The sequence below is a fragment of the Asaccharospora irregularis DSM 2635 genome (assembly GCF_900129815.1).
GTDB classification, from domain to species: domain Bacteria; phylum Bacillota; class Clostridia; order Peptostreptococcales; family Peptostreptococcaceae; genus Asaccharospora; species Asaccharospora irregularis.
Genome location: NZ_FQWX01000005.1, coordinates 1 through 57671 on the forward strand (window position 1 = coordinate 1; position 57671 = coordinate 57671).

General features: G+C 29.6%; 61 protein-coding genes, 2 pseudogenes and 1 riboswitch (1 of these 64 running past the window's edge). Of the genes and pseudogenes, 12 read left to right on the forward strand and 51 right to left on the reverse strand.

Going from position 1 to position 57671, the window contains the following annotated elements; translation table 11 throughout:
• A pseudogene (locus BUB34_RS13385) lies at window positions 1–228 on the forward strand (hypothetical protein); the annotation flags it as partial.
• Window positions 229–369: 141 nt separating this feature from the next.
• On the opposite strand, the gene BUB34_RS03500 reads toward BUB34_RS13385, so the two are convergent.
• The gene (locus BUB34_RS03500) at window positions 370–642 is read right to left on the reverse strand and encodes a hypothetical protein (protein WP_073124289.1); all 273 of its coding nucleotides are present in this window, start codon (window positions 640–642) and stop codon (window positions 370–372) included.
• Between the two features lie 252 nt (window positions 643–894).
• Here BUB34_RS03500 and BUB34_RS03505 point away from each other — a divergent pair, with 252 nt between their 5' ends.
• Window positions 895–1404, forward strand: coding sequence for a ferritin (locus BUB34_RS03505; RefSeq protein WP_073124291.1), 510 nt, complete (start codon window positions 895–897; stop codon window positions 1402–1404).
• A gap of 64 nt (window positions 1405–1468) precedes the next feature.
• On the opposite strand, the gene BUB34_RS03510 is transcribed toward BUB34_RS03505, so the two are convergent.
• The 20 genes from BUB34_RS03510 to BUB34_RS03610 all read right to left on the reverse strand — a co-directional run bounded on the left by BUB34_RS03510 (window position 1469) and on the right by BUB34_RS03610 (window position 19427).
• Window positions 1469–2524 carry a GGDEF domain-containing protein gene (locus BUB34_RS03510; protein ID WP_073124293.1) on the reverse strand — a complete coding sequence of 352 codons (1056 nt, stop codon included), beginning with the start codon at window positions 2522–2524 and terminating at the stop codon, window positions 1469–1471.
• A gap of 356 nt (window positions 2525–2880) precedes the next feature.
• Complete coding sequence (locus tag BUB34_RS03515; protein WP_073124295.1) at window positions 2881–3333, reverse strand: leucine-rich repeat domain-containing protein; 453 nt, start codon at window positions 3331–3333, stop codon at window positions 2881–2883.
• A 26-nt stretch (window positions 3334–3359) separates the two neighbouring features.
• Complete coding sequence (locus BUB34_RS03520) at window positions 3360–3569, reverse strand: hypothetical protein (RefSeq protein ID WP_073124298.1); 210 nt, start codon at window positions 3567–3569, stop codon at window positions 3360–3362.
• A gap of 368 nt (window positions 3570–3937) precedes the next feature.
• On the reverse strand, window positions 3938–4078 hold the full coding sequence (locus BUB34_RS03525) for a cyclic lactone autoinducer peptide (RefSeq protein ID WP_073124300.1): 141 nt from the start codon (window positions 4076–4078) through the stop codon (window positions 3938–3940).
• 5 nt (window positions 4079–4083) lie between these two features.
• Entirely contained in the window at window positions 4084–4668 is a 585-nt protein-coding gene (locus tag BUB34_RS03530) for an accessory gene regulator ArgB-like protein (RefSeq protein WP_073124302.1), read from the reverse strand.
• A 78-nt stretch (window positions 4669–4746) separates the two neighbouring features.
• A complete protein-coding gene (locus BUB34_RS03535) occupies window positions 4747–6084 on the reverse strand; it encodes an ATP-binding protein (protein ID WP_073124304.1) in 1338 nt (445 codons plus the stop codon).
• Window positions 6078–6791, reverse strand: a complete 714-nt coding sequence (locus tag BUB34_RS03540) for a LytR/AlgR family response regulator transcription factor (protein ID WP_073124306.1) — start codon at window positions 6789–6791, stop codon at window positions 6078–6080. The genes BUB34_RS03535 and BUB34_RS03540 overlap by 7 nt, the downstream gene beginning before the upstream one ends.
• 138 nt (window positions 6792–6929) lie before the next feature.
• Window positions 6930–8102, reverse strand: coding sequence for a cation:proton antiporter (locus BUB34_RS03545; RefSeq protein ID WP_073124308.1), 1173 nt, complete (start codon window positions 8100–8102; stop codon window positions 6930–6932).
• Between the two features lie 94 nt (window positions 8103–8196).
• A riboswitch (Fluoride riboswitch) is annotated at window positions 8197–8270 on the reverse strand.
• 43 nt (window positions 8271–8313) lie between these two features.
• Entirely contained in the window at window positions 8314–9168 is an 855-nt protein-coding gene (panC, locus tag BUB34_RS03550; RefSeq protein WP_200787842.1) for a pantoate--beta-alanine ligase, read from the reverse strand.
• An 11-nt stretch (window positions 9169–9179) separates the two neighbouring features.
• Window positions 9180–10007, reverse strand: coding sequence for a 3-methyl-2-oxobutanoate hydroxymethyltransferase (gene panB, locus BUB34_RS03555; protein ID WP_073124310.1), 828 nt, complete (start codon window positions 10005–10007; stop codon window positions 9180–9182).
• A complete protein-coding gene (locus BUB34_RS03560; protein ID WP_242948818.1) occupies window positions 9982–10860 on the reverse strand; it encodes a Rossmann-like and DUF2520 domain-containing protein in 879 nt (292 codons plus the stop codon). Before BUB34_RS03560 ends, panB begins: the two co-directional genes overlap by 26 nt.
• Window positions 10861–11061: 201 nt before the next feature.
• Complete coding sequence (locus BUB34_RS03565; RefSeq protein ID WP_073124312.1) at window positions 11062–11865, reverse strand: hypothetical protein; 804 nt, start codon at window positions 11863–11865, stop codon at window positions 11062–11064.
• Window positions 11866–12008: 143 nt separating this feature from the next.
• On the reverse strand, window positions 12009–13355 hold the full coding sequence (locus tag BUB34_RS03570; RefSeq protein ID WP_073124314.1) for a HAMP domain-containing sensor histidine kinase: 1347 nt from the start codon (window positions 13353–13355) through the stop codon (window positions 12009–12011).
• Window positions 13352–14026, reverse strand: coding sequence for a response regulator transcription factor (locus tag BUB34_RS03575; protein ID WP_073124316.1), 675 nt, complete (start codon window positions 14024–14026; stop codon window positions 13352–13354). The genes BUB34_RS03570 and BUB34_RS03575 overlap by 4 nt, the downstream gene beginning before the upstream one ends.
• Window positions 14027–14166: 140 nt before the next feature.
• The gene (locus BUB34_RS03580; protein WP_073124318.1) at window positions 14167–15336 is read right to left on the reverse strand and encodes an ABC transporter permease; all 1170 of its coding nucleotides are present in this window, start codon (window positions 15334–15336) and stop codon (window positions 14167–14169) included.
• 11 nt (window positions 15337–15347) lie between these two features.
• Window positions 15348–16022 (reverse strand): ABC transporter ATP-binding protein, encoded by a 675-nt coding sequence (locus BUB34_RS03585; RefSeq protein WP_073124321.1) that lies wholly within the window; start codon window positions 16020–16022, stop codon window positions 15348–15350.
• Between the two features lie 21 nt (window positions 16023–16043).
• On the reverse strand, window positions 16044–17201 hold the full coding sequence (locus tag BUB34_RS03590; protein WP_073124323.1) for an SH3 domain-containing protein: 1158 nt from the start codon (window positions 17199–17201) through the stop codon (window positions 16044–16046).
• A gap of 139 nt (window positions 17202–17340) precedes the next feature.
• Window positions 17341–17781: a DUF134 domain-containing protein gene (locus BUB34_RS03595; RefSeq protein ID WP_073124325.1), complete on the reverse strand. Its 441-nt coding sequence runs from the start codon at window positions 17779–17781 to the stop codon at window positions 17341–17343.
• 240 nt (window positions 17782–18021) lie between these two features.
• The gene (locus BUB34_RS03605) at window positions 18022–18771 is read right to left on the reverse strand and encodes an ABC transporter permease (protein ID WP_073124327.1); all 750 of its coding nucleotides are present in this window, start codon (window positions 18769–18771) and stop codon (window positions 18022–18024) included.
• Window positions 18771–19427 carry an ABC transporter ATP-binding protein gene (locus tag BUB34_RS03610; protein ID WP_073124329.1) on the reverse strand — a complete coding sequence of 219 codons (657 nt, stop codon included), beginning with the start codon at window positions 19425–19427 and terminating at the stop codon, window positions 18771–18773. Before BUB34_RS03610 ends, BUB34_RS03605 begins: the two co-directional genes overlap by 1 nt.
• A 184-nt stretch (window positions 19428–19611) precedes the next feature.
• Between BUB34_RS03610 and BUB34_RS03615 the strand changes: the two genes are divergently transcribed.
• Genes BUB34_RS03615 through BUB34_RS03625 form a run of 3 tightly spaced genes read left to right on the forward strand, consistent with a single transcriptional unit; the run spans window position 19612 to window position 20969 of the window.
• Window positions 19612–19821, forward strand: coding sequence for a 4Fe-4S dicluster domain-containing protein (locus BUB34_RS03615; RefSeq protein WP_073124331.1), 210 nt, complete (start codon window positions 19612–19614; stop codon window positions 19819–19821).
• A 1-nt stretch (window position 19822) separates the two neighbouring features.
• Entirely contained in the window at window positions 19823–20407 is a 585-nt protein-coding gene (locus BUB34_RS03620) for a 4Fe-4S binding protein (RefSeq protein ID WP_073124334.1), read from the forward strand.
• A 55-nt stretch (window positions 20408–20462) separates the two neighbouring features.
• A complete protein-coding gene (locus BUB34_RS03625; protein ID WP_073124336.1) occupies window positions 20463–20969 on the forward strand; it encodes a putative ABC transporter permease in 507 nt (168 codons plus the stop codon).
• A 108-nt stretch (window positions 20970–21077) separates the two neighbouring features.
• On the opposite strand, the gene BUB34_RS03630 is transcribed toward BUB34_RS03625, so the two are convergent.
• The 5 genes from BUB34_RS03630 to BUB34_RS03650 all read right to left on the reverse strand — a co-directional run bounded on the left by BUB34_RS03630 (window position 21078) and on the right by BUB34_RS03650 (window position 25496).
• Window positions 21078–22310: a hypothetical protein gene (locus BUB34_RS03630; RefSeq protein WP_073124338.1), complete on the reverse strand. Its 1233-nt coding sequence runs from the start codon at window positions 22308–22310 to the stop codon at window positions 21078–21080.
• A gap of 15 nt (window positions 22311–22325) precedes the next feature.
• Window positions 22326–23141 carry a hypothetical protein gene (locus tag BUB34_RS03635; RefSeq protein ID WP_073124340.1) on the reverse strand — a complete coding sequence of 272 codons (816 nt, stop codon included), beginning with the start codon at window positions 23139–23141 and terminating at the stop codon, window positions 22326–22328.
• Window positions 23134–23826, reverse strand: a complete 693-nt coding sequence (locus tag BUB34_RS03640) for an ABC transporter ATP-binding protein (protein WP_073124342.1) — start codon at window positions 23824–23826, stop codon at window positions 23134–23136. The genes BUB34_RS03635 and BUB34_RS03640 overlap by 8 nt, the downstream gene beginning before the upstream one ends.
• Before the next feature lie 11 nt (window positions 23827–23837).
• Complete coding sequence (locus BUB34_RS03645) at window positions 23838–24194, reverse strand: GntR family transcriptional regulator (RefSeq protein WP_073124344.1); 357 nt, start codon at window positions 24192–24194, stop codon at window positions 23838–23840.
• Between the two features lie 486 nt (window positions 24195–24680).
• On the reverse strand, window positions 24681–25496 hold the full coding sequence (locus BUB34_RS03650) for a histidinol-phosphatase HisJ family protein (RefSeq protein ID WP_073124346.1): 816 nt from the start codon (window positions 25494–25496) through the stop codon (window positions 24681–24683).
• Window positions 25497–25738: 242 nt separating this feature from the next.
• Between BUB34_RS03650 and BUB34_RS03655 the strand changes: the two genes are divergently transcribed.
• Window positions 25739–26134, forward strand: a complete 396-nt coding sequence (locus BUB34_RS03655) for an RrF2 family transcriptional regulator (protein ID WP_073124348.1) — start codon at window positions 25739–25741, stop codon at window positions 26132–26134.
• Between the two features lie 88 nt (window positions 26135–26222).
• On the opposite strand, the gene BUB34_RS03660 is transcribed toward BUB34_RS03655, so the two are convergent.
• The 3 genes from BUB34_RS03660 to BUB34_RS03670 form a co-directional block, all read right to left on the reverse strand.
• Window positions 26223–26936: a C40 family peptidase gene (locus tag BUB34_RS03660; RefSeq protein ID WP_242948819.1), complete on the reverse strand. Its 714-nt coding sequence runs from the start codon at window positions 26934–26936 to the stop codon at window positions 26223–26225.
• Between the two features lie 205 nt (window positions 26937–27141).
• Window positions 27142–29103, reverse strand: a complete 1962-nt coding sequence (locus BUB34_RS03665) for a sigma-54 interaction domain-containing protein (RefSeq protein ID WP_073124350.1) — start codon at window positions 29101–29103, stop codon at window positions 27142–27144.
• 54 nt (window positions 29104–29157) lie between these two features.
• Entirely contained in the window at window positions 29158–29877 is a 720-nt protein-coding gene (locus BUB34_RS03670) for a cyclic nucleotide-binding domain-containing protein (RefSeq protein ID WP_073124352.1), read from the reverse strand.
• Window positions 29878–30010: 133 nt separating this feature from the next.
• Between BUB34_RS03670 and BUB34_RS03675 the strand changes: the two genes are divergently transcribed.
• Window positions 30011–30433 (forward strand): DMT family transporter, encoded by a 423-nt coding sequence (locus tag BUB34_RS03675; protein ID WP_073124355.1) that lies wholly within the window; start codon window positions 30011–30013, stop codon window positions 30431–30433.
• 10 nt (window positions 30434–30443) lie between these two features.
• Window positions 30444–30884: a DMT family transporter gene (locus tag BUB34_RS03680; protein WP_073124357.1), complete on the forward strand. Its 441-nt coding sequence runs from the start codon at window positions 30444–30446 to the stop codon at window positions 30882–30884.
• A gap of 26 nt (window positions 30885–30910) precedes the next feature.
• On the opposite strand, the gene BUB34_RS03685 is transcribed toward BUB34_RS03680, so the two are convergent.
• The 6 genes from BUB34_RS03685 to BUB34_RS13725 form a co-directional block, all read right to left on the reverse strand.
• Window positions 30911–31606, reverse strand: coding sequence for a response regulator (locus BUB34_RS03685; protein WP_073124359.1), 696 nt, complete (start codon window positions 31604–31606; stop codon window positions 30911–30913).
• 11 nt (window positions 31607–31617) lie between these two features.
• Entirely contained in the window at window positions 31618–34314 is a 2697-nt protein-coding gene (locus BUB34_RS03690; RefSeq protein ID WP_073124361.1) for a sensor histidine kinase, read from the reverse strand.
• Window positions 34315–34339: 25 nt separating this feature from the next.
• Window positions 34340–34909, reverse strand: coding sequence for a potassium-transporting ATPase subunit KdpC (kdpC, locus tag BUB34_RS03695; RefSeq protein ID WP_073124363.1), 570 nt, complete (start codon window positions 34907–34909; stop codon window positions 34340–34342).
• 32 nt (window positions 34910–34941) lie between these two features.
• Entirely contained in the window at window positions 34942–37002 is a 2061-nt protein-coding gene (kdpB, locus tag BUB34_RS03700) for a potassium-transporting ATPase subunit KdpB (RefSeq protein ID WP_073124365.1), read from the reverse strand.
• A gap of 21 nt (window positions 37003–37023) precedes the next feature.
• A complete protein-coding gene (gene kdpA / locus BUB34_RS03705; RefSeq protein ID WP_073124368.1) occupies window positions 37024–38763 on the reverse strand; it encodes a potassium-transporting ATPase subunit KdpA in 1740 nt (579 codons plus the stop codon).
• Window positions 38764–39032: 269 nt separating this feature from the next.
• On the reverse strand, window positions 39033–39158 hold the full coding sequence (locus BUB34_RS13725) for a response regulator (protein ID WP_278276662.1): 126 nt from the start codon (window positions 39156–39158) through the stop codon (window positions 39033–39035).
• Window positions 39159–39307: 149 nt separating this feature from the next.
• On the opposite strand from BUB34_RS13725, the gene BUB34_RS03710 reads away from it, so the two are divergent.
• Window positions 39308–39490: a hypothetical protein gene (locus BUB34_RS03710; RefSeq protein WP_073124370.1), complete on the forward strand. Its 183-nt coding sequence runs from the start codon at window positions 39308–39310 to the stop codon at window positions 39488–39490.
• A 73-nt stretch (window positions 39491–39563) separates the two neighbouring features.
• Here the strand turns inward: BUB34_RS03710 and BUB34_RS03715 are convergent, their stop codons facing one another.
• The 9 genes and pseudogenes from BUB34_RS03715 to BUB34_RS03750 all read right to left on the reverse strand — a co-directional run bounded on the left by BUB34_RS03715 (window position 39564) and on the right by BUB34_RS03750 (window position 48735).
• Window positions 39564–41006: a DEAD/DEAH box helicase gene (locus BUB34_RS03715; RefSeq protein WP_073124372.1), complete on the reverse strand. Its 1443-nt coding sequence runs from the start codon at window positions 41004–41006 to the stop codon at window positions 39564–39566.
• A gap of 201 nt (window positions 41007–41207) precedes the next feature.
• Window positions 41208–42095, reverse strand: coding sequence for a sulfite exporter TauE/SafE family protein (locus BUB34_RS03720; RefSeq protein WP_073124374.1), 888 nt, complete (start codon window positions 42093–42095; stop codon window positions 41208–41210).
• Between the two features lie 396 nt (window positions 42096–42491).
• Window positions 42492–43418 (reverse strand): chemotaxis protein, encoded by a 927-nt coding sequence (locus BUB34_RS03725; protein WP_073124375.1) that lies wholly within the window; start codon window positions 43416–43418, stop codon window positions 42492–42494.
• Between the two features lie 216 nt (window positions 43419–43634).
• The gene (locus tag BUB34_RS03730; protein ID WP_073124377.1) at window positions 43635–44840 is read right to left on the reverse strand and encodes a cytochrome c biogenesis protein/redoxin; all 1206 of its coding nucleotides are present in this window, start codon (window positions 44838–44840) and stop codon (window positions 43635–43637) included.
• A gap of 33 nt (window positions 44841–44873) precedes the next feature.
• On the reverse strand, window positions 44874–46235 hold the full coding sequence (locus BUB34_RS03735; protein ID WP_073124379.1) for a cation:dicarboxylate symporter family transporter: 1362 nt from the start codon (window positions 46233–46235) through the stop codon (window positions 44874–44876).
• A gap of 142 nt (window positions 46236–46377) precedes the next feature.
• On the reverse strand, window positions 46378–47640 hold the full coding sequence (locus BUB34_RS03740; protein ID WP_073124381.1) for a hypothetical protein: 1263 nt from the start codon (window positions 47638–47640) through the stop codon (window positions 46378–46380).
• A 286-nt stretch (window positions 47641–47926) separates the two neighbouring features.
• The gene (locus BUB34_RS13500) at window positions 47927–48100 is read right to left on the reverse strand and encodes a glutathione peroxidase (RefSeq protein ID WP_242948820.1); all 174 of its coding nucleotides are present in this window, start codon (window positions 48098–48100) and stop codon (window positions 47927–47929) included.
• Between the two features lie 84 nt (window positions 48101–48184).
• Window positions 48185–48256: pseudogene (locus tag BUB34_RS13945) on the reverse strand (hypothetical protein); the annotation flags it as partial.
• Window positions 48253–48735 carry a glutathione peroxidase gene (locus BUB34_RS03750; protein ID WP_073124383.1) on the reverse strand — a complete coding sequence of 161 codons (483 nt, stop codon included), beginning with the start codon at window positions 48733–48735 and terminating at the stop codon, window positions 48253–48255. The pseudogene BUB34_RS13945 and the gene BUB34_RS03750, both read right to left, overlap by 4 nt.
• Window positions 48736–48996: 261 nt before the next feature.
• On the opposite strand from BUB34_RS03750, the gene BUB34_RS03755 reads away from it, so the two are divergent.
• The 3 genes from BUB34_RS03755 to BUB34_RS03765 all read left to right on the forward strand — a co-directional run bounded on the left by BUB34_RS03755 (window position 48997) and on the right by BUB34_RS03765 (window position 52917).
• Window positions 48997–50484: a protein adenylyltransferase SelO gene (locus BUB34_RS03755; protein WP_073124385.1), complete on the forward strand. Its 1488-nt coding sequence runs from the start codon at window positions 48997–48999 to the stop codon at window positions 50482–50484.
• A gap of 128 nt (window positions 50485–50612) precedes the next feature.
• Window positions 50613–51956, forward strand: coding sequence for an MATE family efflux transporter (locus BUB34_RS03760; RefSeq protein WP_073124387.1), 1344 nt, complete (start codon window positions 50613–50615; stop codon window positions 51954–51956).
• A gap of 226 nt (window positions 51957–52182) precedes the next feature.
• Entirely contained in the window at window positions 52183–52917 is a 735-nt protein-coding gene (locus BUB34_RS03765) for a YwaF family protein (RefSeq protein ID WP_073124389.1), read from the forward strand.
• 92 nt (window positions 52918–53009) lie between these two features.
• Here the strand turns inward: BUB34_RS03765 and BUB34_RS03770 are convergent, their stop codons facing one another.
• From BUB34_RS03770 to BUB34_RS03800, 7 genes are all read right to left on the reverse strand, one after another.
• Entirely contained in the window at window positions 53010–53885 is an 876-nt protein-coding gene (locus BUB34_RS03770; protein ID WP_073124391.1) for an FUSC family protein, read from the reverse strand.
• A gap of 162 nt (window positions 53886–54047) precedes the next feature.
• The gene (gene trxA / locus BUB34_RS03775) at window positions 54048–54362 is read right to left on the reverse strand and encodes a thioredoxin (RefSeq protein ID WP_073124394.1); all 315 of its coding nucleotides are present in this window, start codon (window positions 54360–54362) and stop codon (window positions 54048–54050) included.
• 179 nt (window positions 54363–54541) lie between these two features.
• Window positions 54542–54973, reverse strand: coding sequence for a flavodoxin (locus BUB34_RS03780; RefSeq protein ID WP_073124396.1), 432 nt, complete (start codon window positions 54971–54973; stop codon window positions 54542–54544).
• Between the two features lie 11 nt (window positions 54974–54984).
• Window positions 54985–55602, reverse strand: coding sequence for a DUF3793 family protein (locus tag BUB34_RS03785; protein WP_073124398.1), 618 nt, complete (start codon window positions 55600–55602; stop codon window positions 54985–54987).
• Window positions 55603–55886: 284 nt separating this feature from the next.
• Window positions 55887–56393 carry a CarD family transcriptional regulator gene (locus tag BUB34_RS03790; RefSeq protein WP_073124400.1) on the reverse strand — a complete coding sequence of 169 codons (507 nt, stop codon included), beginning with the start codon at window positions 56391–56393 and terminating at the stop codon, window positions 55887–55889.
• A gap of 234 nt (window positions 56394–56627) precedes the next feature.
• A complete protein-coding gene (locus BUB34_RS03795; RefSeq protein WP_073124402.1) occupies window positions 56628–56828 on the reverse strand; it encodes a cold-shock protein in 201 nt (66 codons plus the stop codon).
• A 248-nt stretch (window positions 56829–57076) separates the two neighbouring features.
• Window positions 57077–57671, reverse strand: partial view of a DUF975 family protein gene (locus BUB34_RS03800; RefSeq protein ID WP_084120151.1) — the 3' portion only. 275 nt of this gene lie beyond the right edge of the window; only the last 595 of its 870 coding nucleotides appear in the window; its start codon lies beyond the right edge, outside the window — the gene reads right to left on this strand; it ends in the stop codon at window positions 57077–57079.

Below are 57671 nucleotides of genomic sequence, written 5' to 3' on the forward strand. Positions count from 1 at the left end.
TCAATTAGAACTAAGCGTAATTCTGAGGCAATAAACCCTGTTTTGCTTAATTATTATAAAAATAATATGAATGGTAAAAGCAAAAAAGTTGGACTAGTTGCCATTATGCATAAGCTAATGAACTATATTTTTTCTGTGCTACGCAACCAAAAACCATATGAAGTACGTAACCCTAAATTGCACTGTAAGATGTATCTAGAAAACAAAAGTCTACCTAATATAGCCTAACGGCTAATATGAACTATTTTTCCATATAAGCCATCAAAAATTCGTGTATATTTGATGGTTTATTTGCTATACGAAAAAACATAATTATAAAATATTTTTAAAAACTGTTGACTTTAACTAGCTGGTCTTGTATATCATCCTTTAGATATGTTCTACTATAAATTTCATTATATCAAAAACCTCATTTTCAACTAAACTAAATAACTTATATACAACGTGATTTTTTGGATCATTGTCACACTCATTTTCATCAATCCAAGTCCTAATTATAACTTTTTCATTATAATCGTACTCAACATTTAAATTTGGTGTATCAAAATCTTTTATATAAACATTGAATATATATGTGCCATTTGGTAAATCTCCCTCTATATACGTTATTTCAAGTCTTTTATTTTCAAATTTCGGCTTCATAATCCCTTGTCCTCCTTTTAACTTTTTGCAATATTTTACAATTCAAATTAAACTATTCTTTGATTAAGATTATAGTCATTAAAAAGTACAATTTACTCTTCATTTACTATTAATTTTATCCATAATCAAATATAATATCTCAAGTAATATTAAATAATCATTAAAAAACACAGCTTAGTTTGATAATTTTTCTAAAAAGAGGTAAAATAGTATTAGATAGACTTAAAATATTTAATTAAGGGGGATATCAAAATGCTAAGTAAAAAGTTACTTAAAGCTATTAATGATCAGGTAAATTTTGAGTTTTACTCATCTTATACTTACCTAGCAATGGCTGCCTTTGCTGAATCACTTGATTTAAGTGGTTTCGCGAACTTTTTTAGAGTTCAAGCAGAAGAAGAATTATTCCATGCAATGAAGTTTTACGACTATATATTCCAAAAAGATGGAATGGTTAAATTAGAACAAATATCAGAACCTAGCACTGACTACAAAGATATAGTGGATGTTTTCCAAAAAGGTTACGAACATGAACAATTAGTTACAAGCAGAATATATAAAATTGCTGATATAGCAAGTGATGAAAGAGAACATGCTACAATGAGCCTACTTAATTGGTTTATTGATGAGCAAGTTGAAGAAGAAAACACTTTCAACTCTCTTTTAAAGAAGGTTAAACGTTGTGAAAATAACCCAGCTGCTTTATATATGCTAGATGATGAACTTGCAGCGAGAGTATTTACTCCTCCTGCAAATGCATAAATCCTTTTAATAGAGCTACGAGATGTATTACGCAATTAAAACATCTCGTAGCTTTTTAAGTTTTCTAGACAAATTCGATCTCACTACCTATCCTATCACAATCGTTTTCTTGTTTTGATTTATACAGCTCTAAATTAGCTTTTGTATATAACTTATCAAAATCATTTCCATCTCTGTCATACATAGATAACCCTACTCTTCCACGTATTCTATATTTATCTCCATCGACTTCAAAAGATTGTTTAAATATATTTAATACATCATCAACCTTCTTAATAGCCAAGTCCTCAGAGTATATATCTTTCATTAGGATTATAAACTTATCATTACTTTCCATCCCTACTATATCTGTATTTCTAAAAACTCTCCTCAATTTATATAATATACAAAGAGAAGCCCTGTCCTTTATGTTCTCTAATAAATTATCATTTTCCCATTCTAGTTCAACTATAACCAAAGCATGCTTTCCGTGTTTTCCCTCATCGCTCAGGTACTTTTCTATTATCTTTTGCGAGTATATCTTATCGTATAAGTGTTCCGCCTCCACTTTAACATCGACCTCAGTACATCTTAAACTGCCAGGCTTTGAAAGACCAATATCCTTTGCATATATTAATATTATAAGAGAGTTGCTCTCTTCGGTTAAAAAATACTCTACAGTATATAACATCCAGCTATACACACCTTCAATAAGCATCCTACATTCCAATACTATTTTTTCTTCACCATCATTAATGCTTCTTTTTACATTTTCCAAACGAAATAAATCTCTAAATTTCAGGTAATCATCTTTGTGTATGTATTTTTTAGAAATTCCATTTATAATTCTGTCATATACATCTTCACCATCTAGTCCTAAATCTTCTAGCATATTATTTTTAGAATACAGCAGGCAGTCATTGCTTATATCGACCTCGAACATAATTTCACTTATTGATTGTATCAAACTTCTTATTTTATTTTGTATATTAATTAAATTGAGTGAAGATTTCTGTTTTTCAACTATAAATTCATCTAATATTTGACTCAATATTATTATTTCTTCTTCACTCCCATGTTTAAGATAAAGTCCACTCAAAACATCTTTTAAATCGTTTATTAGCTTTTTATAAGACGGCACTTCTATTCCCTCCCCACAATATGATTATTCATAAATTTCCCAACTAAATTTAGTACCACAAAAATAATTTTTAACTTTTGTAAATCTATTAACTACTTTTATAATCTGTAGTATTACACACATCTATAATTATAATAATATACTGTTTTGTATTTTATTTATATGATTGTCTATAACTTTAGACTCTATATTTTTTTATATATAAATACTACCTCCCTCTCTAGGTAAAAAAATTAAAAAACCGACTAAATTTACTATTTAGTCGGTTTTTATTATTTTAACATATTTTATATACCTCATTCAATATGCATATGGTTTTTACCATATAATTCCATATATAAATCTTTTTCTATCTATTACTTGATTAATTTTTTTATTTGAGAAAATGAATCCTCATTTCCTTTCCCACCTATTTTACATATAGATTCTATTTTTTTACTTCTGATTAATTTCTTTTGACCATCAGTTATCTGATTACCTACAAGCATAACTGGAGATTGATTTTTAAATCCTCTTAGCTTTACTAAATTTTTAAGTGGTTCTATATCTTTGACTTTATTATCATATATATGTAAATATTCTAGATATCTTAGATTTTTTAGATTTGATATTGGTTGTAAATCATTGAGTTGACTTTCTATCACCTCAAGAATTACAAGTTTTTTTAGATTCTCTAATCCAGCATAACTTTTAAAGTTTATAAAACTAACTCTAATTTCTTCTAGATTCTCAGCATATTTTAATCCTTCAATTGTGTCTATATTCTCCTTAGTATATCCTATAATATGTATTTTTTTTAGTAGCTTCATATCTTGAATGCTTGGATTGTATGTGTTTATATCTTTTTTTCCCAGACAGATCCTTCTATCCTATTTTCCTCACTATTTAGCGCTGTTACCACTTCTTTTCTTAATAGTTCACTCGTAAATATTTTTTCACTACTCTCTGGTTCTTCTGTAACTACTGATTGCTCGGTCAAATCTTTTGTTGTTTCTACGTTAGCCTGAAACAATATAGAATTACAGAATAGTATAGTTGCTGTCAAAAATATAAGTTTTTTCCTTCATTTTGCTTCCTCCAGTTGATTATTTTGTGAATATTTCAAACACATTATATCAACAAAATGTTTCATACTCAAATAAAAAAACTATATTATTCATTTAAAAATCTATATATTAATTCATTTACTCCAAATACTTATATTTTTAATTTAGCTATGAATAAAAAAATTCTATGCATTATAAAAAAAGCCCTATGTAGTATATAGGACTTTATAAAAATTAGCTTTCATTTGAACTATCAACAAAGTTTTATTTGATATTATCAAAATCAACTAAAAAATATTTAAACTTAAAACTTTTTAAGTATTTTATGTAATTGTAATAACTTTAAAACAAGATGTTACCTATAAAACTATTTTTTTAGTTGTTTTACTGCATTTGGAACCTCTGGTTGATAAACATACCAAGTACATGCAGTGTTTGCAGATAAAATAGCAGTAAATACTGCTAAAGAACTAGAATACTTTAAAACCTTTAATAAAATTCTTTTCATAATAATTAAACCCTCCTAATATTTTTTATAATCCCTAAAACTAACATTATAAAAATCCAAAACAGTGAGCTTCCTGCATAAAATGCATAATTATGCAAACTGTTTTTTGTTAGAGCTACTAAGATGAAAATAACAATTATGCTAGATATTAATCTTGCCATTTTTTTATACTTCTTTTTTTCACCCTCATTTAAAGGGTTATTCCTATGTTCTACTGGCGATAAGCTATAAATACCTGCATAGCTTATAAATGTATATATCCCTAAAAATATTGGAGATATACTCGCTACTAAATACTTATCTGTAAAAACTGTAACTAAAAACATTCCCAAAAACGTAAGTGAGCATCTTTTATAATTTTCTGCATGGTAACCACCTGCAAATTGTCTTACAGGACAGTAACAAGTTAAAAATATTATCGTATGTATTATTTTATTACATAATATACCAGTTGCAATTATCATTATTGAGTTAAATATAAATGAAATCAAAACTTCAAATCCGTACGCATATACATCGTACTCACTACTATCAATTTCTTTATTCAAAGCTAAGAAAGATGTTATTTTTTGGGCACACGATTTAAACATTACTACCTCCTAAAGTTTTTACAATTTAAATGTAGCATACTTAACTTATTTATGCAATTGCTCAAACATAACTGGACGTTATTCATACATAACTGGACAAATATTAACATTTATTCCTGGAATAATTATTACTAATGCAAATTTATTATCTGTAAAATTTATATTTACCTGCCCATCATATCTTTCTACTGTTTGTTCTATATTCTTTATGCCAATACCGTGAATGTCCTTGTCTTTTTTATTTGTTAGTATTACATTATTGACTTTTAATATTTTATTAACCTTGCTATTTTCAATTTTTATCACACAGAACTTATTTACATACGTCACCTTTATAAGTATCCACTTCTTAACTCCTACATCTTTAATTTTATCACAAGCCTGAATAGAATTATCTAATGCATTTGAAAATATAGTACATATATCAGTCATATCTATAAAATCTATTTTTGAAAAATCTATATACGTCTCCAAATGAATACCTTTTTCTTTGCAAATTTCATACTTTTCATTTAAAATAATATCTAGAATTCTATTTCCTGTATTAAAAAAATCCCCTATCGTATTTAACTTAATATTTATATTCTCAATATACCTCTTTATATCATCAGAATCACTTAAGTTAGAAATACAAATCACATGATTTTTCATGTCATGATACAATTTTTTAACCTTCTCCTGGTTATTTTCTATCTTCATATAGTAATTATATTCCATATTAACTTTTTCTCTAATAAGCTTATTCTCTAACTGCAACTTATTATTTTTCATAACTTTCCCAACTATTGCTAATATAGACATACTAGATAATAATAGTAAAAAGAAAATCATCATAAGCATCATATTACTAGACATACTATTAGAGTTCTTTATACCATAGCTAAAAATTACTAGTATACTAAAAATATTTGTACAAATAGGAAGCCCCACATATAAAAAGTCTTTCTTTCCTATTTCTCCATATAACTTTATATACTTAAAAAATACCATTCCTATTAATAAAAGAATCTTTGAAGTCAAAACAGCCTCTAACCTGTATATATTATACTCCAACAATATACTTATTTCTGATATATCATTTATAAATAGAACAACACTCATACTTAAAGCTTCTATAACTATTAACATCATCCAAAACGCCAAAGGAACAATTATAGCCTTAAATAAATTTATTTTGTAATTAATCTTGTAAAATCCTATAGTCAAAATTATAGAAATTATAACCCTATAATTTGGAAGTATATTTAAAACCTTTATGGATATTGCCACCAACATTACAAAGTAAAAGCCTGTATGTCTTATCTTTCTCGATGTTTTTTGCTCACTTATTTCACCTAATAAAATATATAGTACTATCCACTCTAACAGTAGAACAAGTAGATCTAGGGTGCTCCAAAAAATATTATTTTCTAACATATTACCTCTCCTAAATAACTTGCCAACTCTCTTTTAAGGTCCTTTACCCTATATTTACTTACAGGAATTTGAATATCATCTATATATGCTACGTTTTTTATAAGTGATTGTATCTTAGTTATATTTATTAAAAAACTATTATGACATCTAAAGAATCTTTTGTTTTTAAGTTGTTTTTCAATATCATTGATTCCTATTTTTAAATTGTAAGACTTATTTTCTTCATATATAGTTATCTCTCTTTTATCTGTCTCTATATACAGAATTGAATTTAAGTCTAATTTAATCATATAACCCTTATTATCAACAAATAGGACGTTTTCTATCTTACTTATTATCCCAGAAACACACGAGTCTAAATGCTCAGATAGTGTTTCGTAGGAAATCGGTTTCAGCAAGTACCTATATGCTCTAACTTCATACCCTTTTTGCACGTATTCTGATACAGCCGTTATAAACAGTATTTCCACCTTATTATCAAATTTTCTTATCTGTCTGGATGCTTCCATTCCAGTTAACTTATCCATTTGAATATCTAAAAATAAAATATCTAAAGTTTCAGGATATTTCTCAAGAAGCTCCTCCCCTGATGAAAATTCATAAATATTAAAGGATATATCCTTTAATTTTAGAAACTTTTTAACAGAGTTAACCAAAAATTCTCTTTGTAATAAATCATCCTCACAAATTCCTATATGTAGTAACATTCCTAACCTCCATTAAAAAACTCTTTCTACAAACTCAAGTAGACTTTTATACCTATTTTACCACAAATAAAGCCATATTACCTAAATGGTATACATGACTTTATTTATTTTAGATTATAATCCAAATTAAATTATAATCTATTGCAAAAGTTTTTTGTAGGTTATGTCTATAAAAAAGGCACCAAGAGGGGCAGTTACTAAGATTGATAAAACAGCAACAGTCAATACAATTTTTCCACATGGCAATCCCATAGAAAGCGGTATTGCTCCTATAGCAGCTTGTACAGTTGCCTTTGGTGTATATGCAATCATACAGAATATGCGCTCTTTTATAGATAGATCACTTTTAATTAAGCAACAATAAACACCTATCATTCTAAATATTAAAACTATAAATATAAGAATAACCGCTGCTGAACCTGCAGAAATAGCATAATTTATATCTACAGTAGCTCCTACTAAAACAAATAAAACTACCTCTGCTCCTATCCATAGCTCGGAAAATTTTATTGAAATACTCTTAGCTAATTTACTATCTCTTTTTTGTAAAGCTACCCCTATACTCATTATTGCAATCAGGCCTGATATAGGAACAATTCCTTTTAATTTATCTTCTAGAGCGACTAATAGAAAAGATACACTCAACAGTATTATTACTTTCATGGTATCATTTATGTTTATACGTTTGAAAAATAATACCAAACATCCTCCCAAAACAATCCCGGCCAAAATACCGATTATTATTGATACTGGTATTTGAGCAAAACTCATCGCCGACATTTTTTGTCCCTGTGCTAACCCTATAAATGATGTGAAAAGTACAATTACAAAAACATCATCTACAGATGCTCCTGCCATTATAAGTTGAGGAATACTCTTATCTGTTCCGCATTTTTTTTCTATTAAATTCAACATTCTCGGAACTATTACCGCAGGAGAAACAGCTGCAACAACAGCTCCCATTATAGCAGCATCTAGTGTTGAAATCCCAAGCAATTTTGGAGCTATCATAACCATTGCCAATATTTCAAAACAAGCTGGTAAAAAACACATTAAAATAGCAGCTCTACCAACCTTTTTCAAATCTCCAAAGTCTAATGCAAGACCCGCTCTTGTTAAAATTATTATGAGTGCAAGCTTACGTAAATCAGTAGAAATGGCTAAAATAGATCCATCAAGTATATTAAATACATATGGACCAATTATAATACCGGTAAGTATCATTCCCAGTAATCTTGGTAATCTAAATTTATTAAAAATTGATCCTACCAATATACCAATCAAAAAAATATAGGCTAAACTTGTTAACATCTCAAAATCCTCCTGTAATTTATATTTATTTTGAGTTAATATTCTCCTTTTATGTCCCTATAAAACACAAAAAAAGCTGATAACTCTGCCTTTAATAAATGCAGAAGTCATCAGCTTAATAAGCGTTTTTGGTAAATACCACGGGAGAACTTCATTCCCTATTTATATATAATAATCAGATAAATAATAAATGTCAAGCTTGCTTTTTATACTAATATATAAAATTATCTATTAATCTTGTTTTACCTATATATACAGCCGTAGCTACTAAAACAGATTTTTCTATATATTTTACCTTTTCCATTGATAAATTATCAACAACCTCTACATAATCTATTCTTGCCAGAGGCTCAGAGTTTATAGTTTCCTTTATTTGATTTATTATAACTTCAGAGCTTTTTTCACCATTTTCAATTAACGTTTTCGCTTTAGACAATGATTTATTCAATATGGTAGCCGCTTCTCTTTCTTCTGTGGACAGATAAATATTCCTAGAACTTCTAGCTAGTCCATCCTCTTCTCTAACAATAGGGCATCCTATTACCTCTACGTCTATATTTAAATCCCTGACCATCCTTTTTATAATTGCCAGTTGTTGTGCATCCTTTTGACCAAAATATATTCTATCTGGATAAACTATATTAAGTAATTTTGTCACTACAGTACATACCCCTCTAAAATGAATTGGTCTACTCTTTGCACATAACCCTTCTGTCAAACCATTCACATCTACAAAAGTTAAAAAATCATTTTTATACATTTCTTTATCTTCTGGATGAAATATTAAGTTAGCACCAGCATCTTTACATATCTTACTATCTCTTTCTAGATCTCTAGGGTATGTATCTAAATCCTCTGTCGGACCAAACTGCATAGGATTTACAAATATACTGACTACTATCCTATCATTTTCTTCATATGCTTTTTTTATTAGGCTTTGATGACCTTCATGTAGGTATCCCATAGTAGGTACAAATCCAACACTTAGACCTTGATTTTTCCATTCTTTAACTGTATTTCTTACATCTTCTATTCTATTAACTACTCTAATATTTTCTTCTTTCATAATTCCATCCCCTAGTATAGTTTTTCTATTATATCATCATCTATTTTAAAGCCATGTTCTTCACTTGGAAAACTTCCATCTTTAACTTCATCAATATAATTTTTAAATGCTTCCTTCATCTTGTCGCCTAAACACTCATACTTCTTAACAAACTTTGGTGTAAAGTCATCAAACATTCCTAGCATATCTTGATAAACTAATATCTGTCCATCACATCTAGCCCCAGCTCCAATTCCTATAGTTGGAATTGACACTTTATCAGTTATTATATCTGCCAACTTTGAAGGAACCCCCTCCAAAACTATTGAAAAGGCTCCTGCTTTTTCTACTGCTATTGCGTCATTTATAAGTTTTCTTGCTGCTTCCTCATTTTTCCCTTGTACCTTAAATCCTCCAATAGCATTAACTGACTGCGGTGTAAGACCTATATGTCCCATAACCGGTATTGAAGCCTTTACAATCGCTTCTATCTTGTCACAGACCTCTAAGCCACCCTCAAGTTTTACAGCATTTGCCTTTCCTTCTTTTATTAGTCTGCCTGCATTTACTACTGCATCATATACAGATGTTTGATAAGACATAAAAGGCATGTCGGCTACAACAAGGCTATTTTTTACTCCTCTAGCTACAGCCTTTGTATGATGAATTATATCCTCCATCGTAACAGATAATGTATCATCATACCCTAAACATACCATTCCCAAAGAATCTCCTACTAGTATCCCATTTATTCCAGCGTCATCCATTAGTTTAGCTGTTGAGTAGTCATAGGCAGTAAGCATAGTCAACTTTTCATTCATATTTTTAGCATTTTTAAATGTTACAACCGTGTTCTTCATCATAACCTCCCAAATATTTTTCGATTTCACTATAATCTCTATTAATATTCTTAGATGTTGCTATATCTAATACTTTTTTTGATAATAATTTATATAATATCTCATCTTCTTTTCCTAAAGCATTACAATGGTTTTTGATGGTCGATAAATCTCCTCTTTCTACAGGCCCCGTTAGGCTTTGAATAATACCAGCTGATTTTATATTTTTTAAATTAAACTCTATAAGTGGCAACAAAGCTTTGATGGCTATCTCCTCTGGGAAATTACATTCTTCAAGGTATTTAGCACCAGTACCTATAAGACCCAGTACTAAGTTGCTTACAACTACACAAGCAGCGTGGTATAATACTTTATTGTCCTTTGAAATAATAACTACATCATTTCCAAAAGATACAAACAAATCTTTTAACTTTTCTCTGTATTTTTCATGACCTTCAATTGTAATAAAAGCTTCTGGGAAATTTTTATAAGAATTATATTTGCTAGACACAGCAAACATGGGATGGATAGAATAACCGTATGCACCGTATTTTTCTATATTTGAAAAGATTTCTGAAGAAATTGAGCCACTACAGTGGCAAAATAATTTACCATCTATATGAAATTTGTTTATACAATTCCATATATTTTGTATCTCACTATCTGGTGTAGTGATAAATATTATATCACTATCCTTTACCAAATTTTGTAAATTATAGTAGCATTGGCTTTGTGTAAAAAGTGCAGCTTCTTGTGATGAATGCCGATTTTTACTATAATATCCAACTACTATAATATTATTTTCTTTTAGATATTTTCCTAGGGAAAATCCAACCTTCCCCGCTCCAATAAATCCAATTTTTATAGTTACCACCTCCTATATGAGTGTGATACTTGTTGTATTATAATCTTCAATTTCAAATATATGGTGTAGTTTTTCTTAAAATACCACCCATAGATACTATAAACATATCAGAAATTTTTGTCAATAATCTAATTAAGTATTGAAAACTATTTAAAGAAAAATAGCGAACCCCCCTTTGGGTCCGCTATTTTTAGTCAATTCATACTATTATTATCTCATATATTTTCCATTCCACTCATTATTGTAATAATAGTCTCCTAAATCACATTTACATCCACATTCACATTTATGTTTGTCCTTATTATGATCTGGTTTACAATTGCAATGATGATGTCCTGGTTTATCGTCACAGTGGTGATGTCCACCTTCTTGTGTACACTCTATAAAATCAGTAGCTAATTCACTTAACTCTTCTATTAAATCGTCAAGGTCACATAATTCCTCTGATAACTGATGTATTAAGCATTTACAGAAATTATATGCTACCTTGCCTTGGGAGCTACATTCCATTCCACAACTATTACAGAATATTAATAGTATTATTATTTTAGCTATTATTTCTATAATTTCAAGTATAAGCTCTACAAGTATACAGAATAATTTTCCTACTAACTCTTCGCATCTATCTATACAATTAAGAGTTTCTATAACATCTATCAACTCTTCTAATATATCTAATGCCTTTTCAAGTTCTCCTTTAAGTTTACAGTTAGTTATATCATCGTCTTGTGTTATATCCTCTAAAGTTTCATAAAGTTCATCTAGTATTCCATCAGTAAAAAATAATGGAAATCCTACTAAAAATCCTTTTATAATGTTCCATATTTCACAAGGATCTACTCCTGATTGTAGTGATAATTTAGGTACTACCTGAATTGCTACTTCTGAATCTAGCTGAGCTTCACCAACAATCTTGGCATTGACATTATCTATTTGCTTATTAACATCTTCTAATAAGCCTAATAAAGAACTTTGTTGTTCTCTTAATTTACCTACATATATTTCCTTATTCATATAAACAACCCCTTATTTTGTTTTGGATGTTTGTCATCCTAATACCAATATATTAATTTTCTATTATAATGTGACAATAAATACTATTTTCTGCAAATAAAAAATATCGAATAACGAGTATCAAAACTCATTATCCGATATTTCTAATTTCTAAAGCTTATTGTAAATTCAGTTCCCAAACCTCGTTGACTTTTAGCCCTTATATTACCCTCATGAAGTATAATTATCTTTCTTGCAATAGAAAGACCTAATCCGCTTCCTTCCACTCTCCTCGATTCATCTGATTGGTGAAATCTATCAAATATTTTCGATAAATCTTCTTCGCTAATACCAATCCCTTCATCTTTTATACTTATATCTATAACGCAATCATATTTTTTTATTTGTATATATATTTTGCTGTCATTCTCGCTGAATTTTATGCTATTGTCTATAATATTTATCCATACCTGCTCTAAAAGACCTATATCTGCATATATTTCAGTCTTGGGAAGAATCAAATCAAATTTTATATTTTTATCGTCCCACTTAGGCTCTAGCATAAGCACTACCCTTCTTATTTGCTCATCTAAATAATACTTACTTTTATTTAACCTATCTTGGTCATTATCTAGCGATGCTAGTTTTAATAGGTTTTCACTTAATCTAGATAGCCTTTTACTTTCCTCTTCTATAATCTTTGCGTATGTTTTTTTATCACTATCCGTGCAATCACTTTGTAATATATTTGCAAATCCCATTATAGAGGTAATTGGAGACTGTATTTCATGAGATACATTTGAAACAAATTCTTTTCTCATTTTTTCAGTTTTACCGATTCTTTTTGCCATAAGGTTAAAGGTCTCACTTAGTTCACTCAATTCATCCTTGCCTTTATCTTCTACCTTTATATCATAGTTTCCTCTAGATATTTGCCTAGATGCCATAGTAAGAAATTTCACCCTTTTTACAATCATTTTTCCTACAATAGTGAATGTGATTACCCCAGTTAATATCATTACAAGTATGTTTATTTCTAATAAAACTGTACCATCTACATAATCATCACTTACATTTAAGTACATAAAAACTGCATGATTTTTATTTTTAACTTTAAAAGGGTACCCTACTATAGGTGTTTTTGGTGTAAGCACTCTGTTAAGTTTTGTATTATTGATATAAATTTCCTGTTTTTCTACCTTTTCTTTGGCCTCATCTGACATATAAAATGACTTGTTATCACCATATGACTTAATTTGTTTATCCCCGTTGTATATCTCTACGTAGTAATTCGAAAATAAATTTGTACTCATTACTTTCTCAAAGTCATCAGAAGATGATTTTGTATAAAGCATTGATATATCCGATGCAGCGTCAACTAAAAGATTATTAGCTTGTTTATAAATCTTATCGAAATACAAATTATATATTAACACAAAACTCAAAATAGTCCCTAGAATTATAGTTAATACAAACATTACTACTAATTTAAAGTAAATGCTTTTTTTCATTTGCCTACCTCTAGTTTGTACCCTAGTCCTCGCACTGTATTTATACTTATGTTAGATCTTGATTTTTGAAGTTTTTCTCTTAATCTTTTTATATGAACATCGACAGTTCTATTATCTCCCATATAGTCAATTCCCCATATATTTTCTATTAACTCGTTTCTTGTAAAAATTTTTCCCGGGAAATTTGACATTTTAAACAATACTTGGAACTCTTTAGATGCTAAATTTACATTTTCACCCTTTATTTTTAGAGAATATTCGCTATGATTTAGCTCCAAATCTCCAATATTTAAAATATCACTAGAAAACATTTTGCATCTTCTTAGCATGGCTTTTACTCTTGCTAATAATTCTAATACATCAAATGGCTTTACCATATAATCGTCTATTCCTAATTCAAAGCCTTTTAATTTATCATATGATTCTCTTTTAGCTGTAACCATAAGTATTGGTATATCACAACATTCTCTTATTTCCTTTGTAAGAGTATAGCCGTCCTTTATTGGCATCATTATGTCTACTATAGCTAAATCTATTTTTTCATTTTCTATAATATCTATAGCTTGTTGACCATTACTTGCCTTTTTTATATTAAAATTTTCATTTTTTAGTACTACTGATATAAGCTCCCTTATATTTTTATCATCATCTGCCACAAGTATAGTTACCATATTATCTTCCCCTTTATTTTAACCTAACCTTTAGCTTATTTTATATAATCTAGTTAATCTAAACCTAATTATATTATAATACTTTTTATTTTTCGTTGTCATAATATTGTGAGCTTAATTGATTTAAAATTTTATATTAATTATTCTGCTCTAAGTGCCTGTATTGGTTTAAGCTTTGATGCCTTATTTGCAGGCATAATTCCAAATACAATTCCTACTAACATAGAGAATCCTAGAGCAAACGCTACTACTCCCCATGATATAGTTGGATCTAATTTAACTGCAACATAGAATATATTTGCACCGACTATTCCTATGATAGCCCCAATAATTCCGCCTATTAGACTAACAACTATAGATTCTATTAAAAACTGCACCAGTATTGTTTTTCTTTTTGCTCCAAGTGCTTTTCTTATACCTATTTCTTTGGTTCTCTCAGTTACTGATACAAGCATTATATTCATTATACCTATACCGCCTACAACTAAAGATATACTTGCAATAGATCCGAGTACAGCAGTCATTGTAGCTTGCATTGTGTTTATTGAGTCTATCATTTCTTGTTGATTAAATACCATAAAATCATCTTTGCTTCCTAACTTTTTCTTTAGTGTTTTTTCAGTTGTCTTGATTATACTATCCATCCCTACACTTGACTCTGTTATTATATCTATTCGTGCAACTCCTTTGGTCTTAAGTAGCCTTTGGCCTGTAGTAATTGGAACAAATACACTGTCATCTGGTGAATCCATAATATTCATGCCTTTTTTTTCTAATACTCCTACAACTTTATATGGCATTCCGTTTAATTTTACATATTTACCAATAGGATTTTCTAAGGTGAACATTTTTTGGGCTACTTTTTTACCTAAAACCACAACCTTAGTGCTATATTCCACATCGTCTGCTAATATGAACCTTCCGCTCTCATTTTCCATTGGTGATGCCTTTGTATAAACATCAGTTGTCGCTATAACAGATGCTTTTTCCTCTTTTTCATCATATCTTAATTTTACTTCTCCAGTACGACCTTGACATATATCCGCTACTCCATCTATATCCCTTAGTTCATCACTTTCTTCATATGAGTAAATTTTATTACTACTCGTAGGGTTAATATTTATACTTATAATATTTGACCCCAAATCTCCCATCTGTTCATTTAAACTTGCTTCCATTCCTTTAGCTATAGAAATTAATAATGTTATACTAGAAACCCCTATTATTATTCCAAGCATTGTCAGTAAGCTTCTCATCTTATTTGATAATAATTGTTTAAACGCCATTTTAAAACTTTGAGTAAATCCCATGATACACCTCCCTATTCATAAAGTTTTCCATCTCTTATGTGAATTTGTCTTTCTGATTGTTTTGCAATACCTTCATCATGTGTAATCATAACTATTGTACGACCTTCTTTATTTAAATCATTCATTATATTCAGTATTTCCTTACTCGTTTTGCTATCCAATGCCCCTGTAGGCTCATCAGCCAAAAGTATTTGAGGATCGGTCACTATTGCTCTAGCTATAGCAACCCTTTGCTGTTGACCTCCTGACAATTGATTTGGTATATGGTCCTTTCTACTTTCAAGCCCTACTTTTCTTAAAGCTCCCAATACCATCTCCGTCCTAGCTGATGAAGGGATTCCCTGGTAAATAAGTGGCAGCTCAACATTTTCAAATGCACTTAATTTACCCAAAAGATTAAATTGTTGAAATATAAAACCTATTTTTTTATTTCTTATCTCACTTAATTGATCATCATTTAGACTTCCTACATTTCTTCCATCTAACAAATACTCTCCTGAGTCTGGAGTATCAAGACAGCCTATTACATTCATAAAAGTAGATTTTCCAGATCCTGAAGGTCCTACTATTGCAACAAATTCTCCTCTTTTTATATTGACAGATACATTGTCTAATACCCTCAATTCTTCTTCTCCCATTTTATAAGTCTTACATACTTCCTTTACCTTTATAACATAATCACTCATAGTACTCCTCCTAGATTATATCTACTCTTCATCTTTGCCTTCTTCATTATCATCTCCATCAAAATTCATTGGTCCTTGTTTATCATCTTTTGATTTTTTATTTTTTGTAATTTCTATTTTATCTCCCTTGTTTAGACCCTCTTTTATCTCTATATAATCTTCATTACGTATACCTATTTCAATACTTTTATCTTTAGATGCCTTTAGGGGTTTTACATAATACTTACCGTCATCTTTTTTAACAATTCCTTTTATAGGAAGATACAGCGCATCATCTTTTTGAACTATAGATATATTTGCACTTGCGTTCATACCTGCTTTTAGATTGCTTGCTTTTATGTCTTCTTTGTTTACCCATCCTTCAATTCCTTCATCCAATCTAACTTTGTACCAATTTCCATCCTTTTCCAATACTTCTAACTGTTCTCCTTTGATTATCTTTACTTTTATATCAGAACTACCAGATGCCTTTTCCCTTACATTTACAGTATTTTTACTGGCTACTCCGTTTGAATCAGGCTTTATTCCTGTTATCTTTATATTACTTTTGTTTGCCCATCCTATTTTTTGATCTGGTGTTTTTACTTTGTACCAATCATCATCTTTTTCTATTACTTCCAATTTGTCATCCCTTTTTAGTTCAGTTATTGCTAGATATTTCTTTCCTTGACCTTCTCTTAAAGTAAGATTGTCTGTATCTACCACAGCTGTTTCAATTATTTGATTTGGAAGTGATACCTTTACTATATAACTTGATACTCCACCAGTTGCTGCTCCTGTCACTGCACCAGGCATACTACCTTCCTCCTGAAACGCAGTTCCAGCACTATCTGCAATTTCAGTTACCCTTCCTTCTAATAACTCGCCCTTTAATGCATCTACTTCTATTTCTACAGCCTGATCTTTCTTTATTTTTGCTATATCTAGTTCATCAACTTCTAGTTCAAGTATTAAATTATTGTAGTTAGGATTGTTTTTATCCTTAGGCACGATACTTCCTGTAGCAGATACCTTTAATCCTAATTTACCTTCTTTTACAGTTACCACTTCATTTTTATTATTTTTCTCTGCCTCTGCAGTGGCTTTTTTAATGTTAGCCTTTATTTTTAATACTCCTAAAGATGTCACTACTATCAAGACTGCGACTACCGTCACTATTATTTTTTTTGGTTTTTTCATACTTAATTCCCCCATAATATTTAATTTACAAGTTTATTGTATACATAGATTATGAACTGAATATGAACAAATCATAAAAAAAATCCCCCCTATGACATATAGTTAAATTAATAAAACTATCTATCATAAAGGAGATTCTTTATTTATAAGTATCACACCACTTTTTACATATACCCGCTCGTTTACTGCAACCTACGTTATTAGACCCGCATGATTTACAAGTATATTTGTCTTGTTCATAATTAATTTCATATACTTCTCCGCAATCTAAACACTTAAATTTACAAAGCTTACTTCTGTAGTTACCCCCACTTATTCTTATAGCATTTCCATTCGTCAAAGCAATAGCAACTTTTTTTCTAGCACTATCTATTATATTTTGGAATGTTTGTCTTGATACTTCCATCCTTTGTGCACATTCTTCTTGGTTAAGAGCTTCTATATCCTTTAACCTCATAGCCTCTAGTTCTTCTAACTTTAAAGTCACCTCTTCTATTTCACACTTTGGCTTACCTATAGGTATAAAATGGGTATCTTCTGGAAAAAATTCTACTTTTCTAATTTTTGTCGGTCTTGCCATTTTAGTTCCTCCTTACAATCGCTACATAGACCTATAAACATAACGTTTAAATCATATATCTCTAGGTTATTTTCTATTTCTACCTTATTATTTAATTCTAAGCAGTCAATATTTATATCTTTGCTGTTTATATCAATTATATTATTTTTACCCCCAAGAATATTATTAGTATATACTAATTAAATGCTATCACCAAATTTAATTATCGTCAAATGCCAATAATATTCAAGACCTATCACATCAATATATATTCAACTGCTTTCTCTCATTAAAAAAGCTCTTATAACTTAAATACACAGACATCATAGTAACTATTGATACAGATGAAAGAAGCATAAATGTAACCATTATCTGAAACTTTATAGCCAACAACGGAGATGCTCCTCCTAATATAAGACCTGTCATCATACCAGGCAAGGATACAATTCCCAATGTCTTTGCAGAATCAACTGTAGGTATAATCGCACCTTTGATACTTTCTCTAAGTATTTCCTTGGATGCTTCTTTTATATCAGCTCCCAAAGATAGCTTTACCTCTACCTCATCTCTTTTTACTCTAAAAGAATTGTTTAGATTTCTATATGCTAATCCAACCGCAACCATAGAATTACTAACTACCATACCAGCTACCGGAATAATTTCATTCGGTGTAAACTCTATAGCCTGTGATATCACTAAAACTGAGATAGTTAAAAAAGTAGCTACTAGAATAGATATAAACGATATTTTAACTACATTATCAATTCCTTGACCTCTCTTTTTAGTATTTAGGGCTGCATTTGTAACCATTACTAATACTAGTGCTATTATAAATATTGGCTTTTTTAATTTGAAAATTACATCTAATAAATATCCAACTATTGTTAGTTGTATTATCGCTCTTAAAATACTGATTAGTACCTCTTTTTCTATACCTAAATGTTCCTTATACGATATAAATAAAGGAATTAAAATTAAAATCGATGCTATAACTAAAGACATTGTATCCATTACTTTATCACCTCTATCCTATCTACTTTTCCCTCTGATACAACTATCCTTTTATTAAAAATTCTAGTACTTTGATTTAGATCATGGGTGATCCATAAAACAGTTGCACCCCTATCATTTACCTCTTTTATGTACTCCTCAATTTTATAAGCATTTTCCTTATCCAGTGCTGAAGTAGCTTCATCTAATAAAATAATTTCTGGTGTAAACAATAAATTTCTTATAATACCTACCCTCTGTTTTTCTCCGCCAGATAGAGAATTTACACTCTTTTCTAAGTAACTCCTATCTAAACTGAATCGTTCTAATAAATCTATTATCTTTTTTTCATCCATATCCTTATTCCTCAGTTTAAACGGAAAATATAAGTTTTCATACACATTTTCACCAAAAAGGTATGCATTCTGTGTACAGTAACTAATTTTTTTCCTAAGATCCAAAGGGTTTAAGGATGAGTAGTCCTTACCTTTAAAAAATATTCTTCCTTCAGATATAGGAATTAAGTCTGCAATTAGCTTTAGTAGTGTACTTTTACCGCTACCTGATTGACCTACTAATGATATACAGTCGCCTTCTTCTATATCAATCGATATTCCATTTATTATATCTGTATTTCCTACCTTATAATAAACATCTTTTATACTCAATATATCCATGTCCCTCTCCTTTTTATATATTTTATTATAGTTTAATTATAATGCTTACCTTATTAATTATCGATATTATATATTATTTTGCAAATTAATTATTGTATATACCCTTATTAATGTAACCTAGTCACAGTAATTAGTATTTATAATTAGTATAATTAAAACAATGCTAAATAAGGAGGTAGATATAATGGCAAAAATGAAAAGAAAAGCATTCGTGGATAAAGACTACTGCGTTGCATGTGGTACTTGTGTAAAAGTATGTCCACTTCAAATTATAAAAATAGAACAAGGTGTATTCGCCGATATAAATTATGATAAATGCGTAGGATGTGGTAAATGTGCTAATGTTTGTCCTGCATCCGTAATAGAAGTCAAGTCAGTGGAGGTGAATCAATAGTATGAAAAATAATAAGAAAAAATTTACAGACTATATGTGGATAATAAGTGCCATATATCTATTTTTAGGTATATTTAATATTTTATTTGCTTGGTTGGGGGTATTGTGCTTTTTAATTCCACTTATAATATCTATAGCTGGAGGAGGAAAATCTTACTGTAATACTTATTGCGGTAGAGGGCAACTATTAGATCTTATGGGGAATAAATTAAAGCTATCTAGAAAACAAAGTATTCCAAAATTTTTAAGAAGTAAATGGTTTAGATATGGATTTTTAACATTCTTTATGACTATGTTTGCAATTATGCTATTTAACACATATTTAGTATTTAATGGTACTAACAATTTAAGAGAAGTTATAAAGATACTTTGGACATTCAAACTTCCTTGGAACTGGGTAAACACTAGTATGGTTAGCCCTTGGGTTGCTCAATTCGCCTTTGGATTTTATAGTATGATGCTTACATCTACTATACTTGGTATAATCACCATGTTATTATATAAACCTAGATCATGGTGTGTTTATTGCCCAATGGGAACTATGACTCAAATGATATCAAAAGCTAAGTACAAAGAAAAAATATAAGAATATATTTAGAATATTTACCCATACTAAGTACAACATTTAGGAGGTAATTTTTATGTATATTTTATTTAATTTTTTTATCTTCGGCATCTTAGGATGGGCAATAGAAAATATATATTCTTATTTTATCCATGGTCACTTTCAAAAGGATGGTTTCTTGAATCTTCCGTTTAAACCAATGTATGCAATTGCAATGTCTGTTTTAATAAATTTTTACAGTAGTATTCAAAATGGTTATATTTTCATATTACTATGTGCTATAGTTCCAACATCAGTTGAATATTTGACCGGAAAAATTATGAGAAGTTATTTTAACAAGGATTATTGGGACTATTCAAAATGTAGGTTTAGTATTGATGGAATAATATGTTTGAGATTCTCTATATATTGGACTATTTTAACCTATATCGGGGTAATCTATCTAAGACCATTAGTAACTGATAGGATTTACACCTTCATATATCCATATTGGGTATTTTTAGCTCCTATAATTTTTATAACACTTTTTATAGACACTCTAGTCACTATCAGAAATTATAAATTAAGTATCGATATAAAATAAAACATAAAAATAAATAAAGAATAGAGGATAATTAGCCCTAAGATGCTATTATTCTCTATTCTTTATTTTTGTATTAATAATATATCAAATACTCTCATCTCATTACTTCTATAAATCTTCTTTTTTAACTAAATTGAGATTAACAATGTCACCACCTTTAATTTCACCACCATATAGTACTTTATTATTTTTTTCATCTAAAACATATATATAATTCTTTTCCTCTGTGTTGTAATAACTTCCTTCAACAGTTTCCTTAGTTGCTCTAATTATCATGTATCTCTTATTATTTACTAGTATTTCGTCGTACAATCTATAGTCAAAATTTTTATCCTTCATTTCGATAGTATAATGATCTTTGTTGGATGCCTTGTTATCTACGAGATTCATCCCTAATACATCTATGTTTAATTCTTTGCTATCTTTATCATATAAATATGATATAAAAGATACCTCGTCTCCTTCTATATCGTATTTGTAATCAGCAAAATCCGGGTTAGCTGAGTAAAAAGGCATTTCTACAGTTTCGAAGTAATCCTCTTTTATATGATACTTTATTAATTCACTTTTCACAACTTTGCCATCTTCTGAAGTATTGTCATAATTATTTTTTATCATATAAGCTATATCTTTATTTAATAAACTAATATACGTATTTATACCAGACACATCCGAACCTTCATTTATTACCTTATTGCTAATAATTTGTGAGCTTTCATTTTCTAAATTCAACTTATATACCTTTATACAAGACTTTCTACTTGTCGGTCTATCGTTTCTATAGTCCTCCTCCGTATTAGATCCTAATATTAAGTATACATCTCCATTATGTTTTGTACTTATATCGGTATATGAATAATTAATACGTGAATCTAGATTAGTTTCTATAGGTATTTCATAAGTTTTTACCCTATTAGTCTTTAAGTTTTTATCTTTTATCGTTGCAATTAATCGTGATTTGTAACTTCCATTAGTGTAGTCCATACCCACGGAGACTGTGCCTATACTTTTATCATCCTTATAGACCTGTTTATTATTCTCTACCTGATTGCTTAATATATCCCTATTTTCCTTTGAATACTTAGTCGCTGGAATTCCAACAGGAACCTCTTTTACATGTTTCTTTGAATTTACCCCGTCTTTAGTAAATTCAACTTCAATAGTGTTATAAATTCCTTCTCTTTTGTGAGATATAAGACTTATATCTCCTAGTTCTTGCCTATTCCCATCTATATCAACAAGCTTATAGTCTTTTTTATTATAAAACCCTAAAAATAAAACTATTAATATCAATGGTGCTATAGTTAGAATCAATGTTATATTCGATAATTTATTCTTCATATATTCCTCCATAACCTACATATATACTCTTTTATTTAAAAGTTTATGTGATATTGTTATTGATAAGGCAAATAAAATAATATAATAAATACTATGTACTACTAAAACCCTATCTGTAAAAACAGATTGGCTAGTTAAATACCCGTATATTATTATAGATGAGACAACATATAATGAACCTAGTATTGCTCCTTTTCTCTTAAATGCCATTTGTATCATTATCCCTGTAAAGATTACCACTACAGCTAATACCACACCTATAATATTTATCATAATAAAATCAATAGTGTATAATCTTATCAATCCTTCTCTCAACATACTATTTCCTATAACTGAACTTATAGCTTTTGTAATGCCAACTCCTGATAACCCGCTTATTACAAAAACCTCTATTATCCAAGCAAAAATCTGAGCTATAATAATTCCATATATCATCATTGTCACTGTCAGGGCCTTATATATATATATGTTAAACTTGTCTATAGGCAATGTGAATAAAGTGTATGATGTTCTATTCTTTCCTAAAAAATCTCTATACCATATTGCTATTGAGTATACCAAACATAATACAACAACTAATCCAACTAATAGATTTGTTGACAAATGGATATTATTAATACCCTCCATAAAGACTTTATTTTTTCCTATTGTAGACTTTAATATATCCATGCTTGGTCTTAGATTTCTATCCTCTGCAACCGAATTTATTATCTCACTCAGCTTCCTCGATACTATTGCAATATTCCCTGCAAATAAAATTCCTAATAAAGCCAAATAGAGTTTATACACTCTTTTAAATTCTATATTATATAAAGTAAGTATTTTACTCACCTCTATACACCTCCCTCATCTTATCGATTATCGACTTACCTTCACTTTGGCGAATTTCCTCTGCATTAAACCCAAATATTAATTTCCCATTATCTATAATCAAAACATCATCTACAATCATTTCTATCTCGCCTATTTCATGAGTAGTTATAATTATACTTTGATTTTCATCCATGTATTTTGCCATAATTCCTATAAATTCTTCTCTCTTAAAAATATCAATTCCTGAAAATGGCTCGTCCAATAAAGTATATTTTGCATTTTGAGCAAAACCTAATACTATTTTTACTCTAGCCTTATTTCCCTTAGATAATGATGATATTAATAAATCATCAGTTAGATTGAAAATTTCAAGCATTTCATAAGCTTTTTCATCGCTCCAGTTAATATAAAATTCCTTCATAAATTCGAAGCTTTCTTTTATTGTAAGTTGTGGAAAATGACTTTCTACATCTGGTACGAATGCCAACTTATTGTATGTATCCTTGTTTATTCTGTCTCCATCTATAAGAATTTCCCCACTATCAATACCTACTAATCCAGATATAGCCTTTAATATTGTAGATTTTCCTACTCCGTTAGTGCCTAGTATGGCAGTTATTTTTCCTTCTTGTATGTTAAAACTTATGTCATTAAGTGCTTTAATTTTTTTATATTTTTTACTTACATTTTTAACTTCTATCATATTTCCACCCCCTAATATGTATCTTTTATAATTTCTATTAGCTCCTCTTTATCTACGTTTATAGCTTTCATATTTTCTATAAAAATCTTTAATGACTCATTTATCAAATCCTGTCTTATATTATTTATAATATTTTTATCAGTAGTTATAGTACTTTGATAATTTCTAACTGTATTTATAATTTCCATGTCCTCCATCTCCTTATATGCCTTTTGAACCGTGTTAGGATTTACCTTTATCTTTACCGCCATCTCTCTCCTTGATGGAACTGGATCCCCTGGCTTTAATTCATCTGTCACTATTTGTTGCTTTATATATCTTATAATTTGAAGATATACTGGTTCCTTTTCGTTTGGTGTGAAATTCACCTAATCACCTCCGTATTAATGTACTATACCAGTAATACACCTATAACTGTATTATAGATATAGTACACTCATAAGTCAACTATATTTTAAATTTGGAAAGTGTTAATATATATTTACATAAAACCTTATCTGTAGTAAACTATATATTAGTGGGAACTTATACTATATGTATAAGTATACGCTAGCCCAAAAAAACACCTATCTTTTGATAGGTGTTTTTTAGTATTTCATAAGATTCTTTAATTCCATTTAATAGTTAAATTTATTGATATTATACATAATTCTAGAATGATATACAATATCAATGAATTTATATAAATATTGATTTTCTTACCTTAAAAATCACATATATCCCTATAACTGAATTAATAGTCCTACGTTCATAGTTATACCTCCAAAAATCGGTTATACTCATATCATAACCTATTTTTGGAAAAGTATCACAAATAAACATTAACTTAAAGCAGAGGATTACTTTTATATTCTCTACGCACTGTAAATTATTTCACTATTAAACTTTATAAATTTAGGTTCTCTTTCTTCAAATAAACATACATACTCAAATCCCAAATAATCTAATATAGCATATGCTTTATCAAAATCCCTACAAACATCAATTGCCCTATGTGAATCAGATCCTACGGTTATTATCTCTCCACCTAATTCTTTGTATCTCTTTAATATATCTATATTAGGATGGGGGGAATCTAAATTATATCTATAACCTGAAGTATTTAACTCTATCCCCTTTCCTAGATTTATTATAGTTTTTAGAGTTTCATCTAAAACTTCTTTATGATCATTATATACTATCTTTTTATCTTCATAATTTCCGTATCTTATTACATAATCTAAATGCCCATATGTGTCGTAGTTACTAAACTGTTTGTTGGTTTCTATAATACTCCTATAGTAGTTGTCATATGCTTCTTTTTTTGTCAGACCATCAAAATATTTCAATCTAGATATATCCTTATCGCCTACAGTATGAGTCGAACATAATACAAAATCGAAAGGATAACTCTTTATTATATTTTCAATTTCATCTCTTATATAACTTTTGTACCCAACCTCTACTCCAGTTAAGAGATTTATGTCTTTCTTGTATTTTTCCTTATATTCATCTATCTGTTTAATATATCCGTCTAAATCCAAACTAAAGTGATCTGTATTATATTCCAAATGATCTGTAAACGTTAGATGACTTACTCCATTTTTAATAGCCTCTTTAATTACTGTTTCCATATGATCTTTTCCATCACTTGAAAAATGTGTATGGACATGATTATCTAGTATATGCATTTATAATCTCCTTTCTAACTCCAAAATATTTTTAATTTAAATATACTATTATCTCTCTTTCTAATCATAAGTGTAATACTATTTTGTTAACATGATATTAATTACCAGTTAGTGTTTTGTTAACTTTATATTTAATATATAAAAAGATATATATTTTACTATAAACTATAAGCCTTATGTTTACTATTTATCTATTTATACTATAATAGTAAATAATAACATTATTTATTTACGGAGGTATTATGACTTTATCAAAATTTACCGACTATAGTTTTAGGGTACTAATTTACCTAGGAAATCACCCTAATGATCTTTTCACTGTAGATGAATTATCTAAAATACTTGGCTTATCTACACATCATATAAAAAAAATCATCTATATCTTAGCTAAAAACGAATATATTGTTTCCTCTAAAGGTAGAAACGGAGGGATAAGACTAAAACTAAACCCTAAGGACATAAATTTAGGAGAACTACTTAAAGTTACAGAGGGTAACTTAAATATAGCTGAATGTTTTTCTATTGAAAATAATACTTGCCCTTTGAACAGCATGTGCAAATTAAAGCCTATTTTAAACAATTCTCTTAAAGCATTTATAGTTAAACTAAGTGAGTACACTTTGGATGATATACTTTGAAAATTTTCTATGCATTATAAAAACACCTATATATTTATCCCCTTTATAAGAATAAATGTATAGGTGTTTTTGATCTATCACTTTTTAACTAAGGTCTTCTGGCTCCCTTATATGTCTTTTCATAATATCCTGTTAATGTTGATTTTTTTACTCCAGATCTCGGGTTAGATGCATGTATAAACTCATTATTTCCTATATACATCCCAACATGACTTACTCTTCCCTTATTCATAGTGTCAAAAAATAACAAGTCTCCTACCTGTAAATCTTTTCTATCAACTGCTTGGCCAAATTTACTTTGATCTGCTGATACTCTAGGTATATTTTTACCTAGGGCATTTTTATATACATACTGAACTAACCCTGAACAGTCAAAAGAGTTAGGCCCCGTTGCCCCCCAAACATACTTTTTACCTAGTTGTGCATGCAACATTTCCATAGCCTTATTCATTTTGTTAGAAGTATTTACGTCGTTTGGTTTTGGAACTTCTACAGCAGGTTTACTGATATTTTCTACGCTCTCATTAACTACTGTTTTGCTTGATTCATTTGTAGCACTATTTTTTATATTTATCCTATTGTCATTAACTGTTCCTAATAATGTATTTAGAGTATCTAAATTTCCCATACTATTGCTTCTACATGATTCACATGTTCCGCTAGAAAAATTTAAGTTACCTAACATACTTCCTAAAATTGAGTCAAACATATCATTTGAAGAAGTTCTACTACTCGTACTTGCATTTGCCGAACTCATCGCCCTTAAGAGTGAAGTTAAAACTATATCACTAACGTTACTCATTTTATTACCCCTATCCTTTTGATTTATACTAGTTATTATTATACGGTTCATAGCTATAACGGTTTATACATTATATTTAAAATATTTTATGACCACTAAAACATAATCTATTCTAAGTATAATTTAACATAATATGTATAAATAAACTATCAATTTCAACAAAAAAGCCACACTATTTGTAGTGTGGCAATATTACTTAACATTATTAATCTTCTTGTAAGTTTGATTTTTTATTATAAACTTTAGCCACACTTAGTATAGTTCTTACCTCTCCTTCACTTATAGTATAACCTTGGTCGTGTAGCTCATTTACTATATAGTTCCTACCTATACTTTTGTTTAATAGATTGTACTCTTTTATTATCTCCATAACCCTTATAATCTTTTCTATAGACACCTTTTCCTTTAAAATCTTGATTTCCTTACTATAGTCTTTCTTTATATTAATAAAATTATGAGGTAAATCATATAACTCAACCCTATCACCAGAGCTCATTATATCTATATACATCGCTGTATTTTTAAGCTCTCTAATATTTCCTGGCCAGTCATAGCTTTCCATAACACGTTTTACATCCTCACTTATTTCAATTTTTCTTTTCATAAAATACTTTAACATCATGATAATATCTTCTTTTCTCTCTCTAAGTGGAGGTATACTAATAGGCAATACATTTATTCTATAGTATAGGTCTGATCTGAATTTTTCACACTCTATCATACTTAATAAGTTTCTATTTGTGGCTGCAATTATCCTAACATCAATGTCTATTATACTTTCACCACCGACTCTCATCACTTGATTTTCTTGGATAACTCTAAGTAATTTAGTCTGTAAGTACATGGGCATATCACCGATTTCGTCTAAAAATATAGTCCCATTATGAGCTTGTTCAAATAATCCTTTCTTCCCACCTTTTAATGCTCCTGTAAATGCTCCTTCTTCGTACCCAAATAGTTCGCTTTCCAGCAAATTTTCTGGCATTGCAGCACAATTTATAGCTATAAATGGTTGATTGCGCCTTAAAGACTCATTATGTATAGACTGAGCCATTAACTCTTTTCCTGTTCCGCTTTCTCCCGTTATCAGAACTGTATAATCTGACTTGGATATTTTTTTTGCCAATTCTTTTGTATTTTTTAAGCTTATAGAATTAGTCTTTATGTCTTCAAAGTTGTATCTCGCAATTTGCCCTTTATCTCTTAATTTTTTGCTGAGATTTTGTTCTAGCTTTTTTATATAGGTTATTTCCTGAATACAAAAATATATTCCAGTATTTTTTCCAAAGCTATCTATTGTGTATTTATTAACATTTATATATTTATTTTTAAATTTTATAACTTCATCACTAGCTTCATCTATTGTAAATATATCAACGATATTCTTAGATTCTAATTCATGAATATTTTTTCCTACTACATCGTATTCAATATCCAATATCCTCTTTAAACTGTCATTGCATATTATTATTTCTCCCTTAGTAGATATCAATACCATTCCAATATTAGATAGATTTATTATTGAATCTAACTCCTCATTTTTTATTGAAAGCTTTTTATAAGTACTATTTATACCCGACTCTAGGCTCACGACTTCATCAGAATATTTTATCAAACGCCTCGTTATATCTCTATCATCTATTTTTAGCTTTGCCATTATTTGTATAAATGTAGAGCTATCGATATATCTATGACCAAGATCTATAATTTCATCAATATAGTCCGGTACCAAACTCGATTCCCCTGGAGTAATAGCGACCCTTATGTCCTTATACTCTTTGTCTTTATTGTAGGGTATAAAATTCAAATGATTTATGCCTATACTGTACAGATTCGATATCGTTTCAAGTGTAGTCTGCATATTGTCATTGACTACTAAAGCATCTATTCCTTCTGGTAGTGAAAACAGTTTATAAATTTCTTTTTGTTTTATACTCCTGTTTATTTTTATTATCTTTTTAGTATCATCTACATATTTTTTTATCTTTAATGCTCTATCATCCAACATTACAAGGATTACATCATCTCTTATAAGCTGATTACTTTTAAGATTCTTAAAATAATAATTATTTATTTTTACTTTATCCATAAATATAGATTCTATATTTTCATTTAGAAAATATTCAAGTTTTGACATCCCATCCGTAACAATTCCTATTGTCTTCATATTATAAGCTCCTTATTATTTTGTGAAATTATATAATAAATTTTCTTTAAACAGTTAAAATGAATGAAATCTTGTATCTGTATACAAATCTCCTGCCAATTTTTTCAAAAGTTCTTTATTAACTACTATATATCCAGCACTATCTTTCTCTAGCACACCTTTTTTAATTAAATTATTAAGAGTTCTCAATAAATGTCTATAACTACTACCTAAAAGCTCTGCTATCTCAATCAAATTCTCGTCAAAATCTATATATTCTTTTTCTGATTTATCATCTACAAGTTTTGGTAATTCATTTATATAGCTAGCCAACCTATTTTCAAGCGGATATAGTAAATTTATCGAACTATTAATACTAATTACCGAAAGTTTTTCTGCCAAACTCTCACATATAAATTTAAGAAACTCACTGTCTGCTGTTAACTCATATCGAGCTTTTTCCATAGGTATAGAAAGACAATAGCATTCACTAAGAGCTTGAATTGTACTAGAGGCAACCTGATTTTTTATAATTTCCATATCTCCAATAACTTGAATAGGCCTATAGAAGGCTAAAAGAAATGTTTTTCCATTTGGCAAGGTTTTAAATACCTTCGCTTTTCCATCTATAAAAATCATAAAATTAGAAATCTCATCACCTTCTCTGCACAAATACTCATTTTTGTCGAATTTTAAAAATTCTATATAGTTTTTTATATCTTTCTTAAAAAAATTGTTTACTTTTAGTTTATTATAATACGTTTCTATAATGGATATATCTTCTATCTTTTTCACTCTATTTAACACTTCCATTCCATATTTTTTACTTTTTTATTTTTATTGTATATATTTAGGTGACATATGTCATTATATTTATTAAGTATTTATGGTATATTTTATTAATTATTACAAGAAAGGAGGTATTAAAGTGAATAATATTCTTTCAATTTTGACAGGGAGTTTACTAGCGATAATGCTATCCCTAAACGGTACTGTTTCCCAAATCGCGGGTAACTATGCTTCAACCGTAATAATACACACGGTCGGACTTATAGGAATTATTTTTGTACTTATTGCAACTAAATCAAAGATTAAAAATACTAGGAGTGTACCTTTTTATATGTATACAGGGGGTCTTATAGGAGTTTTAACGGTTATATTTAGTAATGCAAGCTTTTCAAAACTAGGAGTTTCTCTGACTACTTCCCTTTGTTTATTAGGTCAGCTGGTCGCATCTATAATAATAGATCATTTTGGATGGTTTAACTTAGCCGTAAGTAAATTTAATAAGAAAAAAATAATAGGACTTATTATCATTGTATTAGGTATATTATTAATGACCATAAAATAAGGAGGTTATTATGATTTATATAATTATTGCTATTTTATCTGGAGTTACAATCGTTGTTTCTAGATCAGTAAATTATGTTTTAGCAGAAAAAATTGGAATGTACCAAAGTACATTTTTTAACTATGTTTTTGGACTTATCGGTTCATTTTTATTGTTAATAATAGGAGGAGAAATTGCTAAACTTTCCAGCCCCGAAACTTATAGTGCGGCATGGTTTGTTTATACAGGAGGGTTTATTGGGGTTGTATCTGTTACTCTATCATCTTTTTTATCTCCTAGAGTATCATCATTTTACTTAACACTTTTAACTTTCATCGGACAATTATTTACAGGAGTTTTGATAGACTATATAGTTGATGGTCATATGTCTGTTTATAAAGTTCTCGGTGGAATTTTAGTAGTTATAGGCCTTGGATATAATATGATTGTGGACAAAAAAAAGACCCTTTAACTTTATAGTTAAGGGCTTTTTTGTGTTTATTCATCATTTAATTTGTATCCCACACCAATTTCCGTTATTATATACTCTGGGTTTGCAGGTTGTTTTTCTATTTTCCTTCTTAAGTTAGCCATGAATACCCTTAATGATTTTATCTCACTTCCAAATGCACTTCCCCAAATCTCCTTAGCAATAAATTTATGAGTTAGTACTTTTCCATGGTGTTCAACTAAAAGTGATAGTATATCATACTCAATAGGTGTTAGATGAACCTCTATATCATCTACAGTTACTCTCCTTCTTTCAAAATCTATACCTAAACTTTTATAAATAAATTTATCCTTCAAAACTATTGTTGTCTTATTTTTATAGGAATGCCTAATTGCTACTCTTACCCTAGCAAGTAATTCTGCTACCGAAAAAGGCTTTGTTATATAATCATCTGCACCCATATCAAATGCTTCTACCTTTTCCCTATCCTGTTCTCTGGCAGACACCACTATTATAGGAACATCTGATAATATCCTTATGTTTTTTATTACATCTATCCCGTCCATATCTTCAAGTCCCAAATCTAGTAAGACTGCATCTGGTGAATAAGACATACATAAAGATATTCCTTCTTTCCCAAATGCAGTCTCCTTAACTAAATAATCCTGTGTTGTTAAAGAAGTACTTATAAATTTCCTTATAGTACTATCATCCTCTACAACTAATATAAGATTTTTGCTCATTTCTTCACCCTCTAACTAACCTCTTTTGGTAACTTAAACTCAAATGTAGCACCACCTTCCTTATTATTTTTAGCCTCTATCGTGCCATTATGTGCATTTACTATAGATTTACATATTGATAGCCCAAGACCAACACCCTTTCTAGAATCAGCATATTTAATCTCACCTGTAAAAAATCTATCAAATATATTGTCTATTATACTTTCACATATTCCCGGTCCATCATCAATTATCTTGAAAACAACAAATTGTTTTTCCTCGTAAACTTTTATTTTTATTTCAGAGCCTTCTTTAGAATACTTTAAAGCATTGTCTATTAAATTTATAATTACCTGTTCTATAAGTTTAGCATCCATAGGAACAAATAAAATTTCATCTGGTATATCTATACTTATTTTCATATTCTTTATTCTCTTTTTTATATGGCCCAATGATTCTGATATAACCTCTTCTACAATTTCATGAGTTTTTTTGAGTTCTAATTTTCCATCATCAATTCTAGTCATACTCAATAAATTTTCAACCAACCTTATTAACCATTGGGTATCATCAAAAACTCCTTTTAGAAGGTCATCTATAATACTTTCATCTATTAATTCTTTATTTTTTATTATTGTACTAATCGCACCACTTATAGCAGCAAGAGGAGTCCTTAAATCATGTGATATGGCCCTTAATAAACTACTTTTCAACCTCTCACTCTCTATTTCTAAGCTAGCCTCTTTTTTGATTTCTGCTAAGTTTTCTCTATCTATGGATATAGCCATTTGCGCCACGACAGCCTCTATCAGCCTTATATCTTCGTTATCCACTTTTTGATCCAGACATAAAACACCAATTACACCTAAAGTTTCATCCATACCAATTATAGGCGCATAAAAACATTTTGCCCCTGGTAATGTGTCCGTAAAGCTTCCCGCTGTCTTATTGTTATTATAAACCCATCTAGCAACTGCTCTTTCTGATTCATCTGTAATTAATTCTTCCTCTATATCCCTACTTTGATTCATATATAGTAGAAGCTGATTTTCCCTTTTATCATTTATATAGCAAACCACACTCTTACCAAGTCCCGCCTCTAAAAGCTCTATTCCTGTATTTATTATCTCTTCCTTATTCGACAGTCTTAAGAAACTTCTATTCACTTTATAAAGCATCTGAGTATTTTGTTCTCTCTTAGAATATATTTCTACCTGTTGCTGAATTCTTGAAGTAAGTGTAGATGTTATAACTCCAACAACACAAAATACAGCTAGTGTTACTATATAATTAGTATCATCAATATTCAATGTGTATAAAGGTTCTGTAAAAAAATAGTTTAGTAACAATATATTGAGTACGGAACTTATTATGCCCGATCCATATCCTCTAGTAAATGCTGAAACCAATACAACACCAAGTATATAACTTAGATATATATTCTCCTGTGTAAAACCAACTCTTTTTAATATATATGAGGACATGGTAGTTATAAGAGTTATTATAAGAAGTTTTAATATATCAGTCCCACTAATCTTAAGTTTAGAGGTAATTCCCACTGACTTTTTAGGTTTGTACTTGTTTCCTTCAGCTATAGACGGAATTATATGAATATCTATATAGTCTACCTCATCTATAAGTTTGTCTACTATATCCTTTTTTAACACTCTATAAAATACACTGTGTTTTCTATGATTTCTACCTATAACAATTTTTGTAACATTCCTTAACTTCGAAAATCTTATAATATCTTCTACTATATTATCCCCATGCAATAAAACAATCTCTGCACCTAACTTTTTTGCTAAATCCAAGTTGTCTTCTAGCTGTTTACTGGCTTTTTTAGATATATCCTGCTTACTAGGATCTTTTATATAAATAGCAATTAACTTTGATAAAGATGACTGGGCAATCCTAGAAGCTGTTCTTATTAGCTTAGCAGAAGAAGATGATGGCGATACACACACAAGTATTGTATCAGAGGTTGGCATTACAGATGTATCTCCCTTAGATAGACGTGTTATTTCTACCTCTTTATTAACCTTTTGTGTGGTTTTTCTAAGCGCCAACTCTCTAAGTGCAACTAGATTATCTTTAGTAAAGAAATTTTCTTGTGCTCTTATAGCTTGATCTTTTTTGTAAATTTTACCTTGATTAAATCTTTCAAGTAAAACATCTGGATCTACATCTATTAATTCAAGTTGTGATGATAAATCTATTAGCTTATCAGGTATAGTCTCTTTTACAGATACATTCGCTATTATTTGTATTATGTCATTTAAACTTTCCAAATGCTGTACATTTAACGTTGTATAAACATCAATGCCTGCTATCAACAATTCCTCTATATCCTGCCACCTCTTATTATGCCTACAACCTACAACATTTGTGTGTGCTAATTCATCAACCAATATTACCTCTGGATTCCTCTCCAATGCCAAATCTATATCAAACTCTTTTAATTTTATATTTTTATAGTTTATCTCCTTTGTGCTCAAAACCTCTAAGCCTTCTATTAAATCTAAAGTTTCTTTCCTAGAATGAGGTTCTATATACCCAACTACTACGTCTATGCCACTTTCCTTTAAGGTATGTGCGGACTCAAGCATAGAGTAGGTTTTCCCTACTCCAGCTGCATACCCAAAAAATATCTTTAATTGACCTCTATTTAATTTTGCTTCTTCATTGTTTACTCTAGACAGTAAAATTTCTGGATCCGGTCTCTTCATTTTTCACCCCACTAATCTTAGTTAATTATTTTAACTTCTCTAAATCTAAGTTTAGTTTTAATACATTAACTTTATCTTCTCCAAATATTCCTATAATTTTTTTCTCAGTATTATTGTCTATAAGTTCTATTAGTTTATCTTTTGATATTTTGCTGTATTTAGAAACACGGTCCACTTGGTACATTGCTCCTCTCAAAGATATATGAGGATCAAGCCCACTACCTGATGCTGTTACCAAGTCTACTGGAATTTTATCATTAGTAGAGTTGGAATACTTTTTATATAGTTTTACTCTTTTATCTATTACTTTTCTAAAATCCTCGCCTGTTGGTGAATTATTACTTCCAGATGATTTTTGCCCATTGTATGGATAATCCAGGGTCATAGAAGGTCTTGACCAAAAATAATCTGGACTTACAAAGTTCTGACCAACATACTCTGAGCCAATACTTTTACCATCCAGTTCAATTATACTACCATTGGCCTGTTTTGGTACAAATATTTGTGCAAATATAGTTACCGTAAAAGGATACAAAATCCCTGTTATAAATGTCATTATTATCAATATTAAAACTGATTTTTTAATATATTTCATACTTATATCTCCTTCTATACATACTATTTTACCTATATAATTGTAGCTATAATCATATCTATTAATTTTATGAATATGAATGGAGTTATAATTCCTCCAAGACCGTATATTAAAAGATTTCTTGATAAAAGCTTACTTGCAGGTAACTCCTTATATTTAACACCTTTAAGTGCTAATGGTACCAGTGCTATTATTATAAGTGCATTGTATATAACTGCACTCATAATAGCACTCTCAGTACTATACAAATTCATTATATTTAATTTATTTAATTGTGGGTATATTCCTATAAATAGAGATGGAATTATAGCAAAATATTTAGCTATATCATTTGCTATACTAAAAGTTGTTAATGAACCTCTAGTCATAAGTAACTGCTTTCCTATTTTCACAATTTCAATTAGTTTAGTAGGGCTAGAGTCTAAGTCAACCATATTTCCTGCCTCCTTAGCCGCCTGAGTTCCAGTATTCATAGCAACCGCAACATCTGCCTGAGCAAGCGCAGGTGCATCATTGCTACCATCTCCTGTCATTGCCACTAAATGTCCGTTCTTCTGATAGTTATTTATTAAATCTAGCTTAGCCTTAGGTGTTGCCTCTGCCAAAAAGTCATCTACTCCTGCCTCAACCGCGATAGCTGCAGCTGTAAGAGGATTGTCTCCAGTTATCATAACCGTTTTAATTCCCATTTTTCTTAGTTCATTAAACTTATCTGCTACCCCTTCTTTTAGAATGTCTTTTAGGTATATAACACCTAAGACTCTTTCATTCTTGCAAAGGACTAAAGGAGTTCCTCCTTTTTTGGAAATTTTTTCAACTATTTCATCACATTCTTTTGGGTAGATTCCTCCCATTTCTTCCACGAACACTTTTATAGAGCTTGCTGCCCCTTTTCTTATTTTAGTTTCCTTAATATTTGCTCCACTCATTCTAGTTTTCGCAGAAAATGGTACAAACTCTGCATCTTTAACATTTAAGTATTTACCATTTATAGCATGACTTTTTTTAGCTAAAATTACTATACTTCTTCCCTCTGGCGTTTCATCTAAAGTTGAGCTTAACTCTGCACACTCTATAAATTCTTCTATATCTATATTTCTGAGTGCTATAAATTCACTAGCCTGTCTATTTCCATAAGTTATAGTCCCAGTTTTATCTAAAAGTAATATATCTACATCTCCAGCTGCTTCTATAGCTCTACCTGAAGTTGCAAGTACGTTTTTATTATTTAATCTACTCATTCCTGCAATTCCTATTGAAGAAAGTAATGCCCCTATTGTAGTGGGAGCTAAACAAACAAGTAGAGCTACTAAAGATGATATTGAAACAGTTCTCCCTACCCCATTTTGTATAATAGCAAATTCACTAAATGGGTATATTGTAATTGTAACAACTACGAATATAGATGTTAAAGCTATAAGTAAAGTTTGTAGTGCTATCTCATTCGGAGTCTTCTTTCTCTGTGCACCCTCTACCATTGCAATCATTTTATCTAAAAAACTCTCACCTGCAGTTGATGTAACTTCTACTATCAGATAATCCGATACAACAGTAGTTCCACCTGTCACAGCGCATCTATCCCCACCTGACTCCCTTATAACAGGTGCACTTTCTCCCGTTATCGCACTTTCATCTACTGATGCTACTCCCTCTATAACATCTCCATCAGCTGGGATCTGACTATCAGCCTCAACAAGAACAATATCACCTTTTTTCAATAAGTTTGATGGAATCATTTCAATCTCACTATTTTTATCACAAGTTTTAAGTTTTTTAGCTATAACATCTTTTTTTGCCGCCCTTAAACTACTAGCTTGTGCCTTTCCACGTCCTTCTGCTATTGCCTCTGCAAAATTTGCAAATAAAACAGTAGACCATAAAAATAAACTAATCATAAAAGTAAACACTGTATTTTCATCAACTATATCAAAAAAAGACATAATAGTTATAACACTAGTAACTATAGAACCTATATAAACTATAAACATTACTGGATTTTTAAGTTGTACCCTAATATCTAATTTTTTAATAGAATCCTTGAAACTCTCTTTGAATACTTCTCTATCAATAAACTTTTTATTTAAATCGCCCATATTAATATCTCCTTATCTAGTCTAAAACACCATATTTAAATGCTCTGCTATTGGTCCTAGTGCTAATGATGGTAAAAATCCTAGAGCACCTATCATAATAACAACTCCTACTAACAAAAATACAAATAAAGCATTATTAGTAGCCAAAGTCCCTACACTTTCTGGTACTTTTTTCTTACCAGCTAATGATTCTGCTATCTTTATAATTAAAATTATTGGTATAAAACGTGCAAAAATCATTATAATTCCAGTCAGTAAATTTACAAATGTGTTATTAGCTCCAAACCCTGCAAAAGCGCTACCATTGTTATTTCCAGTAGAACTTAGTGCATACAATATCTCTGAGAATCCGTGTGGTCCCGAATTATTTAGTAGACTAATTACATCTGGAGACATACAAACTATGGATGTACCAATCAACACTAACATAGGTGTTGTAATTATCATGATTGAAGCCATCTTCATTTCAAATGGTTCTATCTTCTTACCTAAATATTCAGGTGTTCTCCCTACCATAAGACCCGAAATAAATACTGTTAATATTACAAATGCTAACATCCCATAAAGTCCGCATCCAACCCCTCCAAATACAACTTCTCCTAATTGCATAAGTAAGGTCAAAATCATTCCTCCAATAGGTGTAAAAGAATCATGCATAGAATTTACTGAACCATTTGATGCTGATGTTGTAGTAACTCCCCATATAACTGAATTTGTTACTCCGAATCTCACTTCTTTTCCTTCCATATTTCCACCAGACTGTTGAATATTTATATCATCTATTATAGACAAGTTTCTTGAAAGTTCCGGTGTAGACTTATACTCAAAGTACATTGTGGTAGCTATAGCAAGAGTAAAAATAATTAACATTGCATATAAGAGAACTTTTCCCTGTTTCTTATCTCCAATCATATCTCCAAATGTAAAACATAACGCTGCTGGTATTAGTATTATGGATACCATCTGAGCAAAATTAGATAAATATGTTGGATTTTCTAATGGGTGTGATGAATTTGTTCCAAAAAAACCACCCCCATTGGTTCCAAGTTGCTTTATAGCTATCTGACTCGCTGCAGGTCCGCCTGGGATTATTTGTTTATCAATAAAATCTCCGTCATTTAATTTTATTTCTTCTAATAATCTAACTTCTTGGTATGGTTTAAAATTTTGAACTACCCCTTGAGTCGTTAAAAATATTGCAAGAACTAATGACATAGGTAATAAAATATATAATGTAGATTTAGTTAAATCAACCCAAAAATTACCTAGACTCTTACATTTAACTCCTTTGATTCCTCTAATTAATACAATTAGTACACTTATACCTACGGCTGCTGATAAAAAGTTTTGAACCGTAAGTCCTAACATCTGTGATATATAGCTTAGTGTAGTTTCCCCACTATAAGCCTGCCAATTTGTATTAGTTATAAAACTAGATGCTGTATTAAATGCAAGATCCCAACTTACGCTTCCTAATTTCTCCGGATTTAGAGGCAGTAAGTACTGAATTTTCTGTAGTATTGTAACAAATACTAAGCTAATAAAACTAAATGATATTATACTTAAAATATACTCTTTCGCGCTCATCTCCTCTTCATTTACCTTTAATAGTTTGTAAATAAACTTCTCTACCGGCTTCATTATACGTGTTAAAAAAACCTTTTTATTTTTAAATACACTAGATATATAAATACCTAAAGGCTTAGCTAATAATATAACTACTGTAATAAAAAATATAAATTGAATTATAATACTCTTCATTTTTTATCCTCCTCAAATTTTCTATATCCCTATCTTATTAGTTTTTATATAAATTAGAGGTTAAGATATATGTATTAGTATTAAGATTGTATAAAGATTTTCAAACTATAAATTAAGGGTTATTAAAAAATAACTGTAAGTCATCTTTTAATAACCCTTTTAGATTAGTACTTAATTATAAATCTAGATTTAAACTCTCTCTTACTTCTTTTAGATAGCTACTTCTTATAACTAAAAAATATACTATTTGTACTAAAAAGAAACTCGCACTAACAAAAAAAGCTGACGAGGCAATCTTCAACTACCGATACCTCAAATCCATACCTTTCTATATGATCCTTTAATAGCCTTCTTATTGATATATCATCCTCTATTATATAAATCTTATTTTTCATTTCATTCCTCCAAATTAATAAATAAAGTTATCTTTTCTAATTTAAATCCTACAATAATATGATAATATAATTATATACATTATATCTAAATAAAAATATTTATATTTAGGACTATAATATTAAATATAAACATTCTAAGGGGAGATTATATGTCGATTACGATTGAACTTTTTTTCCAGATATTTAATACATTTATATTAGTACTAATTGCTATAATTTTAATATGGGTTATCCCTAGACTTCTAAATAAAGTCAAATCGAAGAATACACTAATGGTAGATAAAATCAATAATTTAGAAAAAAAGATTAATGAGTTAGAGGATAAACAGTAGAAAATTTTAATATTATAAGATTAAGGCAGGATAAGAAAAAACTTACCCTGCTTTTATTTTATAGTATTTTGGATTATAGTACTTTTTTTACCTTTCTAAGTTTGCCTTTTATGTTCTTATTCTGCAACACTTTAAGAACCATTTCACCTTTGCTATTTAATATTTCCACAAATGTAGATACATCAAGTATGTTTATAACCCCAATATCGCTAGGTGTTATACCCTCTATACTGCAGAGTGTGCCTACTATATCTACGGGTCTCATCTTATTTCTTTTACCAGCATTAATATGTAATTTGACTATTTCTTTACTAAGAATAGCCCCCTTTACCTCTTTTGTATCTGGTTTTTGTAGTAATTTTCGTTCAAAATCTGCTATACATCTGCTGACAATACTCTTATCAGGTGCCTCCTTAAAAGAAATCTCCTTACCAGTGTATAAGTAAATTTCAGATATTCGTCTTTCATCAGATTCCATTGCAAAAGTAATCGCTATCCCACCTTTCCCAGCACGTCCAGTCCTACCTATTCTATGCACATAATTTTCTCTTAAGACAGGTACATCGTAGTTTATAACATGGGTTACATCGTCAATATCTATTCCTCTAGACGCTACGTCTGTAGCTATTAAATATCTAAAGTGACCTTTCTTAAAGTTAGAGATTACTCTTATTCTGTCATCTTGTTCCATTCCTCCATGTATTTTGTCACATGGATACTTTATCTTACTCAGTTCATTAAAAAGCCTCTCTACCTTGTCCTTAGTGTTACAAAATACCAAACAACTATCCGGGTTTTCTACAGTAGTTATATCCTTTAATAATTCTAATTTTTCAGATTCCTCCACATTGTAACCATACTGTTGTATGCTATCTACAGTTAAATTCTTAGACTCAATTTCTATATTGACAGGGTTACTCATATATTTTTGGGATATAGAATCTATATCCTCTGGCATTGTAGCTGAAAATAGCATTGTTGTACGTCTTGATGGAAGGCTTTGTATTATTTCTTCTATTTGTTCTACAAACCCCATACTAAGCATTTCATCCGCTTCATCTATTACAATATACTTTATATTATCTGTTATAAGACTTCCTCTATTAATGTGGTCTATTATTCTCCCTGGAGTTCCGACTACTATATGACATTTTTGCTTAAGCTCTTTTTCTTGCATAGAAAATGAAGACCTCCCAAATATTGCGGGTACTTTTATCCTTTTAAATCTTCCTATGTTGAATACATCTTCCTTTATTTGAATTGCAAGTTCCCTAGTCGGTGTAAGTATTAAAGCTTGAGGCTTATTTTCATTCCAATCAACCAATTCACATAATGGGATTGCAAATGATGCTGTTTTTCCACTCCCTGTTTGTGACTTAACTAGTAAATCCCTACAATCTAGTGCAACTGGTATTACCTCTTCCTGAACTTTTGTGGGACTTTTATAATCCAATATATCGAGTGATTTTAGTATTTCATCACTCAATTTGTATTTCTTAAAGTTTGATTTTATCATTTGAATTTCTCTTTTCTTATATAGTTATAGTAATATTTATTATATCGTACCATAAAATACTCTATATTATATTTCCATTTATGCATTATTTTATTATACTTATGACAAAAATCTGTATAACCTAAAAATAAGGGTGTAGAACCTGAAAAATACAGATTCCATACCCTTATCTAAATTTATATTATACTTAGTTAAAAAACTCTAAGCAACGTTTTCCACACCCTCAGGCTTTTTCTTTAATCCAGCTGATAACATAGTCGTAGCTGTATAAAGTACTACCATTACTACTAACCAGTTTAACCAATATACTGGCATATTTGTTACGAATAATAATGCGACTATAGATCCCACTATTCCACCTATTGTTATACCCATAGATATACTTTTCTCATAAGCACCTTCTCTAACAAACTTAGAACTTGCTATTGGACCTACGAAAGCACATGCACCCATCATTATCGGGAATGCTGCCTTAGGGTTCATTCCAAGTAATGCAACCATAGCCATACATGGAGCGTATAATCCTATACCTGCAGTCATAAGTGCACCTAATATAAAGTTCCCTACCATACCTATTATCAAAGTCATTCCTGTAAGACCCATAGCATTTCCACCTGCTGGCATAAATCCTACTTGTCTAAGAGTGATTAATCCTGCAGTACCTATAAGAGCTACTCCCATTGTTATCTGTACTACTCTTTCTGGTAACTTAGATATTATTCCGGCACCTATCCAAGAACCTACCACAGCTGCTACTATCATACCAATAAGAGTGATTATATCTATATCTATTGCATTTAAAGACATAAACGCTTGCACAATCATCGGAAGTGCATGAGCAACATTTAATGTACCCGGTAATATTTTATCTGGAATATGTATATTTTTGTTTAATTTTAATATTGCTGTTGTTGTTGCGAAAGATCCAACACCTATTGCATCAAAAAAGTCCGTTATTAATCCTATCAATAATCCAGATTTAAATAATTTGTTATTTCTTCCCTCTTTATTCTTTCTGAAATCGTTAACATAAACGCCAGTAAACCCCGCAGTTACTGTTGTTAATGCAGCTAAAATTACTTTTAACATGTCCTCTTCTCCTTAGTAGTTAGTTTTTTGACAAATAAGATTATACTACATTATACATTTTAATTACAATATAAATTTTAAATTTATATTTATTTGACATTTTTATGTAATATTCTTAATTTTTTGTCAAGAAAAACTATTTTTTCATACTGAAAATATCGTTTCAAAATCACCTATTTCAAACTAATAATATTCATTCACATATTATTTATTACAGTAATACTTAATAATTTTCATTTTTATAATTTATTATATATTTTTTAAAATTATATTTTTCACTTAGATATTATTTTGTTCTCCTAATATCACTCAAATTTAAGCTAGATATATTTTAAATATAATTTCCTTCTAATTAAAAAACCACTTCCCTATTATATAGAGAAGTGGTTAAAAATTCTATTTACTTGTCAATCTATCTATAATACTAACAAGGTTGGCTATCTCAGGCTTTGCTATTTGCTCATCTGCACCAAGTGCCTCTCCTTTTCTACGTATTTCGTCACTTATTAAAGAAGAGAATAGTACAATTGGCGTGTCTTTTAGTACGCTATCCTCCTTTACAAGTCTTGTAAGTCTATGTCCGTCCATTAGAGGCATTTCAATATCTGATACTATACAAGAAACATGTTCTTCAATCGGACTACCAGATTCTTTAACTTCCATCAAATAGTCCCATGCCTCCTGACCATTGTCAGCCTTAACAGTATTTCTGTAACCTGCTTTGTGCAAACATTCCGTAATCATTTTTGAAAGTAGCATTGAATCTTCTACAATTAAAATAGATTTTTCGCTAGTTCTACGTTCACCTAATCTATCCAGGTTTTCAAATTGAATACTTGATTCTGGACTTATTTCAGCTATAATTTTTTCAAAATCTAAAATAGTTATAAGTCTATCTTTATATTCTGCTATACCTGTTGCAACACCTTCTTCTCCGCCGTAGATAACTCTATCTGGTTTTCTTATTGATTCCCAAGAAATCCTATTAATACCTGTAACTGTTTCTACACGGAACGCAAAATTCAATTTATTAAAGTGTGTTATTATAAATATATCGTTATTTGGATTTTCTGACTTAGGAACATTTAAATATTTACCTAACTCTATTACCGTAATAATTTCATCTCTCGGTTTTATTACCCCTTCTACAACACTATTTGAATTCGGCATTTTTTTTACTTCTTGAGCCATCATGATTTCACGGACTTTTGCTACGTTTATACCAAATAATTCACCGGCAATAGTAAATTCCATTATCTCAAGCTCATTGGTCCCTGACTCCAAAAGTATTTTTGTTTGACTTGTACTTTCTGAAAATTCCATAATAAATCTCCCCTATTACAAATTTTGTGATTTCTAAAGTATACTTACACTACCTGTAAGTCATATCGGTCTTCCACTTTAAATTTATAGTTAAATAGTTTTAACTTCTCTAACTGTAATTTGACAATATACATTCCTTATACTATATATTATTCTGTTTTTCGACCTAAAACTTTATATCTAATCATCAAAATATTTGTTTTCAACAGAGTATATTTATCTAAATTTTTCTATAAGGCTCTTCATAGTTTCTTTATTCATTGCTCCAGGAACATATTGAGTTAGATAGCCGTCCTTATCTATTATAAATGTCGATGGAAATGAATTTATTCCATACTGATAAATTAAATTACCACCATCATCAAATACGACAGGAAAAGTATAGTTTTGATCTTTTAAAAAGTCTTCTATATCTGATTTAGTCCCTTCATTTCCTATATTAGGAGAAGCAACTCCTAGAATTGCTACATCATCATTATTTTTGTTATACTCTTTATACAACTCTTCTATATATGGCATCTCTTCTCTACATGGTGGACACCAAGTTGCCCAGAAATTCAAAAACACAGTCTTTCCTTTGTAGTCCTCTAATTTGTGCTTATTTCCGTACTGATCATATAACACAAAATCCAATGCCTTTATCCTATCTTCTTCTGAGTCTTTATTTGAATCTTTAGCTAAATCTTGACTATCTTCTACCTGATTATTTTTTACAGTGTTATTTTGAGTATTCGCTTTTTCCAAGCTACCATTAACTCCATTTATAAACATAACAAGGCCAGATATTATAAGTATTGTCCCACCTATTTTTTTAATTTTATCCATATGTTGTTTCATTTTATCTATTGTTTTGAAAAGTTTATTGTAAAATAAAGCTACCAAAATAAATGGTAGTATAAATCCTATAGTGTATATCCCTATTAGTAGATTGGATAATACTGCACTACTTGATGTCGATGACATTATAAGTACAGATGCAAGTATAGGACCTATACAAGGTGTCCATCCAAAACTAAAAGTAAACCCTAATAAGAATGCTGACAATGGATTCATCTCTTTAGACTTAATATTAAATCTTTTTTCTGTATTAAGTAATGATGATTTTATAATACCCATATAGAATAAGCCCATGAATATTATAATAAGCCCACCTATTATCATTATTAAATCCTTATTAGTATTAAAAAATGAGCTTAATGCATTTACTGAAGACCCTAGTATAAAAAATGTCGTGGATATTCCAAGAACAAAAAATAATGTATTTTTAAAAAGCGGACCCTGTATAAATTTACCATTCTTCATGTTTTCTATACTACTATTCGATAGCATACTTAAATATATCGGTAGTATAGGTAGTATACATGGTGAAAAGAAAGACAATACTCCCTCTATAAACACCACTACTAAATTTAATTTTTCCATTAAGTTTCCCCCTAGCTTTTGATTTTACTATATTTATGATTTTGAGCTTGTTTTATCAAACAACTTAGCTACAACAACTGTCGATGTCATACTTCCATTAACATTGAGCATCGTACGTCCCATATCTAATATAGGATCTATAGCTAATATTCCACCTGCATAAGGAAAGTACGCCCCAAGACCTATACCAGATATTACTACTGATACTGACATAGCAGCTGTTCCAGGTATACCTGCAATCCCCAAAGAACTTATAGCTATTACAATTACTAACATAGTATAAAAACTAAAATTCATGTCTGTTCCGGACATATTTGCAATAGTAACTGCCATAAGTGCCGGATAAATACCTGCACATCCGTTCATTCCCATATTTGAACCTAGGCTTGTTACGAAGCTTGCTACGCCTTCATCTATCTTTAAATTATCTGTTAAAGCTTCTATGGCTACTGGCAAAGTTCCTAAACTTGATCTTGATGTAAATGCCAATATAAGTGGCTTTGAAACATGCTTTATATATTTTATAGGATTTATTCCATTTAAACTTATTATCACTAAATGTATTATAAACATTATAAGTATGCTTATATATAATGCAACTATAAAATCTATAACGCCAAGTATTGACCCAACTCCACGGGCTATGATTGTATTGGCCATTAATGCCACAACAGCATAAGGCATAAAGTCTATGATAATTAGTGAAACATTTATAATTATTTTGTAAGAAGCCTCTATAAATCCTACAAATGGCTTTAATTCTTCTTCATTATCTTTATTAAGTGTCTTTATTGCTATACCTATAAATGCTGCAAATACTACTATTGCCACTATATTTGAGTCTGCCATTGCCTTTATTGGATTTGAAGGAATTAATTCAACTAATGTATCTACTATAGGTGTTATCTCCCTTATTTCGTTAGTTGATGCTGTGACTGCATCAGAGACTCCTAGCTTAAATATATTCGCTACAACTATCGCAACAATTGCAGACAAAGCCGTTGTTCCCAATAACATTGCTACACTTCTATATGTTAATTTGCTTATATTCTCTTCGCCCTTTAAATTCATAATAACTCTTATTATAGAGATAAACACAATCGGAACAACAAGCATTTTTAATAGATTCATATACCCATTTCCAACTAGTCCATACCATTTATTTACCTCATTTAACCAAACAACTTCACCTGGATTACTTGGAAATTTTGCAACATACTGTATTATTACACCCAATCCTATACCTATTAGAGTCGATAGTATCATCAACTTTGTAAAGCTTAGCTTTTTACTTAGTCTATTAACTATAATAAATACTGCTATTAATCCCATTATCGAAATTAATGTTGATACATCAGTCACCATAAGAAACTGTGAGAAAAATGTAGAATCCATGATTTTACACGCCCTTTCCTGCTTTGATTTCGTACTTTAGAGAGTAAGTCGCTAAAATACCTATACTTTAATATATATTTTCTTGTATCATATTAAAGTATACCCTTATAATAGGTTTTTAAATAAATATAATTTTTCACTATTATAAAAACCTCAAGAAAATATTTACTGCTACTAAAATTATGACTATAGCTATTAACTTTTCTAGGAACGATCCTGAATTTAAGTATGCATATGGGTTTAATATAAGTTTTGGGTCTTTCTGATTATTATTAATTCTTTCATCATCTTTTTTTAACTCTTCAATTATAATCATAGCTATTTTAAGTTCTGATTGAGATACTATCCCCTTTTTAAATTTATATTCTAAATCTTCAATTACATTAGATAAAACCTGTTGTCTATCCTTTGATGTTTTGCAATTAATTATCTCTTCTCTTAAATCTCTATAATGATCTATAGACTTCTGTGCAATTTTTTTTATATCTGGGTATTTTTCGTTTATAAAACGTAACTCATTTTTTGTTAATTTATCTCCCTTAAGTATCTTTGTAGCTATAAGGTCTGATCTGTGTTCTTCTTTTTTAATATTTTTTGAAAGTTTTATAACCTCTTCCATGGCCGACATTTTTATTTTGGCCTCCGTCTTAGAAATCAAGCCTGCCTTAGATTTATCTTCTACATCTCTTATAGCATTTGATATTAATTTTTGTCTCTCATTATCTGTCTTGCATCCCTTTAGTTCTTCCTTTAAATATATCTGCTCAGATTCTACCTTCTCTGCCACGCTTTTTATATCAGGATATTTTTCATTTATAAAACGTAATTCATCAGCAGTTGGCTTACTCCCTTTTACTATTTTTATTGCTATAACTTCTGCTTTTTTTAATTCAGATTGAAATTTTTTCGAAGATTTTAGAGCCTCTTCTACAGCTGAAATCTTTATTTTAGCTTGGATATCAGAAATGGACCCTCTACTTAACATTGACTTTATATTTTTAATAGCACTAGATATAACCTGTTGCATTTCTTCTTCTGTGTTGCAATTTTTAAGTACTTCCTTTAGATCAGTATATTCTTTAATAGATTGCTCTGCCGTCTTTTTTATATCAGGATATCTAGTATTTATCAAACGTAATTCTTCTCTAGTGATTTTCTCACCCTTAACCATTTTTATAGCTATTAATTCAGCATCTTGCATTTCTTCCTTAATTTTTTTTAAAAAACTTGGGACTTCCTCGCTTTGGACTTTATTTAATTTGCCCTGTTCTTCTTTTGGTGAATCTTTTATATTAGCCTCAGGTAATAGATCATTTTCTGTATGTAATGTTACATCAATTGGCTTCACATCAAGCTTTGAGTAAGTGTCTTTATTGTATGAATTATTATTTATATTATTAATCATTTATTCATTCCCCTTATATAAAATTTTGTTAAACCTAAGTTTATTTATATTGTCCTATATACTATTTATCGCTTCTTTTAGCCATTTCTTTAAGTATATATAATAGAGGAATTCTCAGTATATTGAAATTTCTAAATTTTATAAGTTGTTTAAAGTTTAAGAGTAATTATAGTTTCCTAATACATAAAAAATGCCCTATACACTAGACAGTTAGTAAAATCATCTATAATACAGGACATTTTATATAGCTTTATATATCTATTTTAAAATATAGCCATTTAATTATTTATTTTTTAAGTAACTCTTCTATCTTCGCTTCTATTTTTTCAGGTTCTTCAGTTGGAGCAAATCTAGCTACAACATTTCCATCTTTATCAACTAAAAATTTAGTAAAGTTCCATTTTATATCATCGTTGCTAGTTTCAAATCCCAGCTTTGAAAGTTTATCATAAAATTCCATTGATGATTTATCCTCTGTAGCACTAGGAGCTTCTTTTTTTAAGAACTTATATAATTCATGTGCACTTTCGCCATTTACATCTATTTTCCCAAATGTTTTAAAACTTGTTCCATATTTTAATTTACAGAAGTTAGATAATTTGTATTTTACATTTATTGATTTTTAAGCAGTTTTTCTATATCTTTCTTTATTTTTAGAGGTGACACTGTAGGTGCGTATCTTTTAACTACATTTCCTTCAGAATCTATTAAAAACTTTGTGAAATTCCACTTTATTTCTTTACCTAATATTGATTTTGTTTGCTCTTTTAAGTAATTGTATAATGGATGGGCATTACTGCCATTTACATCTATTTTCTCAAACATATTAAATGTAACGCCATAATTTATTTGGCAAAAACTATTTATTTCATCATTGCTACCAGAATCCTGATTAGCAAACTGATTGCATGGGAAACCTAAAATTTCAAAACCTTTTTCTTTGTACTCTTTGTACAAAGCTTCTAAATCCTTAAACTGAGGAGTTAGACCACATTTACTAGCAGTATTGACAACCAAAACTACTTTTCCTTTATACTCATCCATGCTTACTAGTTGTTTGTTCATTTTTACTGCCTCGAAATCATAAAAGTTCATATTTACGTTACCCTCTCTATTTCTATTAAATTTTTATTATTTATTCCCCGATTTTCCTGTATTTAATATTTACCCATAATAATGTTTAGAAAACAAAAATCATAAATAAATGTAAAAAATTTACATAATATTTATTTTTATTTAAAGAAAAGTTATTCAAAATGGTTCCCTGGGTATACTAAGTTTAAAGGAATATAATTCCCTAGAACTATAAAAAATACATTTATATATTAAAATATATTAAATTTAAAAGGAGAAAAAATGACTAATAAAAAAGACTTTGTTAAAATGGGCTGGAATTTAGATAACAGCTATCTTAATTTACCTGAAATATTTTTTAGCAAAATTAATTTAAATAAAGTAAAATCACCAGAACTAGTTATTTTCAATGATAAACTAGCAAAATCATTAGGACTAAATTCCGATGAACTTAAAAGTACTGATGGGATATCTATACTTTCTGGAAACAAGACTATAGAAGGTGGAGCATTCATAGCTCAAGCTTATGCAGGCCATCAATTTGGCCACTTCACAATGCTTGGTGATGGCAGAGCTTTATTGATAGGTGAACAACTAGCTCCTTCGGGGGAGAGATTTGATATACAACTTAAAGGATCTGGAAGGACTCCTTATTCACGCGGTGGAGATGGTAGAGCAGTACTCGGCCCTATGCTTAGAGAATATATAATAAGCGAGGCTATGAATGCCCTTGGCATACCTACAACACGTAGCCTGGCAGTAATCAAAACCGGAGAAACTGTGATTCGTGAAAATTTAAAACAAGGAGCAATACTAACACGTGTAGCTTCTAGCCATATCAGATTTGGTACATTTCAATATGTGGCTCAATGGGGTAACACTGAACAGCTAAAACAACTTGCTGATTATTCAATAAAAAGGCATTTTCCATATATAAAAGATGATTCTAACAAATATATTAATCTACTAAATGAAGTGGTAAAAGCACACGCAAACCTAGTAGCTATGTGGCAAGCAGTCGGATTTATACACGGTGTTATGAATACTGATAATATGACTATTAGTGCAGAGACTATAGACTATGGACCTTGTGCATTTATGAACACTTACAAACCAGACACAGTATTTAGCTCAATAGATATTAATGGACGCTACTCATATGAAAATCAGCCTGTAATGGCTGAATGGAATTTATGTAGATTTGCTGAAACTTTGCTTCCATTAATACAAGAAAATTTAGCCTATAGCGACCAAAAGGATATAATAAAAATAGCTCAAGATTCTGTTTCTAATTTCTCAGAAATATATTATTCTAGTTGGATATCAAAAATGAGATCAAAACTAGGAATATTCAATGAGGAGTTACAAGATAAAGCCCTTATAGAAGATTTACTTAGTATGATGGAAAAATATAACCAAGACTATACCAATACCTTTAGTTCATTAACTTTTGACAAAGATAAAAACTCAGATATGTTCAACAGTATAGAGTATAAAAATTGGCACAAACTTTGGCTAGAGAGATTAAAAAGACAGCCTGAATCAAAAGAAAAAGCACGTGATTTAATGAAAAAATCTAATCCTGTAGTAATACCAAGGAATCATTTAGTTGAGGAAGCCCTTGATTCAGCTGATAAAAATGATTTTACCCCTTTAATAAACTTAATCGATGCGGTTTCAAGACCTTATGATTATCCATATGGTGATCAAAAATACTCTATGCCACCTAAGAATTCTGACTGCAATTACAAAACTTATTGTGGAACATAATATAAATTTTATAAAGCTATATAACCCTTTAATATAAATTAAAATATGATAGAATATAAAGATAATCTCCTCTACTCTATAAAAGTATTGGAGATTAAATTTTATATTCGGGGTGTAAAACAGACAATATGGGGAAGAACTTAATAGATGGAAAAATAGGGGAATCTTTAATAATTTTTAGTTTACCAATGATTTTAGGAAATATGCTTCAACAATTGTATAATGTTGCTGATACTTTGATTGTAGGAAAAACAATAGGTGCTACAGCTCTCTCTGCTGTTGGTTCTTCTTATGCACTTATGGTGCTTCTAACTTCGATAATTCTAGGTCTATGTATGGGAAGCAGTGTTGTTTTTTCTCAGCTTTATGGAGCAAAAAAGATAGACGATATGAAAACAAGTATTTTTAATTCTTTTTTATTTATACTTTTTGTTTCAATAGCAATAAATTTAATATCTTTTTTACTATTAGAAAAATTTATAATCTGGCTTAATATTCCTGACAAAGCAGTCGAATTTACTAGAGAATATCTCAAAGTTATTTTTATCGGTATCACATTTGTATATATCTATAATTTTTTAGCATCAATACTCAGAAGTATAGGAAATACTATTGTTCCACTTATTTTCCTCGCTCTATCAGCTATAACTAATATTATCTTAGATATTGTATTTATTGTGTATTTTGATATGGGAGTTTCAGGTGCAGCTTGGGCAACTGTAATCTCACAGATAATATCTGCTCTAAGTATTACCTTGTACTCTTTCTTTAAAATAAAACAGCTATTTCCAAGCAAAAAACATATGTATTACAGCAAAACACTATTAAATCTTATAGTAAATAACTCTATATTAACAGCAATTCAACAATCTATTATGAACCTTGGAATTTTAATGGTACAAGGACTCGTAAATAGCTTTGGATTTGCAGCAAGCGCCGCTTTTGCAGCAGTTGTAAAAATTGATGCATTTGCATATATGCCAGCCCAAGATTTTGGAAATGCATTTTCAACCTTTGTAGCCCAAAATTACGGTGCCAAAAAATCAGATAGAATAGACGCTGGCTTCAAAATAGCCATGAAAATCTCAGTACTGTTTTGTCTTCTCTCTTCAGCATGTGTTTATGTCTTTGCAAAACCTTTAATGTTGATGTTTGTAAAGGCAGAAGAAATTGAAATTATCAATATAGGTATACAGTACTTACACATAGAAGGTTTATTCTATGTTGGAATCGGTATTCTTTTCCTATTATATGGACTATATCGAGGACTAGGTAAATCTATGATGTCAATTATATTAACCGTAATTTCTCTTGGGAGTAGGGTCGCTCTAGCATATACACTATCATCTATACCTGCTTTAAATATGAATGGAATTTGGTATTCTGTTCCTATCGGCTGGGCATTAGCTGATGTATTTGGACTATGGCTTTACCATAAGAAAAAAGATGATCTTATTAACAATCTTAACTAAATAATTTGATATAAGAACAGTCTTCCAATTTTATTATTTGGCAAGGCTGTTTTTATATTTTTCTATATAAAACATAACAGTAACTCTTAAGTACGTGATCAAAATATGTGTCAAGATGTTTTTTTTGTTGATTTATGATGATATTTGTTTATAATAAATATAGTCACAGTATTAAACTTTGGAAGAATGTTTCAAATTTAAAAATCGTAAATTAAAGGAGACTTATATGGAAAATATATATTATTTTTTTAGAGGTAATCCAGACATAAATAATTTTATTGTGTTTGGTAGGATACATTTGTTTATATTATTTATAGCCTTACTTGGTATTTTCATTATGTTTAGAAATAAATCTGAGAATAGAAAATTAGAATTGTTTATGGGTTATATTTTAGTTCTACAACAAGTATCTTTATATGTATGGTATTTTACAAGCAATTATAACTTGCTAAAAGAAGGATTACCTTTTTATCATTGTAGAGTAGCAATCATATTTATAGCTTTAGGGTTAATTTTAAACAAAGAAAAAATCATGAAAATAGGATCATATTTGGGTATATTCGGATCAATACTTGCACTATTGTTCCCAGTTTTGGATCCATTTTCTTTCCCACACATAACTCAGTTTTCCTTTTTTATAGGTCATTTATTTTTACTATGGGGATCTGTTTATTTGCTATTTATAAAAAGTGTAGGTATGACTGAATTAGACTTTAAGAAGTCGTTGACATTTATTAATGTTTACCATTTTTCTATGTTAATATTAAATAAAATTCTTAAATCAAACTATGCATATATGGCTGCCTCACCTATTTCAATTGGAAGGGGATTAAATCACTCTATCTATGCTTTAATAGTAATCATGCTATTTAACATATTAATAAGTATAGAGTATACTGTTGTAAAATTTAATAATAAAGTAAAATCGCAAAACCAAATATCATTAGCTACTTTAGATTAACGTATTTCAATTATTTATAGCAAAACTCCTTTATAGAAATATTAAAATATACCATAAAGGAGTTTTTTATCTTATGATCCATAATTTCAATACTATAGACTCTTCTCAATATCTTGAAGTTCATTAATATTCTCTATTATCATACTTATATGATAATTGTATACTGGGCTTATATCATCTTTTATCTCTATATCATTAGCCAGTTCGTTGTACAAATCCTTGGATTTAACATAATTTTCTTTGTTCAAATAACACTTATCCTTCATGTGTTCTAGAACCTGCAAATGCATATATATTTGCTTACATATCTTTATTGTTCTATTTATTTCCTTATTATCTATCTCATCATTGCTATACTGAAGTTCATCTAAAAAATTTTTATATAATGCCTCCAACTTAGTGATTTCCCCCTTAAGATATGCTATGTCTATAGGTATGCCTCTTTCTATTTCACTTTTTAGTATTTTTATCGATGTATTTTCTATTACTTTGATTTCATTATATATCTCATGTAGATAATTTGGTCTGTAAATAAGGTAATTAACACCCACACCCACTATAACTCCTATCGAAGTGTCTATTATCCTATGAATGGAATAGTAGACAGGATCTGCCGTGCCTATACCTAAGTGTATTGCACAGTATACTACGCAAGCTATTGTTATTGACTTATTTATATTCAAAGTATTGCAGGTGTATATAGTTATTATTATTCCTATACATGATAATAAAGGATCACCGGGACGTATAAGAGCAAACAGAAAACCTATTACCCCACCAATCAACGTACCCTTTAATCTATTCAGCCCTACTGTCAATGAACCCTTAACTGTTGCTTGCATACAAACTACACAGGCTATTGCTGCATAGAACGTTTTGTCTAGTATATTTAAATACCCTATTAAAACACAAATCAATACCCCTATCCCAGTTTTTATGTTTCTCATTCCGGGCCTACGAAGCTTCAAAATACCACCTCCTAATACTGATTATATATAAATATATCATAATTTTAGTTATATTCATATTTTTATTGATAACTAAAATTATAAAAAACAAAAGTGAGCTGTGCAATAATTGCAACAGCTCACTTTTGTTTTAGTATTTAATCTATGTCAACTTTATACTAATTATAATTGTTCGCTTATTTTAGATCTTAAGCTTTCTTTAGGCATGAATCCTACCATTTTATCTACAACTTCTCCATTTTTGAATACCAACATAGTTGGAACTGTATTTATGCCATAAGTTCTAGCTAATTCTAAACTTTGGTCTATGTCTACCTTAAAGAAGTTTGCATTGTCACCCATCTCATTGCTTAAATCCTCAAATACCGGTGCTAACATTTTACAAGGTCCACACCAACTTGCAAAGAAATCAACTACTATAACTCCCTCTTTATTTATTTCTTCATTGAAACTATTATCATTAAGTATTTGTACCATCCTTATTCCCTCCATACATTCTTATTAATCAGTTATCTATCTGATATATTTATATTTTACAATAATCTATTTTTTTATTCTGTGACAAGGTCACATAACCTAATTTTTTTCAAAATAAATATAATTTCGTTGTAATTAAAAAATAAGTCACTACTTTTTGATGTAGTGACTTATTCTATCTAAATACTTGCTAGTTTTTTTCCAAGTTTTTTTAATTCATCTAAAACAGTATCATCAGGTGCTTCTTGGCAAATTAATCCTTTGCCATCAACAAGATTAGCTCCTGCACTTGTCATTCTTTCTTCCCAGTTTCGCATCCATTCTCCATCTCCCCATCCATATGAGCCAAATAGAGCAATATTTTTGCCAGATACAAATTTTTCTACCTCCTGGACAAAAGGTTCCATTTCACTTTCCTCTAGTTCTTCTACCCCCATAGAAGGGCATCCCATTGCAAAACCTGTCGCCTCCTTTAAATCTTCAAACGATACCTTCGAAACTTCAAGCACTTCTGGTTGCTTTCCAGCCTCCTCAATACCTTTGGCAATAGCATCTGCCATAGCTTCAGTGTTTCCTGTTTGTGACCAATATGCTACAATAACTTTACTCATTTTAACCCCTCCTAAATTGCTATTTTATTAAATTTATTTGAGTAATGAATATCTAAAATGCTTTGGATACTCATTCCTTTCACCACCATTCCAATTACAACATCTTTAGCCTTGTTGTACTTATCAAAAAGACTTATCTTCTCTGATAGATTACTGTATACCTTCCAATATCCTGTGTATATTGAATTTTTACCATCATTTTCTATAAACCCAATAACATCGTCTATTGGGTAACCAAGAAGAAATCCAATCTCATGAGGAAAAACCTTTTTTTCAATCATATACTTACTATATCTTTTTGAAAATTCCTCAAGTATATAATCAAACTCTAGCGAACTATAACCAAGTGAGTTCATAATTTCTTCTATTTTATTAGAATTTAAATAAGATAATAACTCATCCTTTATATAAAGCAAAAAGGTTGTCTTTTTATCCCTCTTGCAAATAATATGCGTTGAAATTTGTGTGCCTTTAAATGTTTCTATTACATGATTTATTTTGTCATTGTGTACAATTAAAAGATTTGAAATTTTTATTCCTGTAAGTAGTGGTGCACACTGAAGTGCTAGTTGAGACTTTAAATCTTTTCTATCCATAGGTTTAAAAATATTAAACACCTCTTGGCTCATAGTATTCTCCTTCCCAGTTAGTTGAAGCTAACTCAAGTTTAAAAATATAATTTCATTTTAATTAAGTAGCTCACTCTTGATTATATTTATAATATATCACATCGATATTTATTTGTAAATGATTTTAATTATCATTCTTGTTTTATTTTTTTAATTTAGGGTGGAGACGTAGATTATCTAACCCAAAATAAGTTTTATTACAAAAATAATAGGGATGTTGCTAGTGACTAAATTCTATCACTAGCAACATCCCACACTATTTAAAAGTATATAACTTAAATCTTCTAAGAATACATTTTTACTTTTTCATTTATATATGGTTGTACCTCTTCTCGAAGTATTCCTAAAACAACTGAGAATTCTTCATCGATTAAACTCTTTGCTATTTTCATAAACCTAATATCTACCTGACTAAGTTTTTTACCATTTTTCATTGCAGTTTCTTTTTTTTCATAAACCCCTGTAATTATAGTTAGCAAGTCTATACATTCATGAGTTTCAAGTAATTTTTTGTAATGAGCTTCTAATGACTTAGCGTTTTTTTCGTCACATTCTACTTCCTCTATTGAAGGAATAGATTTAATTAATTTTTGTATTTCCTCATATGTTTTGACTTTCCTCATAAATATATTTGTATTCGTCGGTACAAATATCTTGCTATTTTCATATACAGGTTTTAATGTGTAATACTTCTTGTTTTTATTGATACCTGATATATCAGGTACCCCTATGTCCTCTACCTTGCATACCCCCTCATTACCGTAAATGATAAGTTCTCCAATTTTGTACATAATTATCCATCTCCTATCTTCCTTTATATTTATTTTTATATCTGAAAATAGAATCCAATCTAATTAAATTAGATTTATATTTCTAAAACTTTAGTATATATTGATATAAAGCTAAATTTATTGATATAAAGCTAAATTTCATTCTATTTATTAGTAAAATTGACTACATTTATATATAGGGTTACACTAGATACAAAAAAAGACCCTTAAAAGGATCTTTACAAACCATATATATTATAATATAGTTATGTTTTCTGCTTGAGGACCTCTAGCACCTTTAACTATATTAAAGCTTACTCTTTGACCTTCTTCTAATGACTTAAATCCATCAGTTTGTATAGCTGAGAAATGAGCAAAAACATCATCTCCACCTTCTACTGATATAAATCCAAAACCTTTGTCATTATTAAACCATTTTACTATTCCGTTATTCATATAACTTCTCCTATTAAACCTCTATCAAGATATTCTTGATCTCATTTGTATTGCTACAATATTTATTATAACACATATTAATAATAATATCTACTATATAATTAATATATATTAAAAAGTCTATAATATTTGCTATCATTCTTTCTATTATTGCTTAATAATTATAGCTAATTCTACACAAATAAAAATACTCCCACCTTTAATTAGGCAAAAGTATTTTTGAGTATAATTTTCAAACAATCTTTCTATTAGTTTTTATTTGAGAATCCAGGAAGTTCATCTAAACTAACAATCCCTCTCCTTAGTGCATCTTCACGTAAAACTGCATATAATTCAGCTGTAGTAGCTTCAACATAAGGATTTACATATAAAATACCTGCAATGCCCCAGGTAATACCAGATAAAAATTGCCATCCTATAAAAGACAAGTCTAGTACAAAAGTATCAAATTTTTGTCCTTGCATCATATTCTTACTTATTTCAAATGCACGATGTCTGTCTATGTCTGTATTTTCAGCCAGTATATATGGAATCATTTTATATTCATACGACTTCACTATCCCAGGTATGATTAGTAACAACGTCCACAGCCACGTGAATAAGTTCATGAAAAACATTGTAACTGACGTCTTAATCCAATTTTGATCCTTAAATACAAATAAAATATCAGATACACTTCGGTCTGATTCTCTAATACCCATAAAAAAATTATTTTTACCAACTTCAATAGGGTTAAGTATAATAACACGTATTATAATCGCTATAATCACTATAGCTAGAACTATAGAAGATAAAGCGGCTGACCCTGCAAGTTCAAATATAGAAGCCTTTGGGCTATCACTT

Excerpts from the sequence above, each read along its gene's own strand:
- BUB34_RS03500 (WP_073124289.1), bottom strand. The coding sequence starts at position 642 with ATGAAGCCGAAATTTGAAAATAAAAGACTTGAAATAACGTATATAGAG.
- BUB34_RS03505 (WP_073124291.1), top strand. The coding sequence starts at position 895 with ATGCTAAGTAAAAAGTTACTTAAAGCTATTAATGATCAGGTAAATTTT.
- BUB34_RS03515 (WP_073124295.1), bottom strand. The coding sequence starts at position 3,333 with ATGAAGCTACTAAAAAAAATACATATTATAGGATATACTAAGGAGAAT.
- BUB34_RS03525 (WP_073124300.1), bottom strand. The coding sequence starts at position 4,078 with ATGAAAAGAATTTTATTAAAGGTTTTAAAGTATTCTAGTTCTTTAGCA.
- BUB34_RS03530 (WP_073124302.1), bottom strand. The coding sequence starts at position 4,668 with ATGTTTAAATCGTGTGCCCAAAAAATAACATCTTTCTTAGCTTTGAAT.
- BUB34_RS03535 (WP_073124304.1), bottom strand. The coding sequence starts at position 6,084 with ATGTTAGAAAATAATATTTTTTGGAGCACCCTAGATCTACTTGTTCTA.
- BUB34_RS03540 (WP_073124306.1), bottom strand. The coding sequence starts at position 6,791 with ATGTTACTACATATAGGAATTTGTGAGGATGATTTATTACAAAGAGAA.
- BUB34_RS03545 (WP_073124308.1), bottom strand. The coding sequence starts at position 8,102 with ATGTTAACAAGTTTAGCCTATATTTTTTTGATTGGTATATTGGTAGGA.
- panC (WP_200787842.1), bottom strand. The coding sequence starts at position 9,168 with ATGAAAGAAGAAAATATTAGAGTAGTTAATAGAATAGAAGATGTAAGA.
- panB (WP_073124310.1), bottom strand. The coding sequence starts at position 10,007 with ATGAAGAACACGGTTGTAACATTTAAAAATGCTAAAAATATGAATGAA.
- BUB34_RS03565 (WP_073124312.1), bottom strand. The coding sequence starts at position 11,865 with ATGAATAAGGAAATATATGTAGGTAAATTAAGAGAACAACAAAGTTCT.
- BUB34_RS03570 (WP_073124314.1), bottom strand. The coding sequence starts at position 13,355 with ATGAAAAAAAGCATTTACTTTAAATTAGTAGTAATGTTTGTATTAACT.
- BUB34_RS03575 (WP_073124316.1), bottom strand. The coding sequence starts at position 14,026 with ATGGTAACTATACTTGTGGCAGATGATGATAAAAATATAAGGGAGCTT.
- BUB34_RS03580 (WP_073124318.1), bottom strand. The coding sequence starts at position 15,336 with ATGGGATTTACTCAAAGTTTTAAAATGGCGTTTAAACAATTATTATCA.
- BUB34_RS03585 (WP_073124321.1), bottom strand. The coding sequence starts at position 16,022 with ATGAGTGATTATGTTATAAAGGTAAAGGAAGTATGTAAGACTTATAAA.
- BUB34_RS03590 (WP_073124323.1), bottom strand. The coding sequence starts at position 17,201 with ATGAAAAAACCAAAAAAAATAATAGTGACGGTAGTCGCAGTCTTGATA.
- BUB34_RS03595 (WP_073124325.1), bottom strand. The coding sequence starts at position 17,781 with ATGGCAAGACCGACAAAAATTAGAAAAGTAGAATTTTTTCCAGAAGAT.
- BUB34_RS03605 (WP_073124327.1), bottom strand. The coding sequence starts at position 18,771 with ATGGATACAATGTCTTTAGTTATAGCATCGATTTTAATTTTAATTCCT.
- BUB34_RS03610 (WP_073124329.1), bottom strand. The coding sequence starts at position 19,427 with ATGGATATATTGAGTATAAAAGATGTTTATTATAAGGTAGGAAATACA.
- BUB34_RS03615 (WP_073124331.1), top strand. The coding sequence starts at position 19,612 with ATGGCAAAAATGAAAAGAAAAGCATTCGTGGATAAAGACTACTGCGTT.
- BUB34_RS03620 (WP_073124334.1), top strand. The coding sequence starts at position 19,823 with ATGAAAAATAATAAGAAAAAATTTACAGACTATATGTGGATAATAAGT.
- BUB34_RS03625 (WP_073124336.1), top strand. The coding sequence starts at position 20,463 with ATGTATATTTTATTTAATTTTTTTATCTTCGGCATCTTAGGATGGGCA.
- BUB34_RS03630 (WP_073124338.1), bottom strand. The coding sequence starts at position 22,310 with ATGAAGAATAAATTATCGAATATAACATTGATTCTAACTATAGCACCA.
- BUB34_RS03640 (WP_073124342.1), bottom strand. The coding sequence starts at position 23,826 with ATGATAGAAGTTAAAAATGTAAGTAAAAAATATAAAAAAATTAAAGCA.
- BUB34_RS03650 (WP_073124346.1), bottom strand. The coding sequence starts at position 25,496 with ATGCATATACTAGATAATCATGTCCATACACATTTTTCAAGTGATGGA.
- BUB34_RS03655 (WP_073124348.1), top strand. The coding sequence starts at position 25,739 with ATGACTTTATCAAAATTTACCGACTATAGTTTTAGGGTACTAATTTAC.
- BUB34_RS03660 (WP_242948819.1), bottom strand. The coding sequence starts at position 26,936 with ATGAGTAACGTTAGTGATATAGTTTTAACTTCACTCTTAAGGGCGATG.
- BUB34_RS03665 (WP_073124350.1), bottom strand. The coding sequence starts at position 29,103 with ATGAAGACAATAGGAATTGTTACGGATGGGATGTCAAAACTTGAATAT.
- BUB34_RS03680 (WP_073124357.1), top strand. The coding sequence starts at position 30,444 with ATGATTTATATAATTATTGCTATTTTATCTGGAGTTACAATCGTTGTT.
- BUB34_RS03685 (WP_073124359.1), bottom strand. The coding sequence starts at position 31,606 with ATGAGCAAAAATCTTATATTAGTTGTAGAGGATGATAGTACTATAAGG.
- BUB34_RS03690 (WP_073124361.1), bottom strand. The coding sequence starts at position 34,314 with ATGAAGAGACCGGATCCAGAAATTTTACTGTCTAGAGTAAACAATGAA.
- kdpC (WP_073124363.1), bottom strand. The coding sequence starts at position 34,909 with ATGAAATATATTAAAAAATCAGTTTTAATATTGATAATAATGACATTT.
- kdpB (WP_073124365.1), bottom strand. The coding sequence starts at position 37,002 with ATGGGCGATTTAAATAAAAAGTTTATTGATAGAGAAGTATTCAAAGAG.
- kdpA (WP_073124368.1), bottom strand. The coding sequence starts at position 38,763 with ATGAAGAGTATTATAATTCAATTTATATTTTTTATTACAGTAGTTATA.
- BUB34_RS13725 (WP_278276662.1), bottom strand. The coding sequence starts at position 39,158 with ATGAAAAATAAGATTTATATAATAGAGGATGATATATCAATAAGAAGG.
- BUB34_RS03710 (WP_073124370.1), top strand. The coding sequence starts at position 39,308 with ATGTCGATTACGATTGAACTTTTTTTCCAGATATTTAATACATTTATA.
- BUB34_RS03715 (WP_073124372.1), bottom strand. The coding sequence starts at position 41,006 with ATGATAAAATCAAACTTTAAGAAATACAAATTGAGTGATGAAATACTA.
- BUB34_RS03720 (WP_073124374.1), bottom strand. The coding sequence starts at position 42,095 with ATGTTAAAAGTAATTTTAGCTGCATTAACAACAGTAACTGCGGGGTTT.
- BUB34_RS03725 (WP_073124375.1), bottom strand. The coding sequence starts at position 43,418 with ATGGAATTTTCAGAAAGTACAAGTCAAACAAAAATACTTTTGGAGTCA.
- BUB34_RS03730 (WP_073124377.1), bottom strand. The coding sequence starts at position 44,840 with ATGGAAAAATTAAATTTAGTAGTGGTGTTTATAGAGGGAGTATTGTCT.
- BUB34_RS03735 (WP_073124379.1), bottom strand. The coding sequence starts at position 46,235 with ATGGATTCTACATTTTTCTCACAGTTTCTTATGGTGACTGATGTATCA.
- BUB34_RS03740 (WP_073124381.1), bottom strand. The coding sequence starts at position 47,640 with ATGATTAATAATATAAATAATAATTCATACAATAAAGACACTTACTCA.
- BUB34_RS13500 (WP_242948820.1), bottom strand. The coding sequence starts at position 48,100 with ATGGAATTTTATGATAAACTTTCAAAGCTGGGATTTGAAACTAGCAAC.
- BUB34_RS03750 (WP_073124383.1), bottom strand. The coding sequence starts at position 48,735 with ATGAACTTTTATGATTTCGAGGCAGTAAAAATGAACAAACAACTAGTA.
- BUB34_RS03755 (WP_073124385.1), top strand. The coding sequence starts at position 48,997 with ATGACTAATAAAAAAGACTTTGTTAAAATGGGCTGGAATTTAGATAAC.
- BUB34_RS03760 (WP_073124387.1), top strand. The coding sequence starts at position 50,613 with ATGGGGAAGAACTTAATAGATGGAAAAATAGGGGAATCTTTAATAATT.
- BUB34_RS03765 (WP_073124389.1), top strand. The coding sequence starts at position 52,183 with ATGGAAAATATATATTATTTTTTTAGAGGTAATCCAGACATAAATAAT.
- trxA (WP_073124394.1), bottom strand. The coding sequence starts at position 54,362 with ATGGTACAAATACTTAATGATAATAGTTTCAATGAAGAAATAAATAAA.
- BUB34_RS03780 (WP_073124396.1), bottom strand. The coding sequence starts at position 54,973 with ATGAGTAAAGTTATTGTAGCATATTGGTCACAAACAGGAAACACTGAA.
- BUB34_RS03785 (WP_073124398.1), bottom strand. The coding sequence starts at position 55,602 with ATGAGCCAAGAGGTGTTTAATATTTTTAAACCTATGGATAGAAAAGAT.
- BUB34_RS03790 (WP_073124400.1), bottom strand. The coding sequence starts at position 56,393 with ATGTACAAAATTGGAGAACTTATCATTTACGGTAATGAGGGGGTATGC.
- BUB34_RS03795 (WP_073124402.1), bottom strand. The coding sequence starts at position 56,828 with ATGAATAACGGAATAGTAAAATGGTTTAATAATGACAAAGGTTTTGGA.